Here is a 57,671-nt window from a genome sequence, read left to right on the forward strand (position 1 = left end):
GACGGGCAAGCGAATACTGAAGTATGAATATCGCAGGCTGAATATATCTCGTCTGTGTCAGATGCTCAGCAGCTAGTTCATGATTTTCGGACGGATATATCATCTCCTTTAAATCCTCGCCTGTGATTTCCCGATATAGTGCAAAACAATGATCCATTTCCGCACGAAAGACTGGCTCTTCCTCGTACAAGCCCGCCCCCATATGGATATACTGAGAACCTTGCCCAGAAAACATGAACACCGCTGATTTCCGAGCATCTCTCGTTACATAAGACAGCACTTTACGTTCATCAAAGCCTGTTTTGTGATTTACAGGCGTTAAGGCCTCAATCGCTTCCGCAGTAGACTCACAACAAAGCATGCGTCGATATTTGAAATGCCTGCGGCCATTTTGCAAGGTGTAGGCCACATCAGCAAGCGCTTCACTCCGATTTTTCTGTAAATAAGCAACTAAGCTTCCCGTTATTTCGTCAAGCGCGGCCGGGCTCTGAGCAGACAAGACCAGCAGTTGCGCATCCCTTTCTCCCTCTGCTGCCTCATATACAGGAGCCTCCTCCACAATGACATGCGCATTAGTACCGCCAATTCCGAAGGAACTGACCCCCGCCCGTAAAGGATGTGCCCCCCGTTCCCACTTTGTAAGCTCACTGTTTACGATAAATGGGCTGTCTGAAAAATTAATATTGGGATTTGGCGTCTCAAAATGGAGGCTTGGCGGAATTTGTTTATACCGCAAAGCGAGAGCCGTCTTAATTAAACCTGCTACCCCTGCTGCGGCATCGAGATGTCCTATATTGGTCTTCACGGATCCAATCCGGCAAAACCCTTTCTTGCTTGTATGGAATGCCTTAGTTAAGGCTTCGATTTCTATGGGGTCGCCGAGCGTAGTTCCTGAACCATGCGCCTCAACATAAGTAATCGACTCAGCTGGAACCCGAGCCGCTTTCAATGCCTTGGCAATGGCATCAGCCTGTCCTTGAACGCTTGGTGCTGTAAAGCCGACCTTACGGCTCCCGTCATTGTTAATGGCTGAGCCTTTAATGACGGCATAAATCTGATCGCCGTTTGCAATTGCCGCATCAAGCGATTTAAGTGCCACAAACGCAACCCCGTCGCCGCCAATCGTACCCTTAGCCTTGGCATCAAACGTCCGGCAATGTCCATCTGGTGATTTCACCATTCCCTCCTGATACAAATAGCCGGATTTATGGGGCAGCACAATGGAAGCACCGCCCGCCAATGCCATTTCGCAATCGCCATTCAAAATGGATTGGCATGCAAGATGCACAGCGACCAATGACGTGGAACAGGCAGTTTGCAGGCTGATGGCAGGCCCCTTCAAATTCAGCTTATGCGATATGCGTGTACTCACCGTATAGGAGTCATTCAGAGAGTCCACCTCAAACATATCTGACAAGCTTCCATGCAAACGATCCGATAACTGAGACAGCCAGTGAAAATTATTCGTAACTCCGGCAAATAGACCAATTGTGGAGTCCGAGCGCTCCGGATCACATCCCGCATCCTCTAGGGCATGCCAAGCGCATTCATGCAAGAGGCGAATTTGCGGATCCATCATGGCCGCCTGATCAGGAGTGTATCCGAAGAAGGCAGGATCAAATTGATCCATATCGTCCAATACGCCCTTCGCCTTGACAAACTCAGGCCGCTTCATCAATTCCCGATCAAATCCATACTCGGCTAATTCATTCTCTGTAAAAAAAGAGATACTTTCCTTCCCTTGCACTAAATTATTCCAGAATGCATCGATATCTCGCGCGCCGGGAAACCTGCCGGCCATCCCAATGATGGCAATATCCTGACGGATTGCCCCGGCAGAAGCGGTCTGTCCGTTTATCCCCTCCACTGCAGCTTGCTCAGAATTTAAACCCTGGCTCTCCATTTCACCTGCATCAAAGGCAAGACTCTCAACTGGTTCAGTTAAATGCTCCGCGAGTTCGTGAATGGTCGGATAGTGAAACAAGGTCACAATCGCTATTTCCCGCTGTAGCAGGCGCTGCAGCATACTTTGTAGTTGAATAAGATTAATAGAATTGCCGCCAATCTCAAAATACTTATCATGAATGCTTACGTTCTCCAGACCTAATACCGATTTCCATGCCTGTGCAATCAATTGCTCCATTTCTGTTGTCGGGGTTATCGTATCTGGATTATTCCGAAGCTGCTGCTCAGGCTCCGGAAGAGACTTGCGATCCAGCTTCCCGTTTGGGGTAAGCGGAATTCGTTCCAGATATATGAAATAGGATGGAATGGCGTAGTCGGGCAATTTCTCCATCAGATAAGCTCGCAGGGATGCGGCAGGTGCCTGCTCTGTAGCAACGACATAAGCGCAAAGCTCTGTTTGTTCTCCACGCTTCCAGGTCGTAACAGCACTTTCTTGAATGAAAGGATGCTGAAGAAGAACGTTCTCAATTTCCCCTGTTTCGATGCGGTGCCCTCGAATCTTCACCTGATTATCTATCCGTCCCAAATATTCAACCTGACCATCCGAACGCCATCGCGCCATATCGCCTGTCTTGTACATCATTCCTTTTCCCCGGAAGCGATCCCATACAAATCGCTCTGCTGTAAGCTCTGGCTGATTCAAATAGCCACGTGCAACACCATCGCCGCCTACAACCAATTCACCCGGAATTCCAATGGGCATAAGCTGGCCATGACGATCAACGATATACACTGTCGAATTATGGATGGGTGAGCCGATGGGAACCTGCTCGCTATATTCCCGATCAATTCGGAAGCAGGTTGAAATCACCGTATTCTCGGTAGGTCCGTATGCATTCCAGATTGTCAGCTTCGGACAGGCTCGTCTAACAGCCTCAATATGCTTGGGCGATAATACATCTCCGCCAACGACTAAATGCCGCATCCCGTTAAACATCTCCGGACGCTGCTGTGCCATTTGATTAAATAATGCCGGTGTAAGCAAGCCTGTTGAAATATTCTGCGCATGCAAATAGTTATCGAGCCTAGCCGGATCCAACAAAGTATGTTTATCGGCAATATGCAAGCTTGCCCCGTTCAATAACGCCCCAAACACTTCAAAGGTAAGCGCATCAAAACCGATGGCTCCAGCCTGCAGCATCCGATCCTGCGGCACAATCTGTACATAGTTCGTATTGCAGACCAAACGTATAATGTTCCGATGGGTTACGACAACCCCCTTGGGTGTGCCCGTAGAGCCTGAGGTATACATTACATAGGCCGGCTCAGTAGAATCATTTAAATGAACATCCAAGTTCCCTGCCTCACCCTGCTCTAGCAAAGTGCTGTCTAGTAAATGCACCTCTGCCTCTCCAGGTATATGCTTAGCGAGCTCTGGCAAGGCCAGCACCAGCACCACTTGCCCATTGCTCAGCATATATTCGATTCGTTCGCTGGGCTGAGCCGGGTCAAGAGGTAAATACGCGCCACCGGCCTTGAGTACGCCAAAAATGGCTGCAACCATTTCCGTGGATCTCCCTACCATAAGGCCGACGATCTGTCCCTGCTGAAAACCATTTTGCTGCAGTAAATGAGCAATCCGATTGGCTTGCTCATTTAGTTCGCTGTACGAATATGACTTCTGCCCATCGGAAACAGCAATCTGGTCGGGATACAGCTGCGCCCAATCCTCGAACAATTCATGAACCAGCTTCTCGTCGGGATATTCAACGGCCGTTTGATTAAACTGACGAATCCGTTGCTCTTCCTCCGGCAATAGAAGACTTAAATCCTGAAGCCTCGCACCCTCATCAGTTCCATTTTGACTAGCAAAGGAAATAATTTGCTCCAATATGTAGAGATAGCAATGAGCCAATCTCTCGATCCATTCTTTATTATAGGCTTCCGTATTGTAGACAAAGGACATCTCCAGCTCTGCTGTCATTTGAATCCGCAGCGTCAGATCAAATTCCGTTTCTTCTTCAGACCGATGTGAAGCAATCGCAAGCGTTCCTGACAAGTCAGTTAAAGCTTTGTCCAAAGGATAGTTCTCTATAACCACAAGCGAATCGAACGGATTGCCCCCTGTCCGCAGCCCTGCGTAAGCCTTAATATCCGCGAGGGATGTTCCTGAATGCTCCTCTCGAACGTAAATAGAGCGATTGACTTGGCCTACAAGCTCAGACAAGCTGGATTCTGGACATGCCCGCATTCTGAAAGGGAGAGTGTTAATAAACAGACCGACCATCCGGTCGATATTTGAGATTGATGCATTTCGCCCGGACACCGTCGTCCCGAACATGACATCATCACTGTTGGTATAATACTGCAGCAAAATTCCCCACGCAGTATAAAAGAGAGCCGCCTGCGTCACTTCCTTATCCTGGGCATACCGTTGTATCTCTTTCATAAATGAACTATCTCTAAACTGGTTATAGACAGAAACCTCCGTTTGATGTCCGGAATTCACTTTATGTTTTGGCATCGGAAGCGGTTTATTGCCTAACTCTTGCAAGTAATTTCTCCAATAGCTCTCCTGCTCCGGCTTATTCTGCTGCAGCATAGACACAAGCTGCTGCAACCGAGGTTTCCCCAGCAGCTCAGGCACCAATCCCTGCTGTAAGCTGTGATAAGCCTCCAGCCATTCCTTCAGTACTATGCCAGTGCTCCAGCCATCGAACAAAATATGATGGAAGCTCATGAGCATTGTATGTCTCCGCTCTGTCCGTTTAAACAACGTAATACGGAACGGCACCTCATCCAGTCTGAATTTCTCCGCTTTATCCGCCTGAATTGCTTCCGAAATGAGTTGAGCCTGCTTCGTCTCATCCTCATGGGTATAATTCAGAAAGCGAATGGCAGGGCGATGCCGCTTCAGTACAATTTGAACAGGTTGGCTGACTTCTTCCCATCGGAACACTACACGCAGCGCCTCATTAGCCTCTACTACATGCAGCCACGACTGTTCGAACAAAGCAGCTTCGATTTCCCCAATAATTTCCAACTCAATCAGTTCTACATATTGCGTAGTATCAGGATTCTTTAAATATTGAAGCAGCATCCCCGACTGCATCGGAGTCAAGGCCAAAACATCCTCAACATTGCTTCTGTCCAGCTTCTGAGATTCTCCCACACTCACCCGTCCTTTCTGATACCGATCTTGTGCCGCCTGCTACCAGTTCAATGCATCCTGCTATTGGTTCACTGTATACCGTTTTTTCATCCCATATTTCCGCAATCCATATTGAGAAATGACCTGCTGCTGAATCTGACTCGTGCCTTCGATAATTTCCAGCACTCTGGCATCCCGAAACAACCGCTCAGCCGGATAGTCACTATGACAGCCATTACCTCCATGGACTTGCACATTATCATTCGTTACCTCTACTGCAGCCTTCGACGTAAAATACTTGGCAATCGTCGTTTCATGAATGGCCTCCGCATCGCCAATACGGCGCAACTCTCCCGCGCTCAGGCACAGAGTACGAGCGGCATGTACCTTGGTTACCGCATCGCCGATCATTCCTTTGATCAATTGAAAATGATGCAGCTTCTCTCCAAACTGTGAACGGGATCTGGAGTAGGACGCCATTGACTCAAGCGCTTCAACCGCGATAGCCGCACCCGCCCAGGCAATACTGTAACGACCATGATCCAGCGCAGTGGAGACAATATAAGTAAAACCGCCCCCCACATTACCTAGCACATTCTCCTCTGGAACCTCTACCTCATTAAATTCAATTTCAGCAAGATGCGCCGCTCTATTGCCGAGCATCCCCTGCAATGGCTTCACATCTACTCCCCTACGGTCGCTCTCGACGAAAAAGGCGGTTATTTGTCCAGACAAATCCACGGCAATGACTACAAAGAAATCAGCTATGCCAGCAAGAGTAATCCATTTCTTCTTGCCATTTAAAATAAATCTGTTGCCTTCATGCCGATAAGTGGTTTGTACGCTTTTGGCATCCGAGCCAACGTTGGGTTCCGATAAAGCAAACGCCCCTAGCTTCTCTGCCTTCGCCATCTGCGGAAGCCAATAGCTTTTTTGTTCCTCGGTTCCAAAACGCAGAATGGTCTCGCCGAGCAGCGAGGTTTGCACGGTCAGCATAGCTCTGGTGTTGCTGCAGGCCTTGCCAATTTGCTCAGTGAACAGACCATAGGCCACCGGATCAAGGCCCAAGCCGCCATATTTCACTGGCCAACTGGCTCCCAAATAACCTAATGACCCCATACGTTGAATTAGATTACGGGGAAGCTCTCCGCTAGCATCGATCAAACCCGCCTGTGGACGAACCTCCTCGGCGGCGAACTGCTTGGCTTCTTCAATAATTGAAGCAGCAGAAGTGCATGTATGAGCATTCACCGGCTTACACCTCCTGCTTATGCTTGCCGATGAGCCTTACAATGCTGTTTAAGGTACTAAAATTCGCAATATCCAAATCCTCATTTGCAACTGTAATGCCGAACTCCTGCTCAATATAACCAAGCAATTTCATCGCAAACAAGGAATTCACAAACCCCATTTGGAATATGTTATCATCGTCCGTGAACACAGCTTCGTCCTCAAATACAATCAGGTTGCTCTCAATAAAATTCCGGATTTTTTCCTTCATCTCCATATCGGTTACCCCTTTCTCCCTGAAACCGTCACCTTAACTTCAATGTAAGGCGGAAACGGCTGAATTTGCCTTAAGTTATTTTCAAATACGATATTTCCTTGACCATCATTTGCGATTTCTGCAAAGTCAGCGAAACGATAGGTGATATACATCATCCTGTTCCGGTCGGTCTGCTTAAAATCAGCACGCAGCACCTTACCTTCATTTTTTGCCTGCTGCATAATATAAGTCAGCATAACGGTGCCGACACCCCGCGACATAACCCGGCAAGACATCAACAGCAGCTTCAGATGCCAGTGGTCTTCCTTAAGTTCAATGAGTGCAAGGCCAATTTTCCCATAGGAACCGTATTTATCCGTTAATTCACAGACTAGCAATAAAAAGTCCGGAGATTGCCTGATTCGATCCAGCTCTTCATAGCTGAATGTATAGCCCGTTGTATTGAGCTGGTTCGTGCGAAGCGTCAGTTCTTCCGCCCGTTTTAAATCCTCCTCCATCGCCTCGCTGATCATAAATCGCATCTCCAGCGAGCGCAAAAACTCCTCTTGCGGCCCCCGAAACTCAGCTTCCTCCTGCTTCCTTTGGATATCCTCCAGATACATAACACGCCGCCGTTTAGAATCTTCAGTAATGAATCGGGGATTTAGACGGGGATGATCGATAAGCGTCAAATAGTCGTCTGCATGAATGCATTCTACCTCGGGATGCACGCTCCTTACCTCATCAAGCTCGAAAGGCTGATCATCGATAAACAGAAGTGTATCCTTGCCAATGTTCAAGTTGCTGTAAATACTTTCAATCGAGCTGGATTTGGCGTTCCAGTTGATTTCGGGATATAGAAAAAATTCTTCAATGCCCAGCTCCCGCAATTTGTTCATCGCATGATCTCGATCATTTCTGCTGGCAATGGAATGCAGTATACCTCGGGAATCTAGCGTGGCAAGAATATCCCTCATATTCGGCCTCAGCTCTACCTCATTGGATTCCAGCAAAATGCCATTCCACATCGTATGATCCAGATCCCATACGATGCATTTGATCTCCTTCGGCTTCTTCGGCTCCTTATTCACGAAATGCCCTCCCTTACAAACGATATTCAAAAAAGCCTTTCCCAGCTTTCTTCCCTAAATACCCGGCATCCACCATTTTCACAAGCAGCGGACAAGGCCGGAATTTGGGGTCTTTGTAACTGTCATAAAGCACATTAAGTGAATAAAGAATCGTATCCAAGCCAATGAGGTCACATGTAGCCAGCGGCCCCATTTTATGTTCAAACCCAAGACGAAAGATTTTGTCCACATCCTGCGGCTCAGCTACCTTGTCCTGAATCAGCCAAACGCACTCATTGATCATCTGCATCAGCACGCGGTTCGTAACGAAGCCTGGAAAATCATTGACGACAACCGGCACCTTATCGAAGGACTGCAGGAATTCCTTGCCTATGCGGATCGTCTCTTCGGAAGTGTGTTCTCCGCGGATCACCTCGACCAGCTTCTTCATCGGAACCGGGTTCATAAAATGCATGCCAATCACTCTCTCGGGTCTCGGCATAAGCGCGCCAATTTTAGTTATCGAGACACAGCTTGTATTGGCTGCATAATAGACATCCATCCCACATACCTCTGCCAGTTCAAGATATACTTTCTTCTTCATGTCCCAATCTTCGGTAATATTCTCGATAACAAACTGTGTTTCTCCGAACTTGTCATAGCTTGTCGTAAAGGTTATTCGCTCGATCACTTCCTCCAGAGAAAGCTGTTTGGTCTTCGGCTTCACCATCTTTAACAGGCGAAATTCAGACTGGATCTTCTCCTTTGCCCGCCGTACGGCTGCTTCGTCGATATCCTTGAGGATCACCTTATATCCGTTGCAAGCCAAATCTAGGGCAACATCACTCCCCATTACTCCGGCCCCAACAACGCCAACAGTTTGAATCATAATCCACGGCTCCTTTCTGGTGAACATAATACTGGATTGCAAAGTACTTGATGAATTAGGGAAACTACCTGTTCAGTCTGCTCATTGATGAAAAAATGGCCGCCTTGAAACGAATAAACCTGGCAGGACTTGCTGCTATATCTCGCCCATTCCGATAGCACGTAGTCTTCTGTAGCCGGATCATCAATTCCATTTAATACAGAAATGTCGCAATGAATTAAATCGGGCTTGCTTGTAAATGCATGTGTTTCTATCAGTTCTAAATCTCTGCGCAGGACCGGCAAGAAGAGCTGAATAAGCTCCTCTCTTTCAAACAATTCCTCCTCAGTACCGCCAAATTGCTTGATTTCCTGCTGCAAACGCTCATCTGACAGTAAGTGAAGAACATTATTTTTCTTAGCATGAGGCGGGTAGGTTCCCGAAACGAAAAGATGAGCTGGCTCCCGCTTTAAACGCTGCTTAGTCATATGAGCCAGCTCATAGGCAATTAATGCTCCCATACTGTGGCCAAACAAAAGGAATGGTATATCGTCTTCTATGCTAGATTCCAATTGGCTGTAGAGATCCTCAAGCATCTCATGCATACTTAGGTAATGAGATTCCGCCATCCTTCTGCCTCGAGCAGCAAGTTCCAGTGGGTGTATTTCAATGTCTTCATGCAAATAACGCTTCCAACGATGGTAGACCGTTGCTGAGCCGCCTGCATAAGGCAAGCAAAAGAGCTTAAATTTCACTTATTTCACCTCCTTAGCCACATTCAACTCCCTCACGTTGTTATATGATTTATTAGAGAAGTGCTCTTTGAAAGGAAACAAACAAACCACCGCAATATAAACCAATAACAGCAGTCCTATGAAGTAAATTCCAGCCAATGCCCAAATAACGGTAGACGGTGCCCAGACTGCGACTACTTCCAAAGGCAAACCTGAAAATAAAAATTGGGTGAGCTTGCTTATGCCCCAGTAATACAGAATGAAAAGTACGAACACGAGGGCAAGCTTCAGCCAGTCTCTGCTGCTTAAGGGAATATAACCCCTTTGCTCGTGTCTTAGCTGTATGAATATCCGGATCACTCCCAGCAGCAGCCCAAGAATAAGAAGCCCTATAGCAGTGATGGCCCCCATGGCAATCCGATCAAGCTGTGGATAGAAATCAGCTTCTGCATGCGGCATTGGCTCCTCTGTAAACATGCTGACAAGGCCTTTTCCTATATGAAAGGTATAGGCCGAATTAATATTGGCGAGTACACCTACTCCTAACTTTTCATCTGGCCGCAGAATAATGTAGGAGGAATAATTTGGGTTAGAGCCTTGATGCAACCATTCGTTCCCTTGAGGCGACACGAACCAGCCTGCCGCATAATAATTTCCGTCCTGATCCTGCTGAGCCATCGTACCAGGATCATGAGAGCGATCCAGAATAGTTCGATAGGACGGGAGTACATCTTCGCTTCCTAGCTGAAGCAATAGCCAACGCCCAATATCATCGGCATTGGATAACAAATAGCCTGCCGGAGTATTCCCTCTGTATATGGGGGCTGAAAACCGGTGCGGAGAGCCTAATGAAATTTTATAGCCTTGTGCCACTCCCTTGTCATTGTTCAGTTCCGATACAGGTACTGTGTGATTCAATCCCAGCTCCTGAAGCATTTTCAGCATGTACTGCTCATAGGTCATTCCCGAGAGCTGCTGAATGACAAGTCCGAGAACATCATAATTAATCGTGGCGTATTCATAGCTTTCTCCAGGACGAGAAGCAAGCTCGTTCCCCGCGATCCCCCGGACCGTTCGCTCCAGTGCCTCTTCGCTTGCATCAATGGGAATAGAAGCCAGGGAAGCAAAGGGCACCCCGCTGGTATGGTGCAAGAATTGAGCGATTGTTACATTTACGGGCACCCCTTCATATTTCAACTCCAGCCAAGGCAAGTAACGAGTTACCGGAGCATCCAGACTTAGAACGCCTTGCTCCTCCAATTGGAGTATCGCTAAGCCCGTAAATGCCTTGGTCGTCGAACCCAATTCAAATAAAGTAGAATTAGTAACTGGAATATCCTGTTCAAAATCAGCCAGGCCAAATCCTTTAGAATAGACCACCTCGTCCCCGCGAACAATTACAACTGCTGCGCCTGGGCTATGAGACTTCTCCAGCTGAGTTTCAACAAATAAATCGATTGAAGACTCATCAACCTCACGCTGGTGTTTGGCAAAGACCTGCTGCTGACTTGCTGAAGCTTCCTGTTCCTGCCCATAAGCTGCACTCCAGACAAGCAGCGATGATACAAGAAGAACGGTGGCAAACTTTCTCAATAGATCATCCGCTCCTTTGCTTCTTATGCATTGCGGTGCAACAAGTGGGGTCAGTTAAAGAGAACATCCAGCTCGTCCTGCATTAACTTTAATGTAGTGAAATCCGAAGGAGTAAATTCGGGCTCCGTATTCAGACATAACTGAACAACTTCCATTAATTTTTGCATAAAGGATTCGAGCAGATTCTCCATGCTCTCCCTGTTAAACATCGCTTCACTATAAGTCAATCGAACAAGAAGCTTTCTGTTAACTACCAGCGCTACAACATCGACGAGACAAGCAAGCTTGTTGCTTGAGCAGGTCTCACTTCCAAGATCCTCCACACCCATCCGAAAAGAAGAACCCTGAAGGAGGTTGTCAATCTCACCCAGATAATTAAAACGCAATAAGCGTTTGTCTACTTTCAAGAGCCGCTTGGAATTGTAGACTAATATTCCATAGTCTATTCCCTTGTTAGGAATTTGTCGGAGCTGTTCTTTAACAGCTCTAATTATGCTTGAGGGTTCTTGAACAGGCAGATAAATATTTACCGGAAATAATGTAGTAAACCATCCAACGGTTCTCGATATATCCACATCCGCAAACAATTCTTCCCGGCCATGCCCTTCAAGTTCGATGCATATCTTCTCCTTGCCGCTATATTCACGCATAGCCATTGCCAAGGAAGCCGTTATCAGCTCGCTAGTCTGGGTATGGAAGGCAGCATTCGCCTCGCCAAGCAGCCTGCCAGTCACTGATTCAGGCAGCTCGCGAACCAATGTGCTACAAACTGCATATCGGTCATCCGCAGAAGGAAAATCACGATTCAGGCTATCCTCCGCCTCCGCGACCGCACGCTCCCAATAAGGCAAGTACTCCATTGCCTGCTTACGGCTATATGCCTCAATCGCTTCTGCCCAAGCTTGAATAGAATGGGTCTTGGCTGGCAAAGCACAGCTTGTACCACTGGGTATTGATTGTAGTAGCCGGTCAAGATCCTCCAGCAATACACGCCAGGATACACCGTCTACAATCAGATGATGTGCCGTCAGCAGCAAGGCTTGCCCATCTTCTCCCTTCCCGAACAATAGCGCTTTAAACAGGAGGCCCTGTCCAAGCTGGATGGTCGCTTTCATGGACTCGGAATGGCTTCGAATGACTTCAGCCTGTTCCTCACTCTGCAGCGAGGTTAAATCACAATAATCAAACTCCATTTGTTCCCTGCGTACCTCGCGGTACACTAGCTTCCCTGTCTTCATTTCATGCTGCAGCCTCAGAGCATCGTGATGCTGGAGTAATAAATACAAAGCTTCCAGCAGGACGGGAATCTTTACCTTATGTTCCAGGTGGATAAGTACCGATTGCGTATAGAAATGCGGATTGCCCCATTGACTTTCCAAAAACCAAGAAGTGACCGGCAAGGCTTTAACTTGCCCTGTACAAGGTTTCTGCTCTATTGGCGCAGCTATATTCATTTCTAGCACAGCGGCCAGTTCATGAATATCAGGATAGCTCAGAATATCCTGAACCCTAAGTTTGTAACCTGCGGAATTCACCTTGGCGACAATTTGAATCGCCTTAATAGAATCGCCGCCCATTCGATAGAAATTATCAGAGGTTTGTACTTCCTCCACCTGAAGAACCTCTTTATATATGTCTATCAGCCAATGAACAATATCTTCAGGTCTACCAGCTCTCACCTGTTCTCGCACTGGTTTCGCAGACGCGGGATCAGGTAAAATCCGTCGATCTACCTTCCCATTAGGCGACAAAGGTAATTCAGCAAGCTGTACAAAATAAGCAGGAAGCATATAAGAAGGCAGAACCTCCAGCAGCTTCATTCTCAATTCCAGTACATCAATCTGCTCTGCTGCGACAAAGTAAGCCGCCAAATAATGCTGTCCCTCCGCGATTCGATCGATAACCACCGCTTCTTTAATCGAATCAATAGCCAGCAATTGATGCTCGATCTCTCCTGTTTCAATGCGATAGCCTTTGATTTTGACCTGATGATCCATGCGTCCAAGATATACCAAATCTTTACTATCAAGGCGTACTGCCAAATCACCAGTACGATACATCCTCATCCCCTTAAGGAATGGATTACTCACAAAGCGCTCCTGGGTCAACTCCGGTCTGCTCAGATAACCCCTTGCCACACCGTCGCCTGAAATATAAATTTCACCGACAGCTCCGTTAGGAACCGGCTCCAGTTGCTCATTCAGTAAATAGATTTGTACATTATTTATAGGCTGGCCAATAGGAACCGATGCTCCTTGATCACGTTCCGGATCGTATTTATAAATCATGCAGCCAACTACGGTCTCTGTAGGGCCATATTCATTATAAATAGCGATAGAGCCTGAGCTTTTGAGGCAAATCTCCCTAGCCAGAGCACATTTCAAATCCTCACCGCCAACGATAAATGTATGAACCGCCAGCTGGTCGAGCTCCATATCCTTGAGGAGTGACAAATGTGCAGGAGTAAGTTTGACTATCGTAGCTTTCTTCTCCTTCAGAATACGGTGAATTATGAATTCCTCGCCATTATCATCATAAATTTCTATTCGGTGTCCCCCGATAAGCGGAGTAAATATTGAGGTGACGGTTAAATCAAAGGCTATGGAAGAGTACAACGCAAATATCTCATCCTCTGTTCTGGTATATTGTTGATTTGCCCACCAAATATAGTTGACAAGGCCGCGATTCTCAATCATCGCTCCCTTGGGTTTACCTGTGGAGCCGGAAGTATAAATAATATAGACCATATCGTCCGGTGATCCTGTAAGCCCAAGATTGCTGCCATCCTGCACGTACAGGTTATCATTCTCAAGCTGGATAACCGTTCCCTTATAAGACAGGGTCGTCCAATCATTCCCCAACGTGAGCAGAAGCGGTGCCTGACTATCATGCAAAATATACTCTATCCGTTCCCGAGGATATTCAGGATCAATAGGAATATACACTGCGCCTGCTTTGATAACAGCCCAAATGGCGACCATAATTTCTAAAGAATGCCGTCCCATAATCGCTATCGGGGTCTGAGGATCGATGCCATATTGCAACAGGGTGCGCGCCAACTGGTTAGCTCGTGAATTCAGCTCCTTATACGTTAAAGATTGTCCATTATACGTTAATGCCACATGTTCAGCTGATTGTGCAGACTGCTTCTCGAACAAATCCAGAATGGTTTGGTCGGCAGGGTATGAGCGCTCTGTCAAATTACATTCGTAGAGCAGTTTGTCACGCTCACCTGGCAATAGCAGCTCCAGGTTTCGTATCGATTGATGCGGTGCATTTAAAATTTGTTCTGCTATAAGTTCAAGCCGTAAAAACATCTCTTCGATTTGCCAAGAGGAATAGTCATCGGTTTTATAGTCAAAATAAAGCTCAAGCCCCCCGTTTTCTTCCCATTCCGTAATAATAAGCTGTAAAGGATATAGTTGGTTGCCGTTATGCACCTCGGTTTGCTTCATTTTCCATCCCGGGCCAAAGCTTTTATCATACGATGTATTATAATAGTTCACACTAACTTGAAATAATTGATCTATGCCTCGTTTCTGCAGCTGAAGGTCTTGTACTAACAGATTGTAGGGATATTTCTGATGGAAGTAACTTTGAATGAGCTCGAGGTTGCAGTTCAGTATAAACTTGGAGAGCGATGTATCTTGTTCGATCTGAATCGAAAACGGCATACTGCTAGTGAACATGCCGAAGGTTTTCTTCTCCTTGACTCCGGTACGATTTAGAACGGGTGTACCAATTATAATGAGGTTTTGTTGAGTGACTTTATGAAGGTAAAGCAGCATTGCAGCTATGAAAAAGGTATTCAACGACACCTGATGTGTATTCGTAAAATCGCGGATTCTGTCTGAAATAGGTTGATTTAAAGCAAATGCCTTTCGCTGGCCTCTAGTGTTGTTTGACGTAGGAAATAAAGTAATTTCATCAACATGCTTAAACTTATTTGTCCAATAATGTTTACTCTTCTTAAAGCGTGATGAGGTTAAATATTTCTGCTCCTGCTCGATATAATCAATATATGTAGGCCTTGCTGCCTCCTGAATCATTTCTCCCCGCATCAATTGGGTATAAAGCTCATTAATATGCGAGGTCATTAGTTGAAAGGACCAGCCATCGGAGATGATGTGATGTACCTTGGTTAAATAGGCGCTCTCTGTTTCGCTGATCTTGACTAGGATAAATTCATACAATGCCTCTCCATCCAGCGGAAGCGGCAGGGCAAATTCCGAAGCCGCCCATGCATCAACATCAACATCAGAGGTATTCGTTGTAAAATCTATAAACGAAAACCGCCTCCTTTGATAGGCTGTTACTGTCTGCTGAACACCTGAATCTTGTTCAACGATTCTTATGCGAATCGCATCGTTAAGCCTTATAAATTGGTTGATCGCTTCCTCTAGCAAATCAAAATCAACAGCTCCATAAATTCTGATTAATCCGCCTATGTTATAGATACTCGTACCCGGGGAGATATTTTCCACATACCAAATGCGTCTTTGTGGATGGGTTAAGGAGTACATCGAATTTATGTCCAGAGAAAAAACCTCCAATACATATGATTATGAGGGCACAGCCACTAGGAAATAAGCTGGCGTTCCAGTGCCTCCACCACGGTTTCCAATATCGCCTGTTCATGATCTTTAACAGCTGTTAACTCCTTTAACCCCTGTTTCAGAAGAACATCGTCTTTCGTCAAAGCGTACTTCATCAGTGCATGCCGTAAAGAAAACATCCTTTCCTCTACAGAACTAAAACACCCTGTAAAATCAGCCGGGAGAATCCCCTGACTGCATAAGTAGTTTAAACGCAGCGACATCGTCTTCTTATGCTCCAGTAAAATGTGTATCGGCCTGATGTCCCGTTTGCGAGCAAGGATGGGCAAATTATCAGCGATTGCTTGGTAAACATCAGTACCAAATGCGGCTTCCAGCATTCCGGATGTTGAACGGTAGCCTAGTGAAATATTGCGTGCAGCCAAGTAATCCTCCAATGATTGTTTAATAGCAGCTGCATCGAGTGCATAGCTTCCAGAAGGATTTATTTTATATAAAAAAATATGTTCCTCAAAACGTTCCGTATTCGGGAGCTGAAATACGGCTTGCTCCAATTCATGAAACGGCACAAGTGTCCTGCGAAATTGCATCTCCTGGTCGTATCCCAAAATCAGAAACATACTACTACTATCATCATAACCATAGATTAGAACATCATGGGCATAATGAATCTGACGGTAAACCCGCCGCTGAGGTATATAAAACTCATCCACATTAAGCGAAATAGTGTAGCCTAAATTAATATTCCTGATAAGAAAGTCTATAATGCCTTCGGGAGAAGAAAGTATGGATTCCCTCTCCAGTTTCTGTGTAATCAGCCAAGGACATCGGACAAAGTCCTCTCCATAGAAACTAAGAGGCAGGGATGATGAAGCATAATCTTCGTCAAGATGAGAATAAGAGTATAGATGAATAAAATTACTATAAAACCATGGTAGTGTTTCTTGGCGAGTGAATAAAGTGCAGAGGGGGTATGCCAAATACTGATACCCAATAATTGGCGGTATAGCGATATCTAACTCTTTTATAGCCAAACCAACACCTGCCTTTCAATTTCAAATAAATATATAATAAAAATACCCATTTTAGGAAAAACCAGAGTGTTACATCTAATTTTATACTCCCACATATGTTAACTAATGTCAACATTTATAGCAAAAATAGAATAAAAAGTAAAAGAAAGCTGTAATTCACAGCTTTCTTCGCAGCACGATTAGATTTTGAAAGTATGGAAGGATAACGCCGGCAGTTCGCACGAGATCGTTTCGTTAGCTGCCTGCAAGGACAATGTTCTTGGCTCTTTGAACGGGTTGGCAAGAACTACAATCCCCCCTCCATCCGGGTTCTGGAAAGCGAGTGCATTTCCAGCCAAAGTTCCTTTGACGCCAAGACGTACTGCCCCCGGCTGGATAAAGTTCGAGAAATGGCGCATCACATAATATTCCGGATTAAAGATCGTTTGCTTGGTGGCCGGATCGATTGAGATCATCGTATTCTGCTCCCAGCCCCAAGTGCTGAGACCGCCCGGCTCCAGAATTATATTCCAATAGATATAGCTGTTTACACCGTTTGAGAAATAATGCTTGTACAGGTTGAAAACGTAGTGCGCATATTCCCAGCTGTTCTTACCGTCGCCGCATTCGTTCTCCGTCTGCATATAACGAAGCTCGGGGTAGCTCTCCACCGTGCGCTGCAGCGCATATTTTCCCGCCCACTGATAACCGACGCCGCTGATATATTGCCTTGCCCCGGGATCGCTCAGCACGACATTCGCATAGACATCATAATCGGTGTTCTCCTGGCGGTACGGGTCTGGGCCGTTAATGGTTCCTAGCCAAATCTCCGTTGACAACCCATGCTCCCGGAAGGCAGGTCCGAGATAGTCGCGGATGAAATCGCGCAATTGCTCGCCCGTCCATACGCAGGAGGGGAACTTCTGATCCGCAACCGGCTCGTTCTGCACATATACCTGATGAATCGTGATGCCTTCCTCCGCGTAAGCTTGAATAAATTTAACGAAGTAGAGCGCATAGGCTTGCAAAATGTCAGTCTCCCACCGCAGCGTTCCGTAGTTGTAAGCTTTGGGATGCTTCATCCAGGTCGGCGGGCTCCATGGCGATGCGAACAGAGTTAAGTTCGGATTAACACGCAGCGCTTCTTTAATATAAGGAATAAGAATCTGCTTGTCCCGCTCGATAGAGAAATGTTCCATCGCATAATCGCCGTCCGTCTCGTTCAGACTATACCACTCGGCGGCATAGTCGGTCGCTCCCATCGGCAGCCGGCAGATGCTGAACCGGCACTCTCCTTTTGGATCAAACAATTTTCGCATTAATTCCTGCCGTTCCACTTCGGTTACATGCTGCAGCGCGAGAAAACCAAGCTCGTTAAAGCATCCGCCGAAGCCGTCTACCGCCTGATACTGCTCTTCCGTTATCTGCAGGCTCGCTGGCAAGCTGGATAAAGCCGTTTCACCTTGAGCATCTGACGCCGGGCTTAACCCGCTTCCCCCCGCAAGAGGGAGGGCCTGCTCCCGCCAATATTCCTGCTGCGTCGTAGAAATCCATATCTGATTCATAAGGACTGAACCTCCTAAGTGTGATCGTACTCCTGGGTTATATCGTTTCCGAGTTAGCTACTTCTCTTCGATGATCAGCACGCCCCAGCGCTCAAGAGTCAACTGCTGCTGACTCGCGACGCTTTGTTCTGACAACAATTCTTCGCCGTCTTGATGCGGGTACGTCATAAGCTGCGCTTCATCGGAATAGTTCATATAGTAATGGACAAGCTTGCCGTCTTCATTGCAGCCGGACTTCGTAATCAGCGGAAAGGCTATCTCCTGATTCTTCCCCCACAGTCCCGCCTCCTTCACCGCTTGCTCCAGCACCTGGCGCATGATCGCCGGGCTTGGCAGGCAGCCCACGTAAGTCGCGACCCCGTCGCCATACTTGTTCCGTGTAATAGCGGCATAGACTCCCCAATGCGGGTGGTCATAATAGGCTAGCACCTCCGCCGTCGTCGGCGTGATCAGTTCCATCCACGTCTCTACAACATTTTGCTCTTCTCCTACGCCGAAGGGATCACCCTTCAGTGCCACATTCTTCGGTTCAACAAACATGCTGTAATAGATGCCGCAGGCTTCGTTGATGATGCCCGGCTGATGTGTCGTTCTTACTTTGATGTGCTCATTCGTGAATCCGCTCTTGAAGGAGTAGACGATATGTCCGCCATTGCGTACAAACTCATTCAAACTTTCGAGCAGCTCGTCCGATGCCGCATACAGTGCGGGTACGATAAGCAGCTTATAGTCATTCAGATTGGGACTGGACGGGTGGACGATATCGCAGCCGATATTCATTTTGTATAGTTGATCGTACATCAGGCGAACGATATCATTGTAGTTCTTCTCCTGGCTGGGCAGCTTGAACCACTCCAGTGCAGTTAGCGCTTCGTTGCTAACGAGTACGGCGACCTCGTTATTCTTCCGCAAATTCACAAGCTTCGAGGAAAGTCTGGCAAAATCCCGCCCGATCGTCTTTGCTTCGTTATAAACCGGATTCGGCTCAAAGTCATGGCTCAGCAGTCCTTTCCAATACGTCTCGAAGGAGTTGTGAATTGAATGCCAATGCCAGTAAGCAACCATGTTGGCTCCAGAGGCCAGATGACTGAACGCTTGCAGCCGCAGCTGTCCCGGGTACGGAACCCAATGAGCGAACGCCTGCGCTTCCGTCTCCATCACGAAATAGCTGGCTCCCTTCGTAGATCGGGCCACATCACCGCCGAAGGATATTTCGATGCCGGTCAGATCATCCTGCGACGGATGGTAAATATCCACTCCCGTAATGTCAAACGCTTTGGAGGCCTCGAAATGGTCAACGTCCGGCTGCACGCCGTAGGAATAGCCCCTCCATTCGAAGTCAAAGTTCTGGGTGACGAATTGATCCGGGCGCTTGTACTCATTGACGAGCAATACCTGCCAGGCCAGGAAATCGGTCACCAGCTTCCGCTGGAAGCGGGCGAACTCGGCGCCAAGACTGCCGTTGATCGTCCCGACGACCGAAGGGAAGTCCTCCCAGCTGTTAATCCGATTGCTCCAGTAAGCGAGACCGAACTCCTCGTTCACCTTCTCCACGGTTTCGAATTTCTCTCTCATATATTTCACGAACTGAACCTGTACATTAGGGCCTGCCGTATGATAATGCTTCGTCTCGTTGTCGGTCTGATACCCGATGACGGCTGGATGATCCTTCACGCGCTCCATCATTCTGCGGATGATTCTTTCCGAATAGAACAGGTATTTCGGGTTCGTTATATCCATAATCTGTCTTGCTCCGTAGCGTCCTTCTCCTTGCGGCGTCACCGCCAGCACATCCGGGTGCTCCTTCACCATCCAGGTAGGCACAGCATAGGTTGGGGTTCCGACAATGACCTGAATGCCTGCTGCATGCATCGCCTCCAAGACGCGATCCAGCGAGGTAAAATCAAACACGCCGCTCTGCGGCTCATGCGTGCTCCAGGTCGATTCCCCGATGCGCACCACATTAATCCCTGCATCCTTCATCATTTGGATGTCCTGATCCAATCGATCATAAGGCATGTATTCATCGTAATAAGCGACTCCGTAGTATAGCTTCTTCTGCATGTTCTGCACAGTTGTCTCTCCTCTCTAAACTCATAATGCAACATCTTGCGGGCATCTTTTCCTAACCCTTCACCGCACCCTCTGTAATACCCTCCATAATGAAACGCTGAAAGATCGAATAAATAATGACTACCGGAATAGCCGTCAGGACGAGAGCCGCCAGGATCAAGGACCACTCTTTGTTGTATTCGCCGAACAGCATATTTGTAGACAGAATTAACGTGTAGCGATTGACATCGGTGAGCATAAGCAGCGGAAGCAGAAAGTCATTCCAAATCCATAGGAAGTTCAAAATTCCAATCGTGACCGAAATCGGCAGCAGTAAGGGAAATATGATGCGAAAATAAGTCTGGAAATCCCCGCAGCCATCGATTCTCGCTGACTCCTCCAGCTCCTTCGGGATCGTTTTCACAAAACCGTGGTACAAGAACACCGCCATATTCACGCCAAGCCCGATATAAATCAGCCCCAGCCCATAGGTCGTGCCTTGCACGGCCAAGCTCTTAGCTACTCGGGTCAGCGAAATCATGATGGAATGAAACGGTACGAGCATTGAGGCGATGAACAGGAAAAAGATGAAGTTGCTCAGCTTCCCCGGCGTACGAGACAGCTTATATCCAGCCAAGCCAGCCGCAAAGATAATGCCGCCCACTCCGAGGATGGATACAATCACCGAGTTCTTCACACTGCTCAGCAGGTTAATTTGCTTATAGGCGTGCACATAGTTCTCGAAGTGGAGCTTTGTCGGCAGAGCCATCACCGAGCTGAACATTTCCCCTTGGGTCTTAAACGAGTTGATGACGGCTAGATAAATCGGGAAAAAGGATACTGCGGCCAACACCGCAAGCAATAAAGTAACGAGATAAGAGGCTGCTGTTCGCTTTCTCATGATTCCACCTCTCTTTTTTTCATGACGCTAATTTGAATAAAGGTAAAAAGGAGGATGAATAGGAACAGGATAATCGATTTCGCACTGGCATAACCGTACCTGAAGTTGTTGGAGAAAGCCTCCTCGTAAATGTTCAAGGTGATCACCTGCGTGCTCCGCCCCGGGCCGCCCCCGGTCAAGCCGTACACAACATCAAACACTTTGAACGCTCCGTTCAGCGTAAGGAATAAACAAATCGTCAAAGCATGGGTGATCATCGGCAAGGTGACGCGCATGAAGCGCTGGAACACATTCGCTCCATCAATAATAGCCGCCTCCTGCAAATGCTGAGGCACGCCCTGCAGTCCCGCTAGATAAATAATCATCATATATCCCACGCCGTTCCAAAGGGAGACAATAATAATGGAATAAAATGAAACGTTCGGATCGCCGATCCACCCTTGATCAAGGAATGTAAGCATCGTCTTCTCGGCGATTTGCGGCAGCACTTGCGTAAATACAAAGGACCACATAAACGCGCTGATGATCAGACTGATCATGTTGGGCATAAAAAAGATCGTTCTAAAAAATCCCTTCGATCTCCGTTTCGATTCAATCAGCACCGCGAGAAATAGAGCAAATACGTTCTGCAGCACGACCATAATGACGACGTACTTCAACGTAAACCATAGGGAGTGCAGAAAATCAGGATCATCACGTAAAATTTCCACGAAGTTAGCAAGCCCTACAAAATCATAGGCACGGTTCAGTCCATTCCAGTCGGTCAAGCTGTAGAACATGCCGCCAAGCGTCGGGATCAGCAAGAATATACTGTAAATAATAAAAGCTGGCGCTAGAAAGGCAAAGAAAGACAGGTACTTCCGATAACCTTTGGAGAGCATGGTTACATCACCTCTGATGTTCAAATATTGGTTATTGGAAGAGCAGCGCCACCGAACTCACGCCGCCCTTCGCTACCGGAACCTACTTGTTCACTTTGTTGAAATCCTTCCAAGCTTTATCCAGTGCATTGATCACGTCATCCTGCGACATTTGCTTGGCGAAGTAGCTTTGCAGTCCTTTCCCTACTTCGTCCTTGACCGCTTGAGGAATTCGCGGATCTTGATACGATTTGCCTGCCTTCACGTATTCGGTCGCATCATTTACCCAAGGGTAGCTGTCGAATGTATGCACCGTAGCAAGCGGGTTGAATTTCAGGCTTTGGAAAAACTCGCTGGAATCGTTCTCGTCCAAAATATAGTTGACCAAGTCCAGCGCCACTTCTTTGTTCTTACTCGTCGGCGATACCGCAAGCGAAGTAGAAGTACTCAAGTTGATCAACGTTGCGTCAGGATTATCATTAATCGGCAGCGGGGCTACTCCGAATTCAAAGTCCTCCTTGGACTTCAGAATCGTCTCGGCATACCATGGCCCTTGAATCCACATGGCCCCTTTGCCCGCGGCGAACGCGGCTGCGCCGTCATCCCCGCTTACCTCCAGCGCCTTATCCGTTCCGTTAGCATTGACCAGGTCAATGATATCGAACATCGCCTTCATCTCGGAGAAAGATCCGTTGTCGCTGTACATTCTGTCGACGAAATCAGCATTGCCCGTCTCAGTCATGGCCCCTACAGCTAATGGCAGGAACAGCTGCGGAATCCATGCTTCCTGGTAGGAGAGCACGAACGGCGTTATGTTGTTCTCCTTCAGCTTATCTACAACCGCTTTCATTTCAGTCAATGTGGTTGGAGGCGTCAGGCCAAGATCAGCAAATATTTGCTTGTTGTATAAATATCCCCAGGACAGCGTTTCCAGTGGTACGGCGACAATCTTGTCGTCATACGTCACGGAAGGCTTCACACTTTCGAGCAGTGTATCCACGAAGGGTTGGCTAGATAAGTCCTCCAAGTACCCGGCTTTATAGAAGGTCGGCACCTCGTTTACGGCATGAAGGCTGAATACGTCCGGCGCATCGTTTGAAGCGAGTCTCGTCTTTAATATTTGCGGTGCATTATCCGCATTCGGCATTTCCAGTTGAATCTTGACATCGATATTTTTCTCTGCTTTCTCTTTGGCAATGAAGTCGGCGATGTATTTGTCATACTGTTCTTTGAGGCGAGGCTGTGCGATGAATACCTTCAGGTTTACCGTCTCCGCCTTTCCTCCTTTGTCCGCCTTTTCGGAATCACCGCTATTCGCGCTGCCCGATGAGGTGTTGCCTCCCGATCCGCAGCCTGCCAGCAAGCCTACAACCAAAATCGCGCTAAGCAGCAGTTTCCATTTATTCTTCATGCTTTGACCTCCCAATGTCTGTTTTTGGTTACGCTTTCATTGTAAAATAACAAAGAAAGAGATTAATTCGATTTAATTAACCTCTTTCTTTGTACAATTTTAAACCTCGTTCTTATGTTCTCATTGCTATTCCCGATCTTTTCTCATTTCTCCCGGCGCTACGCCAAAATGTTTCTTGAATACGCGGTAAAAATACGCAATCTCCTCATACCCGCAGCTTTCGGCAATCGTCTTAATCGGCAGCTTGCCCTCCAGCAGCAGCTCTTTGGATTTCCCCATCCGCAGCTGCAGAATATAGTCCGAAAGTGTTTGTCTGAACTCATTTTTAAAGGCTCGACTTAGATATTCTTTACTAACGAAAAAAGCGCCGGCAATCTGTTCCAAGGTAATCGGCTCGCAAAAGTTGGTGTCCACATAATGTTTAATCTCCGCGAGGTTAAGCTTTCGCCGGTATTTCCGGTGCTCCTCAAGCTGGCTCATCGCCAGTAGATACAGCTTCGTTAAATCGTTGAACAGTCGTTCATAGGATTGCAGCGCCTCTTCTTGAATTTCGAATTGGAATCCGTCCACGGCCTGCGAGTTGGCGACCATAAGCTCCCGAAGCAGCACGATGAATTCCTGATAGATTCGATCCTGCATTTCCGCCTGATCCGCTTCATAATTGCTCAGTTGCCGTAGCAGCTTCTGAAATGTGCTTCGGATTCCTGCGATATCGAGCCGGTTATAGTACGCTGTCAGCGCCGGCTTGTAGCCTTTGGCGATTTGCAGGAAGTCAATTTGCAGCGTGAATTGCTGCCGAGAGATTTGGCGGGAGGATTCAAGCTCTCTTTTACACTTGAGTAGGGCAGCATTTAACTCCTGCGGATCAATCGGCTTAAGGATGTAATCCTTGGCTTTGCAGCGAATCGCCTGCTTCAAATACGTGAAATCGTCATACCCGCTGACTATGATTACTTTGGTGTCCGGATAACGCTCGTTCAAGATGCCCAGCAGCTCCATCCCATCCGCTCCCGGCATGCGCATATCCGTAATCACCAGCTGCGGTGAGCGATCTTCGATTAAGCGCAGCGCCTCCAAGCCGTCATCAGCCTCTCCGATAATTTCCATGCCATACTCATCCCATGACCCATACCGCTTAATCATCTCTCGCGGCATTTTCTCATCATCGACGATTATTGTCTTGATCATAGGAGCTGTCACCCTCTTTCATCCTCGGTATTTGTATGCTCACTCTTGTGCCGACACCTGGCTCGCTTTCCACGGATACGCCATACTGCAGACCGAAATGCATTTTGATGCGGGAGGCCACATTGCTCAGGCCGATGCGATCCCCGATGTTCCATATTTGATCTGTCTCACGGTGCAAGCTCTTCTGCAAATCTTCTAAAGTGGAAGCGTCCATGCCAACCCCGTTATCCTCAACGATGATCAGAACTCCCTGCTCATTGCGCTGTGCCTGTACCTTAAGGCGCCAATCGCCGGACTTCTTGTCAAGTCCATGCTGGAAGGCATTTTCCACAATCGGCTGCAGCGTCAGCTTGGGTATTCTGCAATCTGCTGCTTCGGGATCGCAGTCCACCTCATAAGTGATGCGGGGGGAGAACCGCTGCATTTGGATATGCATATAGTTGTTGAGATGATCCAGCTCCATTCGAATTGTCGCCAAATCGTTCTGTCCCCGGATGACATACCGGAACATTTGACTTAAGGAACGAATCAACTCATTGATCTCCTCCGGTTTGCTGGAGAAGGCGAGTCCGCCGATCAGTTGCAATGTATTCTGTAAAAAGTGCGGGTTGATTTGCGATTGAAGCGCTTTCAATTGAGCTGTCTTTTTTTCCAAATTCATGCTGTATTCGGTCTTAATATGCTCTCGAAGTCGGTGGGACATATTATACAGCTTAAATTCCAGGAACCCAAGCTCATCCATTCGGTTGCTCAGTGGCGGCTCCCGATCTTTAATAATGCTAATTCCGCGCATCGACTTAGCCAGACTGACAATCGGCTTGGAGGTGCTCCAGGCTAAGATAACGGCGATCAGCAGGGACAGGCCTGCAGATATGATACCCACGATCAGCCCGTAGTTGAGGTTCGTTTTCGCGCTCTGGTTAATGTATTCGGCGGGAATGACCTTGACCAGCTTCAGATCCCAAGGCTCTACGGTGTTGTAGAAAATGTAGCTCTCCTTCGTCTGAATATATCCCGGGCCGCTCGCTGTGCTCTCTAAATCCTTCAATGCCGTTGCCACACGATCCAATGCCTCGGCCTGCTCTGCATGTTCAGGCACATACATGATTTCGCCGCTGTGATTAGCAATAAATACCGTATAGTTCGGCTCCGATCGCAGAAGCTCCAATGCGCTGTCCATCATTTGCCACTTCACCTGCAGCTCGATGCTACCCAGCAGCTCCTTGTTCTCGAACCGATTGACGCTGCGAATGAGATTGAACTTCGTCGGATCACTCTCGTTGCCCTTGATCATGAAGCTCATGCCGCTCGAGGCTACTTCACTCCACAACCGGGGTACCTGCGGTGGCGTGCTGATTTGCTTCTGCATGCTGTTAATCGTGAATAGCTTGTTCTTCTCTTTCAGATACAATTGGATTCCAAGCAGATGATTATTCCCCGAATAATATACGGAGGTCATCGTATCGATGATGCTGCGCTGGGCGTTGTATTGATTGGACAAGGTCGAACCGTCCATTTTATTAATATATTCATCCAGTGTATTACTGATCAGAATCGTATAAATGAGATTGTTCAGCTGAATGAACTTCTCTTCCAAATAGCCGCCCGTCCAGGTAATTCTCGTAATATTGGACTGGATCACTTCGCTTTCCATCGATTTTCTCGTATTCTCGGTAGATAGAATCGTCACGACGATGAGCGGAACAACGGATATTAGAATCATAATGAGAATCAGCTTGTTGCGTATGCTCCGCCTGAATGGCAAAATGAACCAACGGTATAGCAAAGCATCCCCTCCTTGAGTGATTTTATTGTATCACTTTCGGATTGGCTGTCTAGTGATTTTGTGGGGGCAGCAGGAAATGGCAGGGGCTGGATATTAGCTCCGCGTTACCGCCTGCCGGAGACGACCCGCCAAGCGGATCAGCTGGTGGCTGCTGGGCGGCTCGGAAGACTAGTCATCGTCAATAACCATAATTTCAAGCTTTGTTCCCTGGAGCATATTCGAAAATGCTTGATAGAAATCCTCATCTAAACGAACAAGCAATCGAACCGTGACCTTAAATATCAGCGCAACAGCACATAACAAAGACACCCAGCTCCGAGCCGAGTATTTCTCTTTAGTGGATGCCGAGTATTCGACAGTTACGTTAATGTACTGAGAGAAAGCCCGCCGCTAGTGCGGGCTTCTGCCTTACGGCTGTAGAGGCTGATGCCAATTGACTTTCCGATGTAGCAAGGTACTGTAAGACAACAAATCATACATCCCTGAAATACGAATGTAAGTATAGATTCCCGGTTTATCCGCATAAAAATGACTTCCACACAAATAGGCCAAATAGAATTCCTCCCAGCTCTTGTAAGTCTGCTGCAGCATGGCTGCCGCTTCCATCTTTATGCTCCAAGCCTCTTCCTTTGACAAAAAGCCCTTTACTAGCCCAATCCGGCTCAGCATAATGGCCCAAGCCAAACCGTATGCACTCACATCTCCGGAAGGTAGCTGGTATAGACACTTGGCCACGACATCCCACTGGGCGCAGCTTTTCTCGCTATTCTCCTCCTTTAAGGCTTCAAGATAATGTTGACGTGCCGTTTCGTTAAGTGCCAGCAAACACATATGCCTGCTTCTATATTCCTTTCGACCTCCATCCTCGATTAACCAACGGATTTTACCTTTTAAGCTCTCGGCATCTGTTATGCTCCAAAGCTGTAGCGAACTACGGATCACACTTTTGCGAACCAGCCTTTCAGCAAGGCCAAATTCATAGACCACATAATAGTTTTGCAGTATGTCTTGAAGACAACTTGCCGTAAGACATCGGAAATACTGTTCTATTTTTCTTCGCTTCCCAAAAGCATATCGCCTTGCCATGAATTAAACCTCCTTAATCAAGTAAAAAACATCCTTGCTGTTCTTAAGGTCTTCCAAGCGGTTCCGCAAAGTATGATGGGCAATAGAATCAAAAATAGCGGGGGCAAGCGAAAGATAAAATAAACAAGCACGAATAAAAAAAGATAAAGCCAGCTTAATCTAAACATCAGCATGCCATAGTTCCACATTTGAGACTTTCTAATCCTCTTTTTATACTCTGCATGTCGGGGACTATGCTCTTGGGGCAACAAATGCCTATTTCTCATCCGCAGCAACATCAAATTATATTGAAAGTGGTAAAATTTCTGCCAAATCGGTTCGGTTTCCGCGTATTGCTTCCAAACTTGCTCAATACGTCCCAACTCAATTGCGGAGTTTCCATATATGCTCATGACATCCTGGTTCAATACTCCTTGCTCCTCCAACAAATTACACTCCACTATGGCCTCGTCGTAGCGTTGTTCATTATAAGAGAAATGTGCAAGTAACAGGCGAGCCTCATGCTCGTCCGGTTTTAGCTTAAGAACTTGCTGCAGACAAAAATTCGCCTCCGAATTTTGCCCCAGTCTCAGATAGCATTTCGCTTGCAGAAGCTGCAAATCCGGGTCATTCTGGAACATGGCATGCGCCTCCGCCAGATCATCCCTGGCCGCCACCGGATTATCCTCCATAAGTAAAGTTTGAGCATCCTGCCTTAGCGTAAGATAGTGCTCAATATCGAAGTCAAGCTGTCGATCTTCAAAACAGCCATACCCTAATTCCGCAGCACCCTGAATTTGCCCGATGATAAAAGCTATTTCTTCCTCATCATAGAGTTCAAATAGATCTTCTTTCTGTTCCAGCAAGTAAAAGGATTGGTTCAAAACATCCCATACTTTTCGCGGAAAATGCCGATGCTCTTCTAAAAAACGCAGCAATCCACTTAACCGCTCACTCTGATGATCCATATCCCACATATAGTCGCTCGCCATCAATATTTTCCATTGCTCAGGATCAATGCGGCGCGGAAAATGGTCATACAGCTCCTCCATTTGCTCAAAAAATACCTGAGCCGGATGACGTTTCAACTGGGATGATTCCGAATCGCCGGCTTGCCAAGATGTCCGCAGCACCGAAATCTCGTCATCTGGATCGTATGTATCGTAGCTCCATTCATCCTCGTCCATATCGCAACTGGCTTCTTCATCCTCCAGCGCTTTAGCTCGTTTCTTTGCCCATTCATAGGCCTCTCTCAAACGCTGATAGCCCTCGGGATCCTCCTCCGGATGATAAACCTGCAATTGGCTTGCGTAAGCCTTCTTAATAACGGATTCGTCCGTCGTAGGGTCTATCCCTAGTACAGTCCAATATGTCATTACTCTCTCGGCCATCCTTTTTTCAAAAATTATGTATCAAGCATTATATTATATAGATTAAACAATACATAGCAATACAATTAATAGGATCAAAATGCGTTGACCTGTTGTCTAAAAACCTTCCTAGCCCTTTGGCACAAAAAAGAGCCTGAGAGTGATCATCTTTCAAGGCTCCAAAAGGTAGTAAAATTTTGTTGTACTTCGCTGCTTAATTGCTCTGCCCCTAGCATCATCTTATGAGCTATTCAACGCGTGATACCGCAGAAGCTTTACCTCTTAACGGCACCAGGATTAAAGAAGCCACAATGATTAGTACACCTAATACAGCCGCTGACCAGTATAAACCGCCGTAGCCATTCTCTGCAGCCATCCTTGTAATTTCGGATACACTGTTTAAGATTACTTCTTTTAAGGCAGGATCTTGGATCGAGCCGACAATTTCATTCATCTGATTTGCATCGATTGCACCAGAGCCCGCAGCCATCTGTTGACCAATTTGCGCTAGCTCGCCAAGTGCCTCCTTCGACAAATCAGCCCTTGCAATATTGTCTTGTAACACATTCTGAAAGTCACTCTGAAAAAGATTACCCATATTGTTAAAGCCACGTGCAATGAAGCCTGCATAAATGGTTGGTGCTATGGTCATACCTATCTGGCGCAGTAGGGATAAAGAAGCTAGCGCAGTACCTTTATTCGATTGTAGACCTTCTGTCGCTAAAATATTTAATGGCGCGCCTAAAATAACACCAATCCCCACACCTGCGATCATACTGGAAACCACGAATTGCCATTTTAATTCAATCCATAATGGGAATAAGGCAAACCCGATGGCGGCAATCAGCCCCGATATAATAACGGTAAACACAGGGCCGCGCTTCGTGACCAGTGTACCGCCCAAGCCTGCGCCAACCCCTGCTGCTAATGCGAGCGGGGTCATCCAATAGCCCGACTTTTCAGCCATGATCCCCAGCACATTTTCGGTGAAGGCGGGGATAAAAATCATCGCTGCTAAAATGCCGCCTGATAAAGCGCCAATCAAAAGCACCATTAAAAAGCGAGGCTGTCTAATCAAGTATATCGGTAAAATCGGGTCGCCATTCTCCTTTTTCTCCAATACCGACTCATACAGCATCAACACGATAAACAATACGATCCCTGCACCAATAAAGCCTGATACTTCAAGCTGCTTAAAGCTGGCCCAGAAATCAATGTCAATATTGGTTAAGCCGTACATTAGGGATAACACGGCAAAAGACAAAATAATGGTACCGATTAAATCTAACCGCCCTGGACTTGGATCCGAGGATTCCTCTAGCCTCATTAAGGCCAGAATGAACAAAACAATAGCAATCGGCACGTTGATTAAGAATAAAATATGCCAATTCCCCGTTAAGTCGAGTAAGAAAGAACCAACGTTTGGCCCTAATACAGCGGCAACCCCGTTCATCGCCCCTAAAAGCCCCAAATATTTCGCCTGCTTGCCCGGTTCAACAGTACTTAATATATGTGAATTCCCGATAATAAAAATACCGCCGCCGCCAAGCGCTTGAATGAAACGAGCAGCTAAATAAAAGCCAAATGAAGGACTAAGCGCTACCAATAAAGAACCGATACCGAACAAGGCGATTTCAATAATAAATAGCTTCCTTCTTCCATACCTATCGGAAAGTTTACCAACAATCGGTAAGCTAATCGCTAAGCCAAGGGTATAGATGGTTATGCCCCAGGCACCCCAGTTATCAGTCACATCATAGTGACGATTAATGGTTGTAAGCGCTGAACTAATAATCCCATTATCAAGCTGCGCCATAAATACGCCGATTGAGAATAAGAGCAAAGCCCAAAAGTGAGAGGTTTTTTTAGCCAACAAGTTTCCCTCCTTTTTTACACCTTCCAATAATACACCTTTGCAGCGGGTGTTTTCAATTTCTCTTGCAACCATTATAAGAGGGTGAGGCCACTTTATTCTTTTATGTTCATAAAACACCGGAAATACCATAGGTAGCCCCTTAACAAGTGGCTTTGTAAAATACCAGCAAAGTACTACTTTTTTTCAGATTAGGGAAAGGTAACAGAATAAAACATAAAATTTTTGAAGGGATGAAAACATGACGACATCTGTTACCGACAATCAAGAAGCGATCAAAACCGTCCATGAATTAATCAAAGGGATCGAAACCGCGATGCTAACGACTGTTTCCGAAGAGGGACTCGTATCTCGGCCCATGAAAACCCAGGACGTCGAGTTTGACGGAACGCTTTGGTTCCTGACAAAAAAGGATAGCGGCAAATTTCATGAGCTGCTTCATAATCAACATGTGAACGTAGCCTATGTAGGAAAATCCTTTGTCTCTATCCGCGGTAATGCTGAATTGGTGGAGGATCAGAAGAAATTGCAAAAATTTTGGAATCCCATGTACGAGGAACTGCTTGAAACCACTTCTGACGACCCTAATCTGGTTCTCATCAAGGTAAATGCGGAAACTGCGGAGTACTGGGATTCGGGCAACAAATTTAAAATGGTTAAATTCCTGCTCCGCAGAATGTTAGGCAAGAATACCGAGGGAACGGATATGAATCAGATTGTGAATATGACTTGAGACCATGTTCTAAGGCAAGGTTCTCCGGCTGTCTGTCGCGCGAAGCTCCCAGCGCCGTCTGTACGGCAGGTTGCCATAAATCGGGCCACCAAAATGGTGGCCTAACATATGAACCCGCCCTCATGGCTATAAGCTAGGCCGTTGTAAAACGGTCGCATCCCATAAGTGGCGAAGTGCGAAGTCACTTGCCTGCCAGAATTACTGCCGATTTTCTGAGTTCAAGTTCAGTCGGTATTGTTATCGTAATATTTTGCGATTCCATACGCCATTTCCCGGATCTTGCATTTCAGCTCAATCGGTTCCCGAACCCGAATAGCCGTGCCAAAAGTTATCAGATACATCGGAAGGTACTTGTTCATTGTTGGGACATCAAGCAGAAACCGGGCCTCTCGATCGCTCCGTTCACTCAAATAGTGGCGCAGATGCCAGTGGGCGCAAATCGCGTTCAGGGCGTCGGATTCTCCCTCAACGCAAATGACCGTCAACGGTCCGTCCGCCTCCCGTTCTCGCTCGGACTGGTCGTGGAGGTAAGTCGACGCAGAAAAATGCAGAGGCTGATCAAATCGCAATTCGGTCTGCTCCAGCCATTCGATTCGATCAACACGGAACGTCCGAACCCCCTGAGACCGATGGCAGAATGCGACAGCGTACCATTCATTCCGGTCATAAGCTAACCCGTACGGATCAAGCTCACGTTCGTAAGCTTGATCCGCATTCGCTTTACGATAGGCGATGCGGACCGTTCTCCCCTCCTTCGCCGCCTGCTCTAGATCCCTGAGCAACCGAGTGGCGGAAGGCGGACGCGCTGGAACAATCACATCCAAGCCGCTTGTCTGACGGGACAAATCATCGCGCTGTTCATCATGCAGCCCGTTTTCGACCTTCTTCAATACGCTTTGTAACTCCTCCGTATATGGATAACCTGCGCCTTGCGCAAATTTAAATGCGTCCACAAGCGCCTTCAGCTCTAAAGAGTTGAAGAACAATGGCGTCTCCTTAAAGCTGTCCAGAATGCGAATCCCGCCATCATGGCCCGATTCTGCGATGACCGGTACACCGCTGGCACATAATGCATCGATATATCGATACACGGTGCGAACGCTGATCTCTAAACTGTCCGCGATCTGCGCAGCGGTGAGCTTTCTACCGGAGCGCAGCATCCAGAGCATGGACAGCATGTTATCCCATTTTGCCATCGCAATCCCCCTCTTTTCCTTCCTCAAATTAAGGGAACTAAATACAAATCAGATCGAGTGACCCATGTTTCATTTCACTGCTGGAATCAATGTGGACCAAGACGATCCATTCACCGTTCCTGTGAACCGATAAACGGGCTGATAATACCCTTTTGAATCGTAGGTATAGGTTAGTTCATATTCGTCCACATTCAGTTGGTCGCCATTTTCCAAGTCATTGTAAACATAAAAATTACCCTTGGCAACCTCCATATAGGCTTGAGCCGGACTAATAATTTCAATTTTACGTACAAACTTGTTCTCTTGCATGGAGTAAAATAAGCTATGTGGAATTTGATGTTCTCCGGAGGGTACAATCATTACCATTCCACTTGCGTAATCGCTATTTCCTCGAGCGATGTCTGCGATGGACTGCTCAATATCCCAACGGATCGTATCTTCATTTTGTGTGCTGAATACAGCATTTGGGGGTAATATGCCGCTGGAAAGCATCCAGCTTTCATAATACTCTCCATGCCTGAATAATTCCTCCTGCTCCATCGGGCCGCTTCCGTCACCTTCGGTTGATAGCGACCATCCGCCATCCCTGACAGCGTAATTAAACGTATATTCCTTTCCGTCATCGCTAACAAGTATCCATATGCGGTTAAATCCATCCATGCGCATACCGCCCTGCTGCTGTAAATCAAAAGTGCGCTTTGTCAGCTCTGCCATCTCTTTTCCATATTTAAGATTATGGATTCGACGGTTGGAATAAAGAGATACCGGTTCGGCCTCGGTTGGTAAATCAGCGTTAAGCGTTACTTTAACATCAGTCATGTCTTGCGCAATTGCCGGACGAATGGACAGGTTGCCAAGCTCTTTCGTATTGTAGACAAACAAAGCTCCGGAAAAAAGAAGGGCAAAAAATAGCGGTATACTGAGCGCCTTCCATGCGGATCTGACCGCGATCTTTCGTTGTTCAACGATGTCTAGGATTGCGCTCATCACGAAAAATCCCGCCATACTTCCAAGTGTGTTGTGTAAAATATCGTCCAGTTCAAAAATACCTCTGCGGCTCAACATCTGAATACACTCAATCCCCAGCGTAATCAGAAGCGACAGAAGCAGAACGGGAACAAAGCGGCGCGTTGTTTTGTTAAGAAGCGGTAGCAGGAAGCCGAGCGGAACGAACATCAGCATGTTAAAAATAATCAACTGCCATTCCTGTAACGACCATTGATTCCATGCATTCACATAACCGCTGAAGAGCCGGAAATTAACCCAACCCTCATAATTGGCGCCTCTGCTGAATGTCGTTAATACCATAACCACAACACACCAAGCCAGAATCAAGAAGATTGCGATAACCTGCCTGGCGGTTACATTTCTTCTCCCGCCTCTCTTTCGATATAAGGCGTAGGATAAATACGAGACCCCGATGAACACCAATGCTGTGATCAGCGCCGTCGGCAAAATCGGCAACAGTTTGTCGATGATTCCTTGTAAATCCATGGATAAACCCTCCAAATTACGACTTGGTTAATGAAGCTGACATTTCTACAACGAAATACTGCACCCTTTATTTCACCCGAATCGTAAATTTATAAGCGAAAAATGAGGATACACGCAAAAAAGAGCCTCAGATTAATCATCTGGTTAGGCTCCTAAGCTAATAAAATAACGTTGCATCATCTTTATTTGTTACTCATTGCAATCCGGCCCCGCACCCGCCAAAAACGGCCTTAACTACGGTCACAGATAATATAACCCTGCCCTGCCTCGAACTCGATAAATCCCGCCATATGCCGAAGCTGATAATGGATGTTTTGTGTGCTGCCCATCATAATAATATTGCGGAGATCCCTGTCCCCTTCAACGGGCAAGGCAAAACACTTGGTATAAGGAAACACTTCGCTAAGCGTGCTATGTATCGCATTCATCCATTGATCCTGCTCGCCTCTGCCCATAAGATTCATGATTAGTGAACCGGGGTGCTCCAGCTTGCTAGCCGCCATGTGAAAAAACTCGCTGGATAGTAGATGAGTAGGCGTGCCCTTAGCCGAAAATGCATCCAAGACCACATAATCATAGACATGCGGCGGCTCGTTCTCCAATAGCTCCCGACCATCGCCTACTCTCACATTATCTTTGGAATATCCAAACCACTCCCGGCTAATATCTACGACTGCTTGATCTAACTCCGCCACATCAAACGTTTTATCCGCAAAATGTCTAGAGAGTGTCCCAATCCCATGTCCAATTAAAAATACGCGTTCAAATGAGGCTTGGTTATATTCCATCAGATGACAGATGGCCCGGGGGTATTCCAGCACGACTCGCTCCGGATCAGCCATATCCATGGCCCCTTGTACCGCCTCTTCCGAAAACTGCAGCACGCGAAAAGTCCCCTTCTCTCCATCCAATTCCTCAGCCTCATATACGGCAACCTCATGACCTTGGCTGAAGGTCTTATACAACAGTTTCAAGCGCTCTGATTCCCCTCTATGTTGAATTGAAATGCTATTAGTGGTCTTCATTACAGCTATATCACTGTTACTGCTCCCTTGCAATATCCATTCGAGTGTAGTCATAGTAATGGCGCTCCGTCTTTGTTCCCAAGCTCAGTAATTCAACGCTAAGCGAGAAGGGGAAAATAATGGGGCAAATCTATTCAGACGAAACTAAACAACCAGTCACCGTTAGTATTTCGGCAACTGGCTGTTTAAATTAAGGGGGTTAAATTTCTCTTATTCCTATTCAAAAAATTCATCATCTTCAAACAAACCTTTTTGTGGAGTTACTTCTAATCCCTGTTGTGGCTCTAATTGCATGATTACCTTTCCTGATGTCTTTTTACCAACCCATTTAATTGCGCTATCCCCTTCAGGTATAGATAACACAATCTCCTGATCACCTTCCCCCTCCCAAAGTGTGTGGATCTCACTGCCCCCATTGACTTGAATTATTTTAAATTTATCTTGCTTTGCAGTTCCACTAATTGATATTTTCGTTGTTACATCAGAGGTAGTGTGTAAATGCCATACCGTATATAATCCCGAAAAACCCGAAAATTTGATATTTGCCTCTTTTTCGGTAACATTGCCTAACTTTCTTGCAAAACTGTAACTGTCTCCCGAGTCCATCATCCGAGCATCATCATAGAAAATATTTTCTTGCTCCATTGTTCTATTATCACATCCTCCAAGCCAAAGCATAAGCATAGCTAGGAAAAAGATCTTTATCCACTTATTCATACAAAATTACTCCTTATCTAATTAAGTATCGGCTACTCTGCAACATAAAATTTAGAATAAAATATAGATATTGGTGATAATTTCTGAAACTCGAAACACATTATATAATGGAATCATTTGTAAATATATCAAAAAAGTCACTCTTAGTGGATTGGTGATTAAAAGTCCAGTGACTGGAACTCGCTGTTCTCCGACAAAAAATCCATCGGTTAGCGGTAGACTCTGTCCATACAACTGCAAGATTGGGCCCAGGCTGTATGTTTGTCGGCGATGGATTATTAATGCGCGGGACGATAAGGAGCATTGGCCGGACAGTTAGATGTTACGCATGCCAGACGGCTGAGGTCTCCCTCGCACAGGCCGCATTTGCTGGCCACGATTATCTCCAAATCCATATGCGTTTTAGCGCAATCCTGCTTGACGCTGTTTCTCTCCATTGCGGAACACAACGGTATCATTTCAAATGCAAAGCCAGAATACAGGTTTTGCAGCCGAACTTTAAATACATAGCAACTCCCTTAATTCCATTGCTTATAGCTCCTTTTACTATGAGCACGCAAAAAAGCTCATTCCTGCTCATTGTTCGAGATTAGAATAAGCCTTTGAAATTTTAGCGTGTGTGTTCAATGTTTAGTGTTTTGGTTTGTTGGTTGTATTATACGATCTTGTTGTTGAGATTGTAAACTTGCTAATTTACATGAATGTTCTTTTCAGAGTCTCTGTCTTCTCAATTTCATATTGATAACTACATTTTCCTTTGAAACACTCTTCCATATTCCTAAAAAAAACGTCTGCCCCATCCAATAAAGTTTGAATAAATTCATTTTTTGGTAGTACAACTTTAATAAGTTCATCAGTCTCTATCTCATAAAGTACTAGATCCTCAGATACTGATTTTAAGTACAACTTTATAGGCTGGTCTGGAAAGTAAGTCTTCCCTTCTCCAGTATTTAGTAGACTCTCAATAACATTTAAAATGTACGCCCATAATTGGTCAACTAAATCCCACAGGGTAACATCAAGTAATGACTGTTCAAAATACTTTAATGTAATTGCTCCATCCAAATAATCAAAGTCTAGTAAATCTTCGAGTTTCATTATCTCAGGAGTATTTGTAATCTGAACAAAATAATAATCAATATTAGATTCCAAAAGTGATAGGTCATAAATTTTTCTATCTGGTCTATGAATAAAAGTATTTACAGAAAACAATTTTCTCACCTACATTCAGGATAAAATTGACCATATATCAATTTTATTTGATAATTAAAGGTCGTACCATTCACTAAAAACTTCAAGCTCTTCAATACCCAAATGTTTCAATAAAGCCGGCATTTCACCTCTGCACATATTACAAGTTTTTCGGTCAACGTACATTGTCATTAGTTTTGGGAGTACACCCATTTTTTCATATGCCCTAATCAAGGCGTATGACTCTGCCATTTCCCACCAGTGCCGGCTGCCTCACCGCAAACACTTGAGCAAGAGGAACGACGGACAGAATTGATATCAGCACCCTAGGACAGAGCATTGAATATACACATTCATGAATTAGCTGATATGGATGGAAGAATGAGTGTCTCTTTATAGGATATACCGAGTCCGCTGAGACCTTAACTCAGTCTGGTTACAGTTTATACAATCCCCCTCACATCACTTTCTGTCATTAGTTTATTTTTCCGTTTTATTTTGCGTATGTAAAAAAGCTCATTCCAACAGGGTCGGAATGAGCTTTTTTTAAGTTTATAATATATTTCATTTGGTGTTCTTAATGTTCAATCCCCATTGCTAAAATCGTAAAATGGATATTCAGAACAGCACAATCATTTTAATATAATTATGAACAAATCTAGCTCTTTACAGAAATGATCCATAAAATATGCGTATTTATCTCCCAATAGAATGATGACGGATCATATTCCATACTCCATATGGATTAAAATAAGGATCTTCTTCATCGAACATAGTACATTCTTCTTGTTTTAGTAGATAAATTGGAGAGCTTGGATCTAGACTAAAAGTTTCCCCATCATTAATCTGTGGCTTTTCATCAAGATTATATAAACAGAATATTCTAAAAAGGGTAGCAACATCCCTTGCTGTTATGCCTTCTGAAGCTGTTTTCACATCACGCAATCCAAAACAATGCATACCAGTCGTATAATAAACTTCATTTTCTTGAGACATTTGTATAAAGGCTGAAAATAACCTTGTAATATCCTTACTTTTAGTAATTTCTAGCCAATCTTTCTTCGTTCGTGCCCTTCCCGAAGATTCAACATTCACCGCAATGCCACCAGCATTAAGAATAGCACTTGCAACTTCCATAACGTTTATAACTTTCTCTAAAGTCCCCCCTTCTGTAATAAGGTATATGATACTCCTATGTTTTCTTAGCTGCTCTACATCTTCTTTGCTGAATAAACCATGCCCACCAATTTCAATGGCCTCAGCGATATAAGGATTATGTTCACTTATATTTACTTCGTAGAATTGGTCAGGTTTTTCTAAGTATCCAATATGATTCCCCAAATATATATAACCATTACCACTTCTAGTCATTGCATCCTTGAAAGCATTCCTATCCTCCCACACTCCAGGAATGCCCAATACAATTTTTGGGATATTTTCCATGTTATCACCACCATTTTTAATCTAAGGTTAACTAATTTGATCTAGAATTTTGTTTATTTTCTCGTTATAATTAGAAAATCCTTTTTTAATTTCAATAAAAATATTAATGATAGTTTGTTTTGTGTTACTATCAACTTTCCCTAAAGCATCAGTAAACGGGCTTATAAATTCCTCCCCATTCAGCAAGGTTTTAAGAAGAGTTTTAGCCCAACTTTTAGCTTGAGGCAACAATCTTGTTATACCTTGCGCTAAAACATACATTCCTTGTTCTAAGCCATTTCGTTTTGCAATGTAAAAAATAGTTTCAATCATGTCCTCAGCCGCGGAGGACTCTTCTATATCATCCTCGAAAATAGAGCACAAATCCAGAATAACATTATTTCCACCGTTGTACGCTAATTCGTTAAGCAAGCTAGTAAATACATCAATGTCATCACCTTCATTATTTAAAAACCGCATTTGATATAAAGTATTAATTTGTTGCTCAAACGGCATATTGAAACCTCCTTTATTTGTGATTCTCATTATTTTGTGGTTTAATGAATACTTCTTTATCATTAACCATGTATTTTTTATAATAGTCTATCTATATATTCATTTATTTTTTCCTACTTTCACTATTATAAAGACCATCTTCTTTCAAGATTCTTCTTAAATCATTTATGTCAAAGGCCAAAGCATCCCTTGGAGATAATGACATACTGCTATTGTTTATATAGGGTTTTGGGAGGACTATTAATGAAAATCAAAATTAAGTTACAGCAAATTTTAGATGAACGAAATATTTCTCAACGTCAATTTTCGATTATGGTTAATATGCGTCCTGGAACAATAAATGCCCTTTGCAGAGGAACCACCGACAGAATTTATATCAGCACTCTAGAGCAAATTTGCATAGCATTGAATATACACATTCATGAATTAATTGATATGGAAGATTGAGCGTTTCTCCTATATGTTACTGAGCCCGTTAAGGCTTTAACTCAGTCTGGACTTTTTACAGTTTATATACTTCGCTCACTTCAATTACTGCCCTCTGACTTTGAGTATGTAAAAAAGCTTATTTCTACCTAATAAATAGGTAGAAATAAGCCTTTTTTGAAATTTGGGACTAGGAAGCCTCCTAGAAAAGTGCTAGAAGCCCCTGAAATTCAATTTAGACTCCCAAGAACTACGTCTTTTAATTTATTTTCATCAGAATTATTAGGGTCACCAGCCAACAATTTAATGATAATCTCGGTTACTTTAGAAAACGAGAGTTGACTTGAACCTACGAGCCCATGAGCACCAATGTTGAAGTTTAGTACGCCTCCTGAAAAATTAGGAAGTTCATCTAAAGTTTTTTGGACACTTCTTAAAATAGCTTGACCATATTCATTTGGCAACCCAATATGAACCTCATCAAGTTGTGCAGCAATATTATCCTCCAATATCTCCCCTTCATCATTACCTACACTTATGGTTATTTCTAATTGGTCCCCGCTATTCGGAATGAATTCAGCCCCCAGAAATGCGTAGTTACTTACTTGACGTGGAGAAAGTAGAAGCTCCAAAGCTAGGTTGCACGGCTTTAATTCTAATCCCTTATTTATTGTTAGTGAAAGTTCAAGAATATCAATACAATCGTAATCTATTCTTGGTAAGTCATTTACCCATAATTTGCCTCGACGATATTGTCCTAAGTTATTTAAAATAATCATCAGTCTATCCCCCAAAATTTCTTCCATGCCCTACCAAAGTTTTCTGGCATTGATTTTATTACATCTGGATGATATACGCTAAATGGAGAAACATCATACTTTTGAAGAGCCTCCGCATGTGCAGTATCATAATCAATACCTTTCTTCATCATTGTAGCTTCTGAAACTTCATGCATATAAAAACTTGCATCTGCTCCTGATATTTTTTTCTTGCTAGTCATTGCATCTTCAAGTCTTTTTATCATAGCTGTATTTTCTGGGAAGTCACCAAACTGTGCAAGATGATTTTTAACAATCTCCAAGCCTTTTGGGGAAACATTAAGTTCCTTTCCGTCTAGTTTTCCAAGACCTTGACCAGAAGTACCATTAAAAGATGGATTGTAAGCCCCAGTTTTCCCCTTCTCCTTAGCTTTCTTCTCCGCTTCCTCCTTAATCTCCTTCATAGCCTGTTCAAAATTTATCTGCACTTCAGTTCGTTTAGGAACTTGATCAGGCATCCATTTCTCGAAGAAGCTAACATTTGGCGACGGGATACCATATGCCAGTGCTGGCTGTCTCACCGCAAACATTTGAGCAAATTGACTGCCTGCTTCCGCTAAGTCCTTTAGGCTCTCTTTAAAGCCTTCTTCTACGCTCTTAACTCCTTGTTTTAGCCATGCTGTAGAAGCACCCACTGCATTTTGGACCAGCTCATTTGCTTTCTGGAATCCTTTTTTCCCCGCATTCCCGATACCTTTCAGAACTCTCGCATCGAATAATCCAGCGGTTATGCCACCAATCCCTGCGTCCATGAGTAATGTACCAAAACTAAATCCATTACCCTCCATACTCTGGCGCATAATACTTTCAAATGTATTCGTTGTTGCGCCGAAAGCCATTTTTCCACCAATGGTCGCCATAGCTCCAAACGGGCCAAAAACAGCTCCAGATACAGCCCCAATGACGGATTCTCTATAGGCCGTCTGCATATAATCCTTCATATCACTGACTTCGCCTCTGATGATATCCGAAACGGCCATACTGGCCACGGCAGCGGTTCCGGCTATTGCAGCCCCGGCAGCCACGGCTCCAATGACAACGGCTCCAGCTCCCAAAGTAGCCACACACAGCACAGCTACCGCCGTGACCGCTGCCACCACAGCCAGTCCCGCCACTACATTCTTAAAGAGCTTGCCCCAGCTAAACTTCTTTTCCTCTTCTTCCTTCGGCGTATAAGTCTGAATCTCATCATCATATTTCGGATAGCTAGTCCGATCAGCACCATCCAGTTTGACCTGGCTTCCTAATAGATGATATTCACTCTCAACCGTAAATCCGCTCAGCTTGCTTAATTTCTTGGCCAAGATCATGTTCGGTGTACGGAATACCACACGCTTCGGAGTGTACAAAGAAATATCCTCACCCGCGTTCATCGTCAGCTTCCGGTGGCTTGTCAGGATGACGCCTGTTGCATCATCAAAGCTAATCATGAGCGGCTCTTTAGATCCACTGACCACATTAATCGCTGTCGGCGTAATTTCTAGCTCACTGCCGTGCTCTGTGCCAAAGTATCTGTTGTTTGGATCGCCTGTCTTACCGCAATCCTCTCCGTTCGTCCGGACACAGCCGATGACCTTGGCTTTGCTTCCTGCATCATCCGGGAAGTACAGACTCACATTCGTTCCCTTCTGAGGCATCGAGTACATGGCACTGCCCGTTGGCGGGGCAAAAGGAAACCAATAGGCCGATGTGGGCGACTGCTCCTGATCGATCTCCAAATGCAGCTTGACCTGCTGACCTTGGACATCTAACACCTTCCCATTCATCGAGACGCCGACTAACTTGGGGTTATGTATCCGATGTTGACGTATGCCATCTCTTCTCGATAAGCGGTAATTATAGATCAGTTGGCCCTGACTCATGGCGGCTTTCATTTCACTAATCACCATCGGTTTATCTCGGAATAGAACCTCATCGCCGATGGCGTAACGTATGCCGCTTTGAATCTCGTATGTAAAAAAATCGGTATGATGTACCGATGCAGATCCTGACCTGGCCTCTTGATAAGCTAGTAAATCTTTGCTTGCTGTATACGCCAAATCATCGGGAAGCTGGATGCTGTTCCTGTTTGGCACGCCGATGTACATCCGTGGTTTGGCTTCATAAATATCACTGAACACCACGCTCTGCAAATGACTGGCCATCCGTTTGAGGAACTCCCAGTCCGTCTCGTAATACTGGATGATCGGCTCGCCAATAGGCTCGTTTTCACCCACAAGTTGAATCACATCGTACCCGGCATAAGCTTTCAACACGCTTTTGACGAGTTCGCCGTACGTCATGTTCTTATTTTGGAAGGATCGGCGCCTCTTCTGAGCATCCAGCCGGCTCGTGCCGGAAATGACTTCCAGCTCTGTGCTATAAATCCCGTTGTGATGCTTGGTTTGTACGTTGGCAATGAGTCCGCTAAAAATCTTGGTTTCCCCGTCAAATACCTGAACCTGGTCATCCGTCGACGCTTTGAGTACGGCGTTAACCTGCTCTTGCTCATCGAGAAGGCCACGAATGAATAATCGCCCATGCTCGTTCGACTTCCATTCTATTTGAATGTCTTGAACTACCTTGATTCGGTATGGTGATGTTACGCTTATGTTTTCAAACCCTATCATATCCACTAGCCTCCGATCGCATAACTTTTCATGCTGTCCGGTCGCCTCCGCTTATGCTCTTTCATATTTGGCATATCATTCTACTCCTCTTCATGCTGGCCACTGCTGTTAAAACGGATGACTCCACCTAAGGAGCAGTGCAATTCTGACTCCGTGGTCAGAGCCGATTTCCCTTCTACCTTTGCCTGCTCTTTCGTTTTCTCCCACTTGCTGCCGGCCAGCAGAGCTAACAGGCAAGGCTTCCCCTGGATTTCCTGGCCATCCATCGAGATGAGGTAAACCGTCTCGCCGCTCTGATTTTCCGGACTGCTGCAGATCCCAAAGTTCGAAATATTTACTTCAGGGATACAATCCGATTCGTTCATCATGGGCTTACCATTGACATAGATCCCGTGGCTACTCGGCAGATTCAATTTCCGTAAATGTGATCCACAGTCGCAAAAAATATTAGCGCCACGTACAACGTACTCATACTTATCCATCAGTTCACGCCCTTCCCCAGCTTTCGTTCCATCACTCCACGAGAACTTTCTTCAAGCTAACTCCGATCATATCCCGGCGGAGTATGCTCTCAGCTACATCTAAGCGGACAATGATCAGAGGTTGCTCGCTTTCTTGCACGCGGAAAATTCGTTTCTTCGCCACCTTCTCTCCTTGAAGCACCAGCTTCTTGATGACGCTTCGATCTGCATTAAACTCACTGCTCGAACTTAGAGCTTCAACTTCCTCAAAAAAAGGCAGGAAGTAAAGACTTTGCTTACTATTGAATTGGTCCATCAGAGGTATATGCTTAAAAATACAATCCGGCTCGTACATGGCGATCAATTTCTTCAACTTCTCGGACATCAAGTACAGTTGATCGCTTAATAGATCCAAGTACTCTGTTTCGGTAGATGCCTTAACCTGAAAAATCGTCGTATCTGCAATTTGATGAGAACGTAAGCGATTCATATGCCGAATATCGATTTTTTGCCGAATATTCTGTAAGACTGGCGTGTCGGTATAGCGTTCATCCTGCTGCATCACAAAGTAATCCATGACATCCCTCCTCCATTCACTGCTCGGCCATGATTTCTTCTGCTTCGGCTTCCGGCTGGCCATAGAGCAGCTCGCTGCGATCCCGGTATTCTCCGGCCAGAATGCAAATATTCGGTTTCTTGACCAGCCGATTGTAACCCTCACATTCTAAAATAGAAGGAATCATACTTCTCATAAACTCGATAGTGAACAAATGATATCTTATGGCTTCAATTTGCAAGATTCGTTCAATATCCATCGTTGAGATTTTCCGGGCATAGCTTGTTTTTACAGCTTCCAACTCCCGCATTCTCTGAAATAGAGGATCGAATATAAAATCGGCCTGCCAATGAGAAGAACACTCTACGGGATCAAGAAACCAACGCTCATCATGAATATCAATGCGATAACTAGCTTTATGCTCCATGAAGCTCGTCCGCAACAAAGAGAGATAGATATATTGAATATCTCCCTTCATCCCAGCTTCCTGAAGCTCGACCGCCTGTTTACATGCTGCATCCACAGAACTCACAAATTCCGCTATCGTAGCTTCTTGATTCTGGATAAAGCTCTCAGAAATGATGTCCAAGTCGCCCTGCCAGCGATCAAACACATGATTTTCCAAAAAATGACCCAACGCCTCTTCACGACTCATGACAGAACTCATTCGATATTCACCCGGCCCCCGCTAAGCGTGACCTCATCTTCTACTTTAAGCGAAGCATTCCCTTGTACGAATTCAATGCCTGACTCCCCTTGGATAAGAATCTTCGCACCCCCGTTAATTTCAATATCCTCCATGGCTGACAGGGAAATCTTCTTGTCGCTGTTAATTTCAATCCCCCCATCATCGGTAAGTTTCATCAGCAATTGGCCTCCGCCAATAATTTCAACCGCGCCGGGTTTAAACACAATTTCTTTGCCATATTTGGTACTGATGCTTTTGACAGACGGGTCACTTCGTTTCTCGGGATTAGAGGAATCGGTATCTACTGAGCTCGCAGCAAAGGCGTTTTTCTCTTGTTCATCGGGAAAATAGAGCCGCACTTCATCCCCTATTTCCGGCATGCAGTACCAGCCGCTCCCATCCGGGGATGAATAAACCGTGGAATAAGCAAACCACATGGCCTCATTCACAGGCTGATCCTGATCAATATGCAGCTTCACCCGGACCTTATCCTTTGCCACATCAAGGATCGTTCCAAATAACGACGTTCCCGCTAAGGCATAAGGATATTCCGTTCGGCAACGCAGCCCTTTGGCATCCTTTAGGTCATACAAGCTGCTCAGTATGCCGTTCTCTAGTTTTGTCTCGACGCGGCTGACATACAATGTCCGCTTCTGGAAGGTAACCGCCTGTCCCAACTCGAACACCTTGTGACTTGTAACCGTGTAACTAATGCTATTTTGCTCTGAAATATCCTTGATACCGTTCTCGGACTTCAGCTTGTAATCTCTTAAATCTTTATTAATGGCGTAATTGTATTCATCTAACTTCTGGGGATGAACAGCGTCTGGCAATCCAACATACAGCTTGATCCCGGTTCGAGAGCTTACAGGAATAAGAGGAGCGTGGAAATGCGAAGCTAATCTCCTCATAAATGCCCAGTCGGTTTCTTGATATTGAACCAACAATCCACCCGTTTTTTTGCCTAGCGACGCTTCGTCAATGACATCGGAATCAGGATAGTTGGCTATAATCCGATGGAACAAACTTTTATAAGATAACTCTTTATTTTGGATCGATCCAGTTTCCTTGCGGATGTCCATAAGAATGGATAAGCTATGGGCTTCAATAGCAATGCTTCTAACACCACGTGCTGCTTGTACGGAGATATTTGTAATCACACCGTGAAACAAAGGGATTGCCTTGTCCTTATCCTGAACCGCAACCCGAATAGTGTCGCTCGCATTCGCTTGTTCAATATACTTATCCTGCATGTCTTCAGAAATAATACCGCTAATAATTAGCTTGGCATGTTCATTCACCTGTTTTTCAATGATGAGTTCCGTAATTCTCTCGAACTTATAATTCGAAACTATAATATCTGCAGACGTATAGATGACCTCGCTCATGCTTACTCCCCTCCCTCTTCTTCAATATGGACAGTGAGGCTGCGAATGCATTGATAAGCCACATCTCTCCAATCCAGATAATCCTCATACCGGCAGCAGAAGGTTCCCATGAGGACTTTTCCTTCAAATTCGAGGAAATACATGATGTTAAATAAGGCTCCATCGATCACCATATTTTTGAACTCAAAGTATCCGAACGTTTTCTCGTTTACGGTCTCTACCCCGCTTTCATAGAAAACATGGGAGGGGTTCGATTTTTGAATCATCGTTTTCATGCCAGCAGACAGTTCCGCTACCATTTCATCCTTTAACTCATGATCTATTCGGTTGAGCGTGAAATTAATGGCTCCCGACTCATCGCTTCTAATAATTTCAGGCCGTTGTTCATAGGGATACTTAATGGAACGAATCTCCTTAGGCATCTCTTCAAAGTCAGCAGGAAGGTAGAGAGAGACTTTGTCCTCATAGAAAGACTGCATAGTAAATTCATAATAGCGGTTCCCTATTTTCACCGGCACATCCGTAATCGAACGGGATACCATTGATTGCTCTGCTTCATTAAGGATCTGCGTAATCTTTTCATCCATAAACGACATAACTTTTCCTCCTCCTTTTTGGGTAAATCCATCCCTAATCCACAATCACCCGCTGGGTGCCGCCCGGGGTCATGCCCAGCCTGCCCCCACCGCCGCCGCGGACGCCGTCCAAGATGCGGCTCAGATACTTGTGGATTTCCACATTCGTATACTCCCTGCTGCTCATGCCGATGCGGCTCGTCATATAGTGCAAAATGACGTCCCGAGCGAGGGTTCCCTCGTTCATGCACATCATTGTAAACATGAAGTCCTGCGGATCGCCGCTTCCCTTGCGCGTCATTTCCTCTGCGAAGCAGCGGAGGACGACCGGGGACAAGGTGCTTTTGCCGTAAGCCGCGTAGCGGACATGCAGGACATTCACGGTATTAAATTCAGTCGCGAGGTCCCGGAAGCCCTGATAGTCTTGGCGTAGCCGGGCGCCTTCCTTGAGCTTGAAGCGGCATAATTCCAGTTCGGAATCAGCTACCTCAAGCTGCTCATCAATCACGATCTCGCTGCGGAACGTTCGCCAGTCGCTGTCCTCGTCACCAGCATGGAAACGAACCTTCAACGCAGCCTCCCGTCCCGTGGCGCGGTACTTGATGCTTACAGCATCTTTTAGCAAATATAGTCGCCCTTGATGCTTGATGATGCCGGGATGCACGATCAAGGAATCTGCCCCGACTTCTACATGGGCACCCGAAATGATGCCGTCCGAATATTCGTCATAGTAGACGTCCACAAATTCGCGGGGGAAATCCCGTAGATTTTCCAGCATCGCCGTCTTTAGAATCCGGCCCTTCTCAAACTTCGGTGCGATATAATTAAACATTGCCTTCCCCTCCTTCCGGCTGTGACGTTGACACGATTTCCCTGGTTCTTGGTTCTGTTCTTCTTGAGCAGATCACCTATCAAACCTGTTGCCCCTGCATGTGAACGCCGTGCAAGTGCAGTTGAGGATTCCCGGCGTACATAAACCAATCTCCTTCAAACCCGTAATTTCTAGTCGAACTCCACCCTCAATCCGGCCAGTTGAAGCCCTTGCTTGCCAAATCAAGCTTTCCCGCGGATACCAATGGCTTGGCATTGCTCTTCTTATACAAGAGCATTTCCTTGTTGACGACATATGTATCGGCGATTTTATCGTGCAGCCCTTGCTTGTATTCCGTGAAAATCGCCATGAAATAACCTATTCCGAGGATGGATGAAATCAGTTTGCTCCAAAACCTCGCATTCGCCTTCCCCCAGGAAATTCTCTCATCCATATCATCCACCACGACTACACCGAGCATGAGCTTGCCGAAGGTTGCCTGGTATTTGGAAGATTCCATAATGGTGAAATACAGCCACTGAGCTATCAAACTGAATATCACCAGTGTCCCATTGTAGCGATACATCAGCTCTTCTGGGGTAATAAAAATAAAGGTAAGTATCAATAAGGACAGCATCATAAATATCCGGTCAACAAACATCGCAAAATACCTTCTCCACAGTACGTCATACATCGACTCTTTCCTCCCCGCCAACAGCACCAAGTCTTTTTTATGAAGGAAACTAAACGTTCCACTTCTACACGGAAGCAACGGTCTCCACTTGTCTAGTATCAAGCACTTCCTCTTCCACCAGACAGGTATCGGCGATCAGATCATGCAGCGCCTGCTTCTTCTTCGTGAAGCCCGCTATGAACCAGCCAATCAATACCGTGATGGCCGAGAGGCTTTTACTCCAAAATCGTGCAGTCGCACGGCGAAAAGTGATTCTCTTACCCTCCTGATCAACTACCTTGAGGCCCATCGCCAGCTTGCCAAATGTCGCCTGGAACTTGGAAGACTCCATGATCGCGAAGTAGCACCATAACACGACTAACACCAGAACACTTCGGACTATATCAAATATCCATAGGAGTTCATCAAACCGTTCATAATTGTTAATTGTAGAAAATGAATACATTATGAAAATACTCAAAATAACACTCACCTGATGAATCGATGCGACAACCAGTAGATCCAACATAGCTGCAAGCGCCCTTTTCCAAAAACGTGCATACACGATGGCTCGCCCCCTATTTTATGCATGTACAATATCTGTTTTGACATCGTCGTCTTGTTGGCAGCTGAGCATAAAGAGCAGGAAGCTCTTCTTTACTACATAAGTCCCTGCCATTCTGTCGTGCAGCGCCTGCCGCTTCTCATGTGAGAAGGCCATCAGGTAGCCTAAACCAAGGATCAAGCCGGAGAGCAGCTTCCCCCAGTACCTGCTATTGGCTCTTGCGTATGTAATTCGTTCATAATCTTTGTCCACGACCATGACTCCCAGGAGTCTCTTGCCAATGGTAGCTTGGTATTCGGATGACTCCATCAGACAGTAGTAAATCCAATCACAGGTGATCGAAATTAATAGATGCGTTAATACTAAATAGATAGAATTGTATTCAAACAGCTCCTTGGGTAAAATCCAGATGAAGCTGATCAATGTAGCCATCACACCGGTAATAATCCGATCAATCGTCAGTGCTACGTATCTTCGAAATAAAACCTCGTACATTCTGCTCCTCCCTTCTTAATGAACCACCCTGTTGCTATATTAGCGGCGAAAGCCTAACAACTGAGCACATTGCTTCAGCCGCCCTTAAATTCGTTCCTAGCTTAACTGCATGATTTCGATCTTCTTATTATTCAGCACTCTAAAAGCTTTACTACACCGCTCTTCCCCTATTTCCTGACTTAACCGCTGAATGAACTCCGCAATCCCTCTCGCTCCATCTGGGATACGAACGACCGCATTTGCACTCCGAAAAACCAGATAACCTCCGTATACCGTGGAATGCTCGACTCTCTCAATCTCGGAATAGCGGATCATTTTCGTTTTCACACCATACCGAACAGTAATCGAAGAGGGCCCAGCTACAGCCTTGTAACTAAGAGACTCAAACATAATGGCAGTAAAAATGAGAGCTAATCCAGCAAGAGCATAACGTAAAAAGACAACATCCTCCGCACTTTCAAAGGCTGCTTCATCCATAAACGAGGCATATAGTCCAACCCATGACAGAACACTCCCCAAAGCCATCCAAATACTCCATAAAATCGATCTCCGAAAAAGCATCTCCTCCGTCGATTTTCGCCTTGCCGGCAGAAACGCTTGATTCAGCAATCTTATTCGCAGTGCTCTTATCGTTAACCTGGTCAAAAAATTCATCGTTGTCCCCCTACTTCGTCCCGTCAAAAAAGTCCAGCTCGGAGCGTTCGCTCTCAAACGAATACAGCTCCTTGCGACCTAGCAGCAGTCCCTCGTCCTGACGAGCGATCGGCAGTACGTAGAAGCCCCATTGGTCGTCGTCGGCGAAGACGAAATATTTCGTCTCCCCGTTCACGATGGAGTCGGTGTCGTCCTGCGGAATTTTGTCGCCGTAAACGGCTTGGATGTCCTCGAACTTCACCGGCTTATATTCCTCCGTCCGATTCTGGTACACATAGCTATGGCGCAGCCCGCCGTCCGCTCCCCGAAGTAAGAACTCGATCTCCTGCGTGTGATAAGGCCGGGAGATGAAGCCGAGCACCCGGTTCGTCCGCTCCAGGCTGGAGATCAGCTCCAGTTCGCGGCGATCATGGGTATAAGCGCTGACCGAATACGGGATGACGGCCGCATGATTCGTGATGCTCGTCTCAATCACGCCCGCCTTCCGGGCGTTCAAATAGCGAATCGCCCCGCGCAGGCAGGCCAGCTTCAGTTCGGGAACCCGGCTCATGGTCGGCTTTTGCCGAAACTCGATGCTCCGTCCCGGAACGAACTCCTTCAGGGCCTCGCGGAACACCTCGATCCGGCAGGATTGCCCGGTCAGCTTAATAATCGAATACTCGCTTAGCACGCCATCCTTGTAGAATCCGTCCAGAAATTTGCGCAGCACCTCGTAAATATCCCCTTTGATCAGCTGGGTAATTTCCTTGATATTGAACACGACATTCGGGATTTCATATTCATCCTTCAGCTCGCCGCCGCGTGATACCGACAGGAACCAGCGCTCCATCGTCGTAATCTGCAAATCGTTATCCCGGCTGTCGTTCTCCTCGGCGTCGAAGCGGTTGCGCAGAATGCCGGTCTTGCGGAAGAACTGCTGCTTCATGCCTTCGGCAATTTCCCACAGGAAATGAAAGTTGCCGCGCACCCGATAGTACTCGTCCCGCGAGCGGTTCTCATACATTGCGAAGGCGGTCGGAATAATCGCCTCTGCCTCCTGATAACGGCGCTCCAGCTCGGCATACACCGCATCCACACCGTTCTCATCCACTTCGCGGAACAAATCGTTCGCCGGAATATCGATCAAGTCATCGATATCCGTCACTCTGCGCCGCCCGTTTGTATAATAATCGGCGAATACGATTTTCATAAACTGCATAATGCGATAAGTAATGTTATTGCCGCCAAAATGCGTGTCCCCATTCTCATACGTGGTGTCCAGCGCAATGCGGTAGGACATATGCCCGTCTTCGACCCGGAAGCGGCAGGACGATAAATCCGTCGTCCCGCCCCCGCAGTCGATGACAAGCGCTTTGTACTCCTCGCCCTCGATGAACAAATTGCGTTCAAGGCCATCGGCTATCGTGTTGTAAAGAACCGCCATCCCCTCATCCAGTGCCTCATCCTGCTCAATTTTGTAATCCTTTAAAACTTTAGAGAACATTTGGAGAAACGGTGCCTTCATCTTGACCGGGCTGGAGAAATGCAGCTTCTTGAACTTACACTTAAACTGATGCTCCGCCATCCGGATGACGTATTCCAAATACGCCCGGATAATATCCATCCGCAGAACGGTGGCTGTATTTCCCTCGTTGTCCATGATCTCAATCGGCTTGTCATAGTTGTTCACCCAGCGCTTCAGCCCCTGAAATACCGAAGCACGGCTGCTGTAGCTGCTGCGCCGGATATTCAATAGCGCCTCATGACCGAACTGGTATTTCACATGGGCAGGATCAGAGCAGTCCGCGACACTGACCGCCGTAGGCAGCGCTTCGATCCATTCCGGCTTTCGGTATGTTGGATCAGGAAACTTCACAAAATTCACTTCATTAGAGCGAATATGACCGTTCAACACCTCGAGACTGCTCGGAGATTGCGCATATCCGTTGTACAAAAAAGCGCCAGCCGTCGTATTAGAAGTACCGAAATCGATCGCCAGCACGGCATCCGTCGGCTCAAGCTCCCGTATATCCAGCTCGGCCAGCGGAATTTTATAATATTGAATTTGAATCGGGGGCAGCGCTTGGCTCTCATAATACGCCTTATATACATATTCCGAATCACGCTTCCGGAGGAAGAGCAGGCTGTACTGGCGGTTCGTCGTCCGCTGCCATTCCATGCTGCTATCCGCCGCCAAATAAAAACTGCCCGCCGAGCCTTCCTCTTTGCGCAAATTAAGAATGCCGCAAAGCTCCATTCGGTCGTTGACGAGCAGCACATTGGACTCCGCGAATACCGCAGGAGCCTTCACCATATAGCCGTCGCTCTTGTCGATGGCAATGTCGGGATAAATCACGATGCGGGCCGGAACACTGATGCCCCCGTCCCCTTGCAGCGATGCCTGCATGTACTTGCGCATCACCGTCTTCACGCGCTCGAAGCCGCCTTCGCAGTAGGAACCGATGAACATCTCTTCATCCGCGCCCAAAAATTTCAGGATGACGCGAATCATCTCTTCCCGATCCAGCCGATGGCTGAGTCCCTCCACAAGCCGCTCCCGGTAGCAAATATTCCGCAGTTGGAAGGTCGTCATCTCTGTCAGCTCATCCCGCGTATATCGAACCTTCCCGCGCACCCGCTGTTGGCCGGTGGAATCCGTGTACAGTTTATAACCCTTCATGCTTGATAAATTCCTCCTCCCAAATGGTTAGGGGCATGCTTATAAAATGTCTGTTCAAAAAGTCGAATTTTCAGCGCTCCTCTCTAATAGAGGGCGATTCGGTCTTGGATCATCGTATCCTCGGCATCGATAATCCCCACATGGCAATCCCAGTACACTTCGGTACGATAGCGAACCGGGAGGAACAGCTCCATCAGCAGCTCTAGCCTCCGGCGGGCAAGCTCTGTCTTTCGCTGACCGATGTAGAACAGCATCTCATCCTTCTCCTCACTGTTGACATAAATCGTCGAGTAGCGAAAGATTCGGCTCACCGTACTTCTGAGCAGGTTCAGCGTCTCCCCTGTGTCATACATGCGCAGGATCGCACAGGCAATCCATTCCCGTTCATCCCGCTCGAACAGACCGATCCGTTCCTTTACCCGCTCGCCGAACGCCCCGGCTTCCAAATCCCGCAGAACGAAGCGAATATGATATTCCCGCTTATTCATCCCTTGCATGAAATCCAGCTCCGCCAGGAAATGAATCAGAATATCGAACAGTGTGCGGCGAAATTCCTCGTCCTCTGTCAAATTAATATCAAGCAGGTCGCGGAACACCTCGTAGAAGCGATAGAACGGATTGACTTCAACCTCTACCTGTTCGCCCGCCGCCGCATTTAAATCCTCTAGACTGAGCTCCATATAGGGCGAATACACCATTGCCGGAAGAAAGGTAATATCCCGTTTGTTGATCCCGGATTCCTTCGCTTGAACGAGCAAATCCCAAATGTAATTCAAGCCCATTCTCCTTCACAGCGATATTCGGGAAACGACATCTGAACCTGGGACACCAGGAAGCTCATCATATCCTCCGCTAAATAGCCCAGTTCCTTGCCGGAATCCCGGTAAATGAATTTCAGGCACATGCGCCACTTGCCGTTATCTACGCGGACTTCATCCGTAATAAACCTATTCAGCTCATAGGTCATCGCTGGATTAGCCGATGGAGGTCGAACTTCTACATCCGTGAGCTCCAGCCATTCCGATACCGCAAAGGAATGAATGATCCTGACGATCTCGCCTTTCGAGCGAACAACCTGTCCCTGGCTCCGGCCATAATTGCTGATGAAATCATCCCGCTGCCGATTCGACATCAAGGGATAGCTCAGCTTGCCTATGCCTGTGCTAACCGGTTCTACCACCATCAATACCTGCCAGGAATCCGATTTATCGCGCGTCGATACGACGGTCAGTTCCTCCGGCGAACGCTTGATGTAACGAATGCTGTCGTCGGTCGTATCGACCAGATAACCATGCTGCAGTCCGCTCTTGCTCAGTGGAAGCGCATGCTCAAAATTCACGCGATCAGCCGCCGGAACCGGGAATCCCCCCGTCTTCAGTTCCAGATGCTGAATGTTCCAAAGCGGCACCAGATCCGTTCTTTTATAGGCCTCGTATTCCTCCAGTTGAACGGTGATCTCCTGCACTTCCTCTTCCTCCGCCAGCTGAACCTCTCCCCCGATTAGCACAATATCTACAAACTTGTTTGCATAGGGATGATTGATCGTTTTCCAAGGCAGGCCATTATTCAAAAAAATATGATACAATTTCTCGATTTCTCGTATGTATGTCGTGTTTCGCTCCAGCCTGACTTGAATGGGATGACGGCCTCTGCTCGTGATCAGCTCTCCCCGGAATATACGTTCGCTGTACAGCAGCTCCTGGATCATCGGATAGGAGCATTCTAAAAATAAGGAGAACAGCGGCAGCTTCTCCCCCTCATTCAGCCGGGCCACCACCTGCTGCAGATCAATTCTGCGCGGCTCTGTATCCTCCAGCATCATCGGGAACAAATACTCATGAAGCGGATCCCATTCCTCGCGCCGGCACATTCCGACGTACACGTCGTATTTGCTATCCTGATTGCCTACTTCCTCGAATACCCGCCGCTCAATCTGACGATTCAGCTCCTCCTGATATTCGACAAGGCCGAGGAATACACTGTTCATCAGACTGCGAAGCACCCGCCGCTGCTGCAAGTCCTCCATTTTACTCAGCCGATCCATCACGATATCCTTCATGCTCCCTCACCTCCGTCTGAAGCCTCTGACCGTTCCTCATTGTTGTTCATCGTATTTGATGAGCCTGATCCCGTTTCCTCAGTCTCCGTAAGGGAACCTGCTGTCCCTTGATTCGCCGGGCTTTGCCCCGATGCTGATCCATTCGCATTTGCAGGGGAACCACCGCCCGACGAAGCTTGACTGCCGCTACCTGTGTAGCCCGAAGCTCCATTAGCGCCCGTTCCCGAAGCTGCACCATTTCCATCGGAAGCTACACCGGAACCGTTTGCTCTGCTGTTTCCGCCTATGCCCTGCCCCTGCGTCCCGGACACCCCCGAACCAGCGCCTGCTCCCGCAGAATCCGCTTGGCCCGCCGCAGGCACGATCGGATTGCGCTTCTCATCGGCTTTGGCTATTTTCCGTTCCATCGCCAGCACCCGCTCCAGCTTGTCGATCTCCTGATAAATTTCCTGAGCCAGCGTATATGCCTCGATGGCGCCGTTATAATCCAGCACAGTTAATGCGCGGTCGCCTTTTTTCTCCAAATTATCGGCCTGAAGCGTCTTTGTCTCCCGATGAATGTTGTTGATTTTTCCCTCGGCCTCTTCCATTTTCGTCTCCAACTGCTTCTGACCGCTCGGATAATTCGCTTCAATCGCTGCGCGGTAAGCTTTCTTGTATGTGTCCAGCGCACGGTTATAATCCTGATTCTGGAACTGGATATCCCCTTCCTTGATCACTTCCGTCAGCTTCGCCACCGCCTCGCTGCGCTCAATCCGCGCCTCGATGTCCTCCACCTTAAACGGCTTGTACTTATCAGCCTCGCCAAGCGCCTTCGTATAGCTGTCCACTGCCATATCGAAGCTGCCGTCCTTCACGTATTCGTCGCCGTCCGTCACCGCCTGTGCAACGCGCTGCTTGTTACGAAGCAATTGGAAGTGCAGCTTGTCCTTCAGCTTGCTCGCCGCGTTCTTCGCTTCGCTGTATGCCTTGAGCGCTTTCGGATAGTCGCCCGCGGTAGCATATTCGTCGCCTTCCTGCTCATACTCGGTCATTTGCATGACCGTATCGGCAAGCTTGGCCGCCTGCCTGGCTTTCGCATACCAGATGCCACCCCCGGCAATCGCCATCGTAAGCAGCATGATCGCAATTCGCATGATCCATTTCTTGCGGTTCTTCGGCTCCTCCGCAAACGTCTTATTCGCAAATATCGCAGCTGCGGTATAATTGCTCACCGTCTGCCGCTGCTTGCTGAGGACGATGTCCTCCAGCGTATCCGTCAAGCTGTCGGGATCACTCGATTCCGCCAGTGCATCGAGCATTTCCGGCAGCTCGACCTCTTCCCAAATCCCCGGTGTGCAGAGGAGAAGCACGTCCCCATCCGAGAGCGGAGTTTTCTCCGATATATAAGGCTCGAACCGATCTGGCCGTCCCAAGTAACTCAATAAATTTCCACGTTCCTCATGGCTGGACAGCCCATCCTCGGACACTCTGCCGTCCTCCAGAAGCAGTTGCGCCAAGCTCTGATCCTTCGAGCGCAAATTTAATCGCCCGCCGCGAAATTGGTATAACCGCGCATGACCGCAGCTCGCCCACACCATCTGAGTATAATTTGTCACAACAACGAGCACGCTGGCCTTAAGTCGGACTCTGCGGCTTTCGAACTTCAGCCACTCATGGGCCGCCTCTAAATCCTGGCGAATTTTTCTCCGGGACAAAGATGGTTTTTCCATAAAACTCTCCAGGATGACGCTGACCGCCATCTTTGCGCTATGCACCTCTCGATCCGTATCGAGGCCGTCCGCAATGACGTAGCATGCCATGTCCTCAAGCTCCACGAAGGCAAAATAATCTCTGTTGTCAATAAACGAACCCGCTTCGGAGACAAATGCGGTCTTGAAATCGCTGTTCTCCTTTCTCATGTGTTCCTCCGTTTCCCCCGTCCTGCTGCGAGAATAATGATATGTTTAGTCTATTTGCAAAATAATGACCGTCGCATTGTCCTGATGCTTGTAGCTTTTGCGCTCAATCAAGCTGATCATCTCTTCGGCAGCGTCCTGCGGCGGCAAGCCCTGCATTAAAATTTGCTCCATCTCCACCTCGGTCAGCGCGTCATAAACCCCGTCACTGCACAGAATGATCGTGTCATTCGCTTGTAAGGATACGGGGTCGCCAACCTCCATACTTTTAAAACCGCCATATCCCAAATAATTGACCAGTTGGTTGCGATTTGGATTTTCCTTGGCTTCCTCCTTGCTGATCTCACCCGATAAATACTTCTCTTCCAGCACCGTCTCCAGGGTATGCTTGGAATTGATCGGAGTAAATTCGCCGTCTCTAAACAGAATAATCATGCTGTCTCCAACCGCCCCCCAATGCAATAATCCGCCAGACACAATGCCGACGACGAGCGTCGTTCCACCGGTTGCCCCGCCAAGCTGTTCCATGATTGCCCGGTTGCTAATCAAGGCTGCTTTGTGAAAATACTCGGGAATATCCGCTGGATCATCCACCTTTAAATACTCTCTCGAGAACATCGTCACAGCCAGCGTACTGGCCATTCTTCCGTGCGACAACCCGCTTATGCCATCGGCGATCGCGGCCATTGTACCGATTCGCGTCGTCGAGCTGGAGAAATAATCATCCTGCTCGTCCCGCCTGCCGATCGTCTGAGCGTTGCCGATTTTGGCCATTTCAATGATGTCTGGAATATACAAGGGTTCGGGATCTTCAGGCTTTATCTCTACAGCGGGGCTGGCACGCAGTTTCTGCCGCATAACAAGCAATACGGCGACTACGATCAGCGCAGCCGCAACAATTCCGTATGATTCGAAAAAACTCCAATCCTCCATCATTACCATCCGTTCTTAACTGTTATCCCACTCAAAATGTGGTCCGCATAAAGGCACGAATACAAACTTGCTGCGCCCGAGCTGGATTAAATCATAGGCGTTAAGCTCTGCCGGCGTATATACTGCTTCGTTGTTGTGATAAGCGAGCCCTGATGCATCGCCCGGCAGTAAATAAAAATTGCGTTTCTTCGGATCGTAGACGATGACAGCATGATTGCGCCTGGACACCGCGTTATCCCCGATAATCCGAATTTGCATTTCCTCCGCGCGGCCGATAAAGTTTTTTTCAGCCATAATCCGGTAATCCTGTCCCATCTGCGGGCCCTCGACACATACGAGCCAGCCGGTGACTGGTTGAATTCCCGTCGTCTCCCCCAGATAAGGCATCGTCTTCTCCTCCATGTCCTCCGCGACCTGGGGTCTGCGCGATTCGTTCCGCGAAGGCTGCTCTAGCGTCGTATTGCAATATGGACAAGTGTTGCCGTGCTTTCTCGTACTGAACATGTGTCCATTCAGACATCTCGTCAAGCTCATCTTCGATTCATTCCCCCATATGTAAGTAAGTGTGTTCCCCTGTTATTTGACCAGCAGCCTTGTATTGGCGATAAAAATCATATCTCCTGTGCCGATTTCCACCGGCTCTTCGACAATAAGCTGCTTCG

49 protein-coding genes (2 of these 49 only partly in view) are annotated in these 57,671 nt (G+C 46.7%); 3 read left to right on the forward strand and 46 right to left on the reverse strand.

The genetic code is table 11. From position 1 onward, the window contains the following. The 16 genes from CZ379_RS24510 to CZ379_RS24585 form a co-directional block, all read right to left on the reverse strand. Positions 1 to 5,077: the 5' portion of a non-ribosomal peptide synthetase/type I polyketide synthase gene (locus tag CZ379_RS24510; RefSeq protein ID WP_110934011.1), read on the reverse strand. 4,199 nt of this gene lie to the left of the window's left edge; 5,077 of the gene's 9,276 nt are visible here — the first part of the coding sequence; the start codon lies at positions 5,075 to 5,077; the stop codon falls past the left edge of the window. A 60-nt stretch (positions 5,078 to 5,137) separates the two neighbouring features. Then, positions 5,138 to 6,307, reverse strand: a complete 1,170-nt coding sequence (locus CZ379_RS24515) for an acyl-CoA dehydrogenase family protein (protein ID WP_110934012.1) — start codon at positions 6,305 to 6,307, stop codon at positions 5,138 to 5,140. 4 nt (positions 6,308 to 6,311) lie between these two features. Further along, on the reverse strand, positions 6,312 to 6,563 hold the full coding sequence (locus CZ379_RS24520) for an acyl carrier protein (RefSeq protein WP_110934013.1): 252 nt from the start codon (positions 6,561 to 6,563) through the stop codon (positions 6,312 to 6,314). 5 nt (positions 6,564 to 6,568) lie between these two features. Further along, entirely contained in the window at positions 6,569 to 7,633 is a 1,065-nt protein-coding gene (locus CZ379_RS24525; protein ID WP_110934014.1) for an HAD-IIIC family phosphatase, read from the reverse strand. A 13-nt stretch (positions 7,634 to 7,646) separates the two neighbouring features. Then, the gene (locus CZ379_RS24530) at positions 7,647 to 8,501 is read right to left on the reverse strand and encodes a 3-hydroxyacyl-CoA dehydrogenase family protein (RefSeq protein ID WP_110934015.1); all 855 of its coding nucleotides are present in this window, start codon (positions 8,499 to 8,501) and stop codon (positions 7,647 to 7,649) included. Beyond that, positions 8,498 to 9,235, reverse strand: coding sequence for a thioesterase II family protein (locus CZ379_RS24535; RefSeq protein ID WP_110934016.1), 738 nt, complete (start codon positions 9,233 to 9,235; stop codon positions 8,498 to 8,500). Before CZ379_RS24535 ends, CZ379_RS24530 begins: the two co-directional genes overlap by 4 nt. Further along, positions 9,236 to 10,807 (reverse strand): serine hydrolase domain-containing protein, encoded by a 1,572-nt coding sequence (locus CZ379_RS24540; protein WP_234405009.1) that lies wholly within the window; start codon positions 10,805 to 10,807, stop codon positions 9,236 to 9,238. It lies immediately after the preceding gene. Positions 10,808 to 10,857: 50 nt separating this feature from the next. After that, on the reverse strand, positions 10,858 to 15,330 hold the full coding sequence (locus CZ379_RS24545) for a non-ribosomal peptide synthetase (RefSeq protein ID WP_110934018.1): 4,473 nt from the start codon (positions 15,328 to 15,330) through the stop codon (positions 10,858 to 10,860). A 56-nt stretch (positions 15,331 to 15,386) separates the two neighbouring features. Further along, a complete protein-coding gene (locus CZ379_RS24550) occupies positions 15,387 to 16,397 on the reverse strand; it encodes a cysteine peptidase family C39 domain-containing protein (RefSeq protein WP_110934019.1) in 1,011 nt (336 codons plus the stop codon). Between the two features lie 179 nt (positions 16,398 to 16,576). Beyond that, a complete protein-coding gene (locus CZ379_RS24555) occupies positions 16,577 to 17,941 on the reverse strand; it encodes a glycoside hydrolase family 30 protein (RefSeq protein WP_110934020.1) in 1,365 nt (454 codons plus the stop codon). A gap of 57 nt (positions 17,942 to 17,998) precedes the next feature. Further along, positions 17,999 to 20,005 (reverse strand): beta-galactosidase, encoded by a 2,007-nt coding sequence (locus CZ379_RS24560; RefSeq protein ID WP_110934550.1) that lies wholly within the window; start codon positions 20,003 to 20,005, stop codon positions 17,999 to 18,001. A 61-nt stretch (positions 20,006 to 20,066) separates the two neighbouring features. Next, complete coding sequence (locus CZ379_RS24565; RefSeq protein WP_110934021.1) at positions 20,067 to 20,894, reverse strand: carbohydrate ABC transporter permease; 828 nt, start codon at positions 20,892 to 20,894, stop codon at positions 20,067 to 20,069. Continuing rightward, positions 20,891 to 21,775 carry a carbohydrate ABC transporter permease gene (locus CZ379_RS24570; protein WP_110934022.1) on the reverse strand — a complete coding sequence of 295 codons (885 nt, stop codon included), beginning with the start codon at positions 21,773 to 21,775 and terminating at the stop codon, positions 20,891 to 20,893. The genes CZ379_RS24565 and CZ379_RS24570 overlap by 4 nt, the downstream gene beginning before the upstream one ends. Positions 21,776 to 21,857: 82 nt before the next feature. Further along, the gene (locus tag CZ379_RS24575; protein ID WP_110934023.1) at positions 21,858 to 23,165 is read right to left on the reverse strand and encodes an ABC transporter substrate-binding protein; all 1,308 of its coding nucleotides are present in this window, start codon (positions 23,163 to 23,165) and stop codon (positions 21,858 to 21,860) included. Positions 23,166 to 23,291: 126 nt separating this feature from the next. After that, positions 23,292 to 24,353 carry a response regulator gene (locus CZ379_RS24580; RefSeq protein ID WP_110934024.1) on the reverse strand — a complete coding sequence of 354 codons (1,062 nt, stop codon included), beginning with the start codon at positions 24,351 to 24,353 and terminating at the stop codon, positions 23,292 to 23,294. Next, entirely contained in the window at positions 24,328 to 26,139 is a 1,812-nt protein-coding gene (locus tag CZ379_RS24585) for a sensor histidine kinase (protein WP_234405011.1), read from the reverse strand. Before CZ379_RS24585 ends, CZ379_RS24580 begins: the two co-directional genes overlap by 26 nt. Positions 26,140 to 26,151: 12 nt before the next feature. Between CZ379_RS24585 and CZ379_RS24590 the strand changes: the two genes are divergently transcribed. Then, positions 26,152 to 26,388 (forward strand): hypothetical protein, encoded by a 237-nt coding sequence (locus CZ379_RS24590; RefSeq protein WP_110934025.1) that lies wholly within the window; start codon positions 26,152 to 26,154, stop codon positions 26,386 to 26,388. A 159-nt stretch (positions 26,389 to 26,547) separates the two neighbouring features. Here CZ379_RS24590 and CZ379_RS24595 read toward each other — a convergent pair whose 3' ends face one another. From CZ379_RS24595 to CZ379_RS24605, 3 genes are all read right to left on the reverse strand, one after another. Then, entirely contained in the window at positions 26,548 to 27,225 is a 678-nt protein-coding gene (locus tag CZ379_RS24595; protein WP_110934026.1) for a DUF1266 domain-containing protein, read from the reverse strand. Between the two features lie 17 nt (positions 27,226 to 27,242). Continuing rightward, positions 27,243 to 28,580, reverse strand: coding sequence for a tetratricopeptide repeat protein (locus CZ379_RS24600; RefSeq protein ID WP_199925763.1), 1,338 nt, complete (start codon positions 28,578 to 28,580; stop codon positions 27,243 to 27,245). A 241-nt stretch (positions 28,581 to 28,821) separates the two neighbouring features. Next, entirely contained in the window at positions 28,822 to 30,579 is a 1,758-nt protein-coding gene (locus CZ379_RS24605) for an MFS transporter (RefSeq protein WP_267890507.1), read from the reverse strand. Positions 30,580 to 30,688: 109 nt separating this feature from the next. Between CZ379_RS24605 and CZ379_RS24610 the strand changes: the two genes are divergently transcribed. Further along, the gene (locus CZ379_RS24610) at positions 30,689 to 31,180 is read left to right on the forward strand and encodes a pyridoxamine 5'-phosphate oxidase family protein (RefSeq protein WP_110934028.1); all 492 of its coding nucleotides are present in this window, start codon (positions 30,689 to 30,691) and stop codon (positions 31,178 to 31,180) included. Between the two features lie 224 nt (positions 31,181 to 31,404). On the opposite strand, the gene CZ379_RS24615 is transcribed toward CZ379_RS24610, so the two are convergent. The 8 genes from CZ379_RS24615 to CZ379_RS24650 form a co-directional block, all read right to left on the reverse strand. Then, the gene (locus CZ379_RS24615) at positions 31,405 to 32,376 is read right to left on the reverse strand and encodes a helix-turn-helix transcriptional regulator (RefSeq protein ID WP_110934029.1); all 972 of its coding nucleotides are present in this window, start codon (positions 32,374 to 32,376) and stop codon (positions 31,405 to 31,407) included. 69 nt (positions 32,377 to 32,445) lie between these two features. Beyond that, positions 32,446 to 33,870 carry a VanZ family protein gene (locus CZ379_RS24620; RefSeq protein WP_110934030.1) on the reverse strand — a complete coding sequence of 475 codons (1,425 nt, stop codon included), beginning with the start codon at positions 33,868 to 33,870 and terminating at the stop codon, positions 32,446 to 32,448. Positions 33,871 to 34,100: 230 nt separating this feature from the next. Continuing rightward, positions 34,101 to 34,844 carry a spermidine synthase gene (locus tag CZ379_RS24625; protein WP_110934031.1) on the reverse strand — a complete coding sequence of 248 codons (744 nt, stop codon included), beginning with the start codon at positions 34,842 to 34,844 and terminating at the stop codon, positions 34,101 to 34,103. Positions 34,845 to 35,111: 267 nt separating this feature from the next. Next, positions 35,112 to 35,612 carry a hypothetical protein gene (locus tag CZ379_RS24630; RefSeq protein WP_110934032.1) on the reverse strand — a complete coding sequence of 167 codons (501 nt, stop codon included), beginning with the start codon at positions 35,610 to 35,612 and terminating at the stop codon, positions 35,112 to 35,114. 693 nt (positions 35,613 to 36,305) lie between these two features. After that, a complete protein-coding gene (locus tag CZ379_RS24635; RefSeq protein WP_110934033.1) occupies positions 36,306 to 36,824 on the reverse strand; it encodes a hypothetical protein in 519 nt (172 codons plus the stop codon). A gap of 54 nt (positions 36,825 to 36,878) precedes the next feature. Beyond that, positions 36,879 to 37,055 (reverse strand): deaminase, encoded by a 177-nt coding sequence (locus CZ379_RS27250; RefSeq protein WP_110934034.1) that lies wholly within the window; start codon positions 37,053 to 37,055, stop codon positions 36,879 to 36,881. A gap of 444 nt (positions 37,056 to 37,499) precedes the next feature. Beyond that, positions 37,500 to 38,246, reverse strand: coding sequence for a DUF4261 domain-containing protein (locus CZ379_RS24645; protein WP_110934035.1), 747 nt, complete (start codon positions 38,244 to 38,246; stop codon positions 37,500 to 37,502). 27 nt (positions 38,247 to 38,273) lie between these two features. After that, a complete protein-coding gene (locus CZ379_RS24650; RefSeq protein ID WP_199925764.1) occupies positions 38,274 to 38,741 on the reverse strand; it encodes an Imm30 family immunity protein in 468 nt (155 codons plus the stop codon). Positions 38,742 to 38,984: 243 nt separating this feature from the next. On the opposite strand from CZ379_RS24650, the gene CZ379_RS24655 reads away from it, so the two are divergent. Further along, a complete protein-coding gene (locus tag CZ379_RS24655) occupies positions 38,985 to 39,188 on the forward strand; it encodes a helix-turn-helix domain-containing protein (RefSeq protein WP_110934037.1) in 204 nt (67 codons plus the stop codon). Between the two features lie 209 nt (positions 39,189 to 39,397). On the opposite strand, the gene CZ379_RS24660 is transcribed toward CZ379_RS24655, so the two are convergent. The 19 genes from CZ379_RS24660 to CZ379_RS24750 form a co-directional block, all read right to left on the reverse strand. After that, on the reverse strand, positions 39,398 to 39,946 hold the full coding sequence (locus CZ379_RS24660) for a hypothetical protein (RefSeq protein WP_110934038.1): 549 nt from the start codon (positions 39,944 to 39,946) through the stop codon (positions 39,398 to 39,400). Next, on the reverse strand, positions 39,946 to 42,594 hold the full coding sequence (locus tag CZ379_RS24665; RefSeq protein WP_110934039.1) for a contractile injection system protein, VgrG/Pvc8 family: 2,649 nt from the start codon (positions 42,592 to 42,594) through the stop codon (positions 39,946 to 39,948). The genes CZ379_RS24660 and CZ379_RS24665 overlap by 1 nt, the downstream gene beginning before the upstream one ends. Before the next feature lie 80 nt (positions 42,595 to 42,674). Further along, on the reverse strand, positions 42,675 to 43,076 hold the full coding sequence (locus CZ379_RS24670) for a DUF4280 domain-containing protein (RefSeq protein WP_110934040.1): 402 nt from the start codon (positions 43,074 to 43,076) through the stop codon (positions 42,675 to 42,677). A 31-nt stretch (positions 43,077 to 43,107) separates the two neighbouring features. After that, positions 43,108 to 43,632, reverse strand: a complete 525-nt coding sequence (locus CZ379_RS24675) for an imm11 family protein (protein WP_110934041.1) — start codon at positions 43,630 to 43,632, stop codon at positions 43,108 to 43,110. 16 nt (positions 43,633 to 43,648) lie between these two features. Continuing rightward, positions 43,649 to 44,278, reverse strand: coding sequence for a hypothetical protein (locus CZ379_RS24680; RefSeq protein ID WP_110934042.1), 630 nt, complete (start codon positions 44,276 to 44,278; stop codon positions 43,649 to 43,651). After that, positions 44,275 to 45,687, reverse strand: a complete 1,413-nt coding sequence (locus CZ379_RS24685; protein WP_110934043.1) for a phage baseplate assembly protein V — start codon at positions 45,685 to 45,687, stop codon at positions 44,275 to 44,277. Before CZ379_RS24685 ends, CZ379_RS24680 begins: the two co-directional genes overlap by 4 nt. Positions 45,688 to 45,689: 2 nt before the next feature. After that, a complete protein-coding gene (locus CZ379_RS24690) occupies positions 45,690 to 46,283 on the reverse strand; it encodes a hypothetical protein (RefSeq protein ID WP_110934044.1) in 594 nt (197 codons plus the stop codon). 34 nt (positions 46,284 to 46,317) lie between these two features. Then, positions 46,318 to 47,094, reverse strand: a complete 777-nt coding sequence (locus CZ379_RS24695) for a DNA and RNA helicase (RefSeq protein WP_110934045.1) — start codon at positions 47,092 to 47,094, stop codon at positions 46,318 to 46,320. A 187-nt stretch (positions 47,095 to 47,281) separates the two neighbouring features. Beyond that, positions 47,282 to 47,767 (reverse strand): RDD family protein, encoded by a 486-nt coding sequence (locus CZ379_RS24700; protein ID WP_110934046.1) that lies wholly within the window; start codon positions 47,765 to 47,767, stop codon positions 47,282 to 47,284. A 64-nt stretch (positions 47,768 to 47,831) separates the two neighbouring features. After that, a complete protein-coding gene (locus CZ379_RS24705; RefSeq protein WP_110934047.1) occupies positions 47,832 to 48,311 on the reverse strand; it encodes an RDD family protein in 480 nt (159 codons plus the stop codon). Between the two features lie 18 nt (positions 48,312 to 48,329). Then, positions 48,330 to 48,806, reverse strand: coding sequence for an RDD family protein (locus tag CZ379_RS24710; protein ID WP_110934048.1), 477 nt, complete (start codon positions 48,804 to 48,806; stop codon positions 48,330 to 48,332). Positions 48,807 to 48,902: 96 nt separating this feature from the next. After that, positions 48,903 to 49,460, reverse strand: coding sequence for a hypothetical protein (locus CZ379_RS24715; protein ID WP_110934049.1), 558 nt, complete (start codon positions 49,458 to 49,460; stop codon positions 48,903 to 48,905). Positions 49,461 to 49,470: 10 nt separating this feature from the next. Then, positions 49,471 to 52,119 carry an acetate and sugar kinases/Hsc70/actin family protein gene (locus CZ379_RS24720; RefSeq protein ID WP_110934050.1) on the reverse strand — a complete coding sequence of 883 codons (2,649 nt, stop codon included), beginning with the start codon at positions 52,117 to 52,119 and terminating at the stop codon, positions 49,471 to 49,473. Between the two features lie 83 nt (positions 52,120 to 52,202). Continuing rightward, positions 52,203 to 52,901 carry an iron-dependent peroxidase gene (locus CZ379_RS24725; protein ID WP_110934051.1) on the reverse strand — a complete coding sequence of 233 codons (699 nt, stop codon included), beginning with the start codon at positions 52,899 to 52,901 and terminating at the stop codon, positions 52,203 to 52,205. Beyond that, entirely contained in the window at positions 52,892 to 54,178 is a 1,287-nt protein-coding gene (locus tag CZ379_RS24730; RefSeq protein WP_110934052.1) for a normocyte-binding protein, read from the reverse strand. The genes CZ379_RS24725 and CZ379_RS24730 overlap by 10 nt, the downstream gene beginning before the upstream one ends. Beyond that, entirely contained in the window at positions 54,175 to 56,079 is a 1,905-nt protein-coding gene (locus CZ379_RS24735) for a PP2C family protein-serine/threonine phosphatase (RefSeq protein ID WP_110934053.1), read from the reverse strand. Before CZ379_RS24735 ends, CZ379_RS24730 begins: the two co-directional genes overlap by 4 nt. A 45-nt stretch (positions 56,080 to 56,124) precedes the next feature. Then, entirely contained in the window at positions 56,125 to 57,009 is an 885-nt protein-coding gene (locus CZ379_RS24740) for a PP2C family protein-serine/threonine phosphatase (RefSeq protein WP_110934054.1), read from the reverse strand. A gap of 15 nt (positions 57,010 to 57,024) precedes the next feature. Beyond that, positions 57,025 to 57,543: an FHA domain-containing protein gene (locus tag CZ379_RS24745; RefSeq protein ID WP_110934055.1), complete on the reverse strand. Its 519-nt coding sequence runs from the start codon at positions 57,541 to 57,543 to the stop codon at positions 57,025 to 57,027. Between the two features lie 42 nt (positions 57,544 to 57,585). Beyond that, positions 57,586 to 57,671, reverse strand: partial view of an FHA domain-containing protein gene (locus CZ379_RS24750; protein WP_110934056.1) — the end only. 457 nt of this gene lie beyond the right edge of the window; 86 of the gene's 543 nt are visible here — the last part of the coding sequence; its start codon lies beyond the right edge, outside the window; the stop codon is at positions 57,586 to 57,588.

Source organism: Paenibacillus bouchesdurhonensis, assembly GCF_900155685.1.
In the GTDB taxonomy this organism is placed as follows: domain Bacteria; phylum Bacillota; class Bacilli; order Paenibacillales; family Paenibacillaceae; genus Fontibacillus; species Fontibacillus bouchesdurhonensis.

Bases quoted from the DNA above. Each gene is read 5' to 3' on its own strand.
- CZ379_RS24520 (WP_110934013.1), bottom strand. From the start codon at position 6,563: ATGGAGATGAAGGAAAAAATCCGGAATTTTATTGAGAGCAACCTGATT.
- CZ379_RS24530 (WP_110934015.1), bottom strand. From the start codon at position 8,501: ATGATTCAAACTGTTGGCGTTGTTGGGGCCGGAGTAATGGGGAGTGAT.
- CZ379_RS24545 (WP_110934018.1), bottom strand. From the start codon at position 15,330: ATGTACTCCTTAACCCATCCACAAAGACGCATTTGGTATGTGGAAAAT.
- CZ379_RS24555 (WP_110934020.1), bottom strand. From the start codon at position 17,941: ATGAATCAGATATGGATTTCTACGACGCAGCAGGAATATTGGCGGGAG.
- CZ379_RS24560 (WP_110934550.1), bottom strand. From the start codon at position 20,005: ATGCAGAAGAAGCTATACTACGGAGTCGCTTATTACGATGAATACATG.
- CZ379_RS24565 (WP_110934021.1), bottom strand. From the start codon at position 20,894: ATGAGAAAGCGAACAGCAGCCTCTTATCTCGTTACTTTATTGCTTGCG.
- CZ379_RS24570 (WP_110934022.1), bottom strand. From the start codon at position 21,775: ATGCTCTCCAAAGGTTATCGGAAGTACCTGTCTTTCTTTGCCTTTCTA.
- CZ379_RS24575 (WP_110934023.1), bottom strand. From the start codon at position 23,165: ATGAAGAATAAATGGAAACTGCTGCTTAGCGCGATTTTGGTTGTAGGC.
- CZ379_RS24580 (WP_110934024.1), bottom strand. From the start codon at position 24,353: ATGATCAAGACAATAATCGTCGATGATGAGAAAATGCCGCGAGAGATG.
- CZ379_RS24595 (WP_110934026.1), bottom strand. From the start codon at position 27,225: ATGGCAAGGCGATATGCTTTTGGGAAGCGAAGAAAAATAGAACAGTAT.
- CZ379_RS24600 (WP_199925763.1), bottom strand. From the start codon at position 28,580: ATGACATATTGGACTGTACTAGGGATAGACCCTACGACGGACGAATCC.
- CZ379_RS24605 (WP_267890507.1), bottom strand. From the start codon at position 30,579: ATGGTATTTCCGGTGTTTTATGAACATAAAAGAATAAAGTGGCCTCAC.
- CZ379_RS24610 (WP_110934028.1), top strand. From the start codon at position 30,689: ATGACGACATCTGTTACCGACAATCAAGAAGCGATCAAAACCGTCCAT.
- CZ379_RS24615 (WP_110934029.1), bottom strand. From the start codon at position 32,376: ATGGCAAAATGGGATAACATGCTGTCCATGCTCTGGATGCTGCGCTCC.
- CZ379_RS24620 (WP_110934030.1), bottom strand. From the start codon at position 33,870: ATGGATTTACAAGGAATCATCGACAAACTGTTGCCGATTTTGCCGACG.
- CZ379_RS24630 (WP_110934032.1), bottom strand. From the start codon at position 35,612: ATGAATAAGTGGATAAAGATCTTTTTCCTAGCTATGCTTATGCTTTGG.
- CZ379_RS27250 (WP_110934034.1), bottom strand. From the start codon at position 37,055: ATGGCAGAGTCATACGCCTTGATTAGGGCATATGAAAAAATGGGTGTA.
- CZ379_RS24645 (WP_110934035.1), bottom strand. From the start codon at position 38,246: ATGGAAAATATCCCAAAAATTGTATTGGGCATTCCTGGAGTGTGGGAG.
- CZ379_RS24650 (WP_199925764.1), bottom strand. From the start codon at position 38,741: ATGCCGTTTGAGCAACAAATTAATACTTTATATCAAATGCGGTTTTTA.
- CZ379_RS24655 (WP_110934037.1), top strand. From the start codon at position 38,985: ATGAAAATCAAAATTAAGTTACAGCAAATTTTAGATGAACGAAATATT.
- CZ379_RS24660 (WP_110934038.1), bottom strand. From the start codon at position 39,946: ATGATTATTTTAAATAACTTAGGACAATATCGTCGAGGCAAATTATGG.
- CZ379_RS24665 (WP_110934039.1), bottom strand. From the start codon at position 42,594: ATGATAGGGTTTGAAAACATAAGCGTAACATCACCATACCGAATCAAG.
- CZ379_RS24670 (WP_110934040.1), bottom strand. From the start codon at position 43,076: ATGGATAAGTATGAGTACGTTGTACGTGGCGCTAATATTTTTTGCGAC.
- CZ379_RS24675 (WP_110934041.1), bottom strand. From the start codon at position 43,632: ATGGATTACTTTGTGATGCAGCAGGATGAACGCTATACCGACACGCCA.
- CZ379_RS24680 (WP_110934042.1), bottom strand. From the start codon at position 44,278: ATGAGTTCTGTCATGAGTCGTGAAGAGGCGTTGGGTCATTTTTTGGAA.
- CZ379_RS24685 (WP_110934043.1), bottom strand. From the start codon at position 45,687: ATGAGCGAGGTCATCTATACGTCTGCAGATATTATAGTTTCGAATTAT.
- CZ379_RS24690 (WP_110934044.1), bottom strand. From the start codon at position 46,283: ATGTCGTTTATGGATGAAAAGATTACGCAGATCCTTAATGAAGCAGAG.
- CZ379_RS24695 (WP_110934045.1), bottom strand. From the start codon at position 47,094: ATGTTTAATTATATCGCACCGAAGTTTGAGAAGGGCCGGATTCTAAAG.
- CZ379_RS24700 (WP_110934046.1), bottom strand. From the start codon at position 47,767: ATGTATGACGTACTGTGGAGAAGGTATTTTGCGATGTTTGTTGACCGG.
- CZ379_RS24710 (WP_110934048.1), bottom strand. From the start codon at position 48,806: ATGTACGAGGTTTTATTTCGAAGATACGTAGCACTGACGATTGATCGG.
- CZ379_RS24715 (WP_110934049.1), bottom strand. From the start codon at position 49,460: ATGAATTTTTTGACCAGGTTAACGATAAGAGCACTGCGAATAAGATTG.
- CZ379_RS24720 (WP_110934050.1), bottom strand. From the start codon at position 52,119: ATGAAGGGTTATAAACTGTACACGGATTCCACCGGCCAACAGCGGGTG.
- CZ379_RS24725 (WP_110934051.1), bottom strand. From the start codon at position 52,901: ATGGGCTTGAATTACATTTGGGATTTGCTCGTTCAAGCGAAGGAATCC.
- CZ379_RS24730 (WP_110934052.1), bottom strand. From the start codon at position 54,178: ATGAAGGATATCGTGATGGATCGGCTGAGTAAAATGGAGGACTTGCAG.
- CZ379_RS24735 (WP_110934053.1), bottom strand. From the start codon at position 56,079: ATGAGAAAGGAGAACAGCGATTTCAAGACCGCATTTGTCTCCGAAGCG.
- CZ379_RS24740 (WP_110934054.1), bottom strand. From the start codon at position 57,009: ATGGAGGATTGGAGTTTTTTCGAATCATACGGAATTGTTGCGGCTGCG.
- CZ379_RS24745 (WP_110934055.1), bottom strand. From the start codon at position 57,543: ATGAGCTTGACGAGATGTCTGAATGGACACATGTTCAGTACGAGAAAG.